Origin of the sequence: Rhodopseudomonas rhenobacensis, from assembly GCF_014203125.1 — a bacterium.
Taxonomy (GTDB): domain Bacteria; phylum Pseudomonadota; class Alphaproteobacteria; order Rhizobiales; family Xanthobacteraceae; genus Rhodopseudomonas_A; species Rhodopseudomonas_A rhenobacensis.
In genome coordinates this window covers 56,221-111,144 of record NZ_JACHIH010000002.1, presented here as the reverse complement: position 1 = coordinate 111,144, position 54,924 = coordinate 56,221, and the positions used below count along the sequence as shown (strand labels likewise).

The following is a 54,924-nucleotide window of genomic DNA, read 5'->3' as shown; positions in this document are numbered from 1 at the left end:
GGAAATTCGTCGGGACCGTCGCCACGCACGCGACGGCGCCTTTCGTCGGCCTCGGCACGGAGAACAGGTGCCCGGACGTTGAGCTCCGTGCCCAGCCGTCGCTGCAAGCACACCGCCACCAGCGTCAGGCCGACCTCGAGCCAAAGGCCAGCGGCCGCGACCAGCTGACGCGACCAGTGGGCTCGCCTCCGGAAACGCGACCGCCTTATGCGACTGAGGGAGAGCAACACGAACAGCCGCGGTGGTGAGGATCGCCCCGGACATCAAATTCGCATAAGGTATATTATGGAATATAAATGCAGACCAGGAATGCGAATTGCGCCAGATGGTTACGCCGCATCCTTGATATGGTCGAGTGTCGAGCCGCGATTTCGACAGTGCGAGGCTTCGTCTTTTATCGCCCGTGTCGCGACGGCAACCACCCGACCTCTCAGATCGCATCTGGCGCTCGCGCCGTCCGACCGCGCAGGTCGCAGCTCTGCCGGCGTCCGGCATCTGTAGCTCTGCCGAGCCGCAGCGGCACTGGGGGCCGGATCGCCGACGCGCCAAGCCACCAAGCCGACGGACCGCAGCCTCGACGCCGCGGCCGCGACGCGCGGCGCTCCGCGGCCGGCTTGGGCGCGCGCCGTCCGTGCGTCTGGCCCGAGCGCGATCCTCAGTCCGACACCATCTGCGGCCCGACACCACGCGACAACTGGACAGCGCCACCCGCTTTGGTCAACCTGCGGTTTGATCGATGCCGTGTGATGACGACCACAACGGTCGCCGCATATAAGGATCGGCCACAACGAGACCATGGGGAGAAACGATGAGCGTTTCGCGGCGGACAGTGTTGAAGGCATCGGCGGCCGTCACCATGCTGGGCGGGGTCGCTGCGCCGTGGGCGGCGCGGGCGCAGCAACCCGAATTCGTCTACAAATACGCCAACAATCTTCCAACCAGCCATCCCATGAACGTGCGCGCCCGCGAGATGTCGGCGGTGATCAACAGCGAGACCGACGGCCGGGTCGACATCCAGATTTTCCCGAATAACCAACTCGGCTCGGACACCGATATGCTGAGCCAGATCCGCGCCGGAGGCGTCGAATTCTTCACGCTGTCGGGCGTGATCCTGGCGCCGCTGGTGCCGGCCGCCTCGATCAACGGCATCGGCTTTGCCTTCCCGGACTACGACGCGGTGTGGAAGGCGATGGACGGCGAGCTCGGCGCCTACGTCCGCAGCGAAATCACCAAAGCCAACCTCGTGGCGATGGACAAGATCTGGGACAACGGTTTTCGCCAGACCACCTCCTCGGCCCGGCCGATCACCGGCCCCGACGACCTCAGGGGCTTCAAGATTCGCGTCCCGGTGTCGCCGCTGTGGACCTCGATGTTCAAGGCCTTCGATGCATCGCCGGCCGCGATCAATTTCAGCGAAGTGTACTCCGCGCTGCAGACCAAGGTGGTCGAAGGTCAGGAAAACCCGCTGGCGCTGATCGCCACCGCCAAGCTCTACGAGGTGCAGAAATATTGCGCGTTGACCAACCACATGTGGGACGGCTTCTGGTTCTTGGCCAACCGCCGGGCCTGGGACCGGCTGCCGGAGGAGCTGCGCGTCATCATCGCCCGCAACATCAACGCCGCCGCGATTCACGAACGGGCCGACATCGCCAGGCTGAACCAGACGCTGCACCACGACCTCGCCGCCAAGGGGTTGGTTTTCAACCAGCCGAGCCCTGACCCGTTTCGCGACAAGCTGCGCAAGGCCGGCTTCTACGCCGAATGGAAAGCCAAATTCGGCGAGCAGGCCTGGGCGCTGCTGGAGAAATCCGCCGGCAAGCTGGCGTAGCGCGCACCCGGGGTGGTCGCGGTGACGAAATCCGCACCGGTTAGCACTGGCGCCGAGGCGGGGTTCGATTATTGTGGCCCGGTTCCCGAGGCCAGCGACCGGATTCTCGAGGAGCCCGGGTGTGCGCCGCAAGCTGCCGCATCGAGCAAAGAAACGCTGCTAACGAATTGATACAGTGAGGTTTCGTCCATGACGCCTGAGCCCAATCCGTACCGCATTGGCCTGGATCAGAACCCGGCGAATTACGTTCCGCTGACGCCGTTGAGCTTCCTCGAGCGCAGCGCCAACGTCTATCCGCAGCTGACCAGTACGGTCTATGAGGGGCGGCGTTTCACCTGGGGCCAGACCCGCGAGCGCTGCCACCGCTTCGCGTCCTATCTCGCCAGCCGCGGCGTCGCACGCGGCGACACCGTGGCGGCGATGCTGCCGAACATCCCGGCGATGAACGAGCTGCATTTCGCAGTGCCGATGCTCGGCGCGGTGCTGAACGCGCTCAACATCCGGCTGGAGCCCTCGTCGATCGCATTCCAGCTCGACCATGGCGGCGCCAAGGTGATCCTGGTCGATCCAGAATTCTCCGCGGTGATTTCCGACGCGTTGGCGCTGATGGCCGGCCCGCGGCCGCTGGTGATCGACGTCGACGACGCAAGCTATGTCGGCGGTCAAAGGATCGGCGAGATCGAATACGAGGCCGCCCTCGCCGCCGGCGATCCGGATTTCGTAGCATTGCGGCCGGACGACGAATGGGACGCGATTTCGCTCGGCTACACCTCCGGCACCACCGGCAATCCGAAGGGCGTGGTGACGCATCACCGCGGCGCCTATCTCAACGCCGTCAGCAACATCCTGGCCGCCAATCTCGGGCCGCATCCGGTGTATCTGTGGACGCTGCCGATGTTTCATTGCAACGGCTGGTGCTTTCCCTGGACCATCGCGGCCGCCGCCGGCGTCAACGTCTGCCTGCGCAAGGTCGACCCCGCCAAGATCTTCGCGCTGATCGAACAGCACGGCGTCACCCATATGTCGGGCGCGCCGATCGTCTACAACACGCTGATCAACGCGCCGGGCGCGCCGAAGACGCCGCGCGAAAAGCCGGTGGTCGGACTGATCGCCGGCGCGGCACCGCCGGTCGCGGTGCTGGCCGGCGCCGAAACCATCGGCATCAAGCTGACCCACGTCTACGGCCTCACCGAGGTCTACGGCCCCGCCTCGGTCTGCGCCGAGCAGCCCGGCTGGGACGATCTGCCGGTCGCCGAGCGCGCGCAGCTGAAGCGCCGGCAAGGGGTGCCCTACCCGCTGCAGGAAGCCGTCACGGTGCGCGATCCCGACACCATGGAGGAAGTGCCGCGCGACGGCGAGACCATCGGCGAGGTGATGTTCCGCGGCAATATCGTGATGAAGGGCTATCTGAAGAACGAGAAGGCCACCAAGGAAGCCTTCGCCGGCGGCTGGTTTCACACCGGCGACCTCGGCGTGCTCGACGAATTCGGCTACGTCATCATCAAGGACCGCTCCAAGGACATCATCATCTCCGGCGGCGAGAACGTCTCCTCGGTCGAGGTCGAAGACATCCTCTACAAGCACCCGGCGATCCTGTTCGCCGCGGTGGTGGCCAAGCCCGATCCGAAATGGGGCGAAGTGCCCTGCGCCTTCGTCGAACTGAAGGAAGGCGCGCAGGCCACCGAGGCGGAGATCATCGCCTATTGCCGCGAGCAGATGCCGGGCTTCAAGACCCCGAAGGTGGTGACCTTCGCGACCATCCCCAAAACCTCGACCGGCAAGATCCAGAAGTTCCTGCTGCGCGACCGGGTCAAATCGGCGAAGGCGATTTCGGAGTAGCAACAACTGGTAGTTATACCTGACAGCAAATTAAGCGGTCGTTAACCACAAACCACCAGCGTAGCTTGACTCAATCTCACAATGCGATTCGCGCATTCGCTCAAGCGTGAGGAGTTTCCTGTCCGACAAGGAAAACCAATGCCCGCGTTTGGTGCCGATCGCTCGTCCGTCCGCTTGTCCCCTCGCAGCGGACGATCCCTCCGACGCTCGGTCCGGCGCGCGCGCCGGCTCGGCCTGCAGCTCGGCTGCCTCACCGTGCTGGCCGCGCCGTCCGTGGCTTGGGCGCAGACGCCCAATCTCGGCAGCGCCGCCAATTTCGCCGTGCTGGCCGGCTCGGCGGTGACTAACATCGGCCCGACCGTGCTGATCGGCAGTCTCGGGCTCAGCCCCGGCAGCTCGGTGAGCGGATTTCCGCCGGGCATGGTGACCGCGCCGGGCGGCATCTACATCGGCGACGCCATCGCGATCCAGGCCCAGATCGATCTGGCCTCCGGCTACAACGCGATCGCCAGCCGGCCGACCACCGGCGATCTCACCGGACAAGATCTCGGCGGCCTCACCCTCACCCCCGGGGTCTACAACTTCGCCGCGACGGCGCAATTGACCGGCGCGCTGACGCTCAATGCGTTGGGCAATCCGAATGCGATCTTCATCTTCAACGTCGGCAGTTCGCTGACCACCGGCAGCGCCTCCAGCGTCACGGTGATCGGCGGCGGTCTCGGCAGTAACGTGTATTGGCGGGTCGGAAGCTCGGCGACACTCGGCACTACGACCTCGTTCGTCGGCGACATTCTGGCGCTGAGCAGCATCACGCTCAACACCGGCGCCAATATCAGCTGCGGCAGCGCGTTGGCGCGCAACGGCGCGGTGACGCTCGATACCAACAATATCGCAGCGCGCGCGCTGTCGGCCTGCGCCCCTGCGCCGTTGCTGCCGGTGCCGCCGGTCGTCACGCCCCCCACCCCTACCCCGGGCACCCCACCGCCCGCGGCGGGCCCCATCGTGCCTCCGACGACCGGGGTGATCACCGTGATCAACGATGCCTTCGCCGATGCGATCGGCCCCGGCAATACGATTTCCGCCGCGTTCCCGCAGGGCTTCCTCGATCTGGCGGCGTTGTCTCCGGCCGCGCAGGCGATCGTGATGGGGCAGCTCACCGGACAATACAGCACCGGCATGGCGCAGACCGGCATGCTGGCGATGAACTCGTTCCTTTCGCTGGTACTCAATCCGTTCGCCAGCGGGATCAACTCGGACGGCCGCGGCTTCGGCCCGGCGGCGCCGGTGGTACGCACGCTGGGCTACGCACCCGACGGCCGGATGGCCACCAAGGCGCCGGCGGCGGTCGCGATCGATCGCGGTCTGGTCAGCGGCTTGGATCCGCGCTGGGGCGTCTGGGGCGCCGCCTATGGCGGCCAGAGCCAGATCCGCGGCAACGCCGGATGGGGCACCGACGATCGCTCCAGCCGCGGCTTCGGCTTCGCCGCCGGCCTGGATTATCGGATTGCGCCCGACACCATCGTCGGCTTCGCGCTCGGCGGCGGCGGCACCAACTATTCGCTGGCCAACGGGCTCGGCAGCGGACGCAGCGACATGTTCCAGTCGGCGATCTACAGCACCACCCGGTTCTACGACGCCTACGTGTCGGCTGCTGTGGCCTATGCCTGGCACGACGTCAGCACCGATCAGTTTTTGTCGGTGGCGACCGCCGACCACCTCACCGCGCATTACAACGCAAACAACCTCGGCGCGCGGATCGAGGGCGGCTATCGCTTCGCGGTGCCGGACTTCTGGATGGTGCCGGCGTTCGGCGTGACGCCCTACGCCGCGTTGCAGGCGCAGGCGTTCCGCACCCCGTCCTACGCGGAAAACATCAATTCGGACTTCGCCCGGCGCTACGACGCCCGCACCGAAACCGCGGTTCGGACCGAACTCGGCGCCTGGTTCGACCAGGCCAATCCGCTCGGCGAAAATCTGCTGATCCTGCGCGGCCGCGCCGCCTGGGCGCACGACCGGCTTTCCAATCCCACCATGAACGTCGAGTTCGTCGCGCTTCCTGGCTCGAACTTCACGGTGTTCGGCGCGGCTACGCCGGAAGATCTGCTGCTGGCGACGCTGGGCGCCGAATTGCGCTTCCGCAACGGCTTCTCGGTCGGCGCGCAGCTCGACGGCGAATTCGCCGACCACGCCACCCGCTACGGCGGCACCGGCCGCGTGCGTTACTCCTGGTAACAACGACCGCGGCGTTACGACGCCGCGGTCTTGTCCAACGTGAGTCGCATGCCGTCGATCGCCGGAACGACGTTGGGCGGCAGCTGGCCGCGCAGCACCTCGTAATCGACATCGGCGCTCATATTGGTGATCACCGCGCGCTTCGGCTTGAAGCGCGCGATCCAGCCAAGCGCGGCCTCGATGTTGAAGTGGCTGCCGTGGTGCTTGAAGCGCAGCCCATCGATGATCCACAGGTCGAGCCCTTCGAGCTGCGGCCAGCTTTGCTCCGGAATGTCGTGGACGTCGGGCGTGTAGGCGGCGTTGCCGATCCGATAGCCGAGCGCCGGAATGCTGCCGTGCTGCAGCAGGAACGCCGTCAACGTCAGCGCCCCGCCCGGGCCGTCGACGCTACGGCTTTCGCCGGCCTCGATATCGCGCGCCTCGAGAATTGCCGGATAGTCGCTGCCCGGCGCCTGCTCGAAGCAATAGGAGAACCGCAGCAGGATATGTGCCGCGGTGACCTTGTTGAGATAGACCGGGATGCGGTGGCGTTGCGCCATCACCACCGAGCGCAGATCGTCGATGCCGTGGGTCTGGTCGGCGTGCTCGTGGGTGAGGAACACCGCGTCGATGTGATCGACCTGCGCGTCGATCAGCTGCTCGCGCAGATCCGGCGAGGTGTCGATCACCACGCGGGTGATGCCCTGCCCCGATGAGAGTTCGGCGAGCAGCGAGCAACGGCGGCGGCGATTGTTCGGATTAGTAGGATCGCAGGCGCCCCAGCCCAGCGCCGGGCGCGGCACGCCGGCGGAGGAGCCACAGCCAAGGATTGTCAGCGTCAGCGTCATGCAGCACCCACAGGCCGCGGCACCTTGTTGAACAGCGCGAAGAAGTTCTCGGTGGTCTGCCGCGCGATCTCGTCCAATGATACGCCGCGCAGCTCGGCTAGTAGCTTGGCGGTCTCGACGACGTATGACGGTTCGTTGCGCTTGCCGCGGAATTTTCCCGGCGCGAGATACGGCGAGTCGGTTTCAACCAGGATACGATCGGCGGGTAGTTCAGCGGCGAGCTCGCGCAGCGCTTCGGTTTTCTTGAAAGTCAGAATGCCGGTGAAGCCGATCGATAGTCCGAGTTCGATTGCCGTCATCGCCAACTCCCGTCCGCCGGTGTAGCAATGCAGCACCGCCTTGAAAGGTCCGTTGGCCATCTCTTCGCGAAGAATCTTGGCGCAATCTTCGTCGGCGTCGCGGGTGTGAATCACCAGAGGCAAACCCGTGGCACGCGCCGCCGCAATATGGACACGAAATCCGCGGTGCTGCGCCTCGCGCGATCCGTGTTCGTAGAAGTAATCGAGCCCGGCTTCGCCGAACGCCACCAGCTTCGGATGGCTGGCGAAGCCGATCAGCTCCTCGGCCGGGATGCCGTCTTCCTCGTCGACGTGATGCGGATGGGTGCCGACCGAACAGAACACGTCGGGAAATCGTTCGGCGATCTTAAGTAACTCCGGCAATCGCCGCACCCGCGTCGAGATCGTCACCATCTTTGCCACGCCGGCGGCTTCCGCACGGCTGACGATGCCGTCGAGGTCGTCGGCGAAATCCGGAAAATCCAGATGGCAATGGCTGTCGATCAGCATCGGTTGCGGCGCGCTCACTGCGGCGTCGGCTCGACGTAGCGCGGAAAGATCGGCGAAGGCGCCGGCAGCGCCGTGCCCGGCCGGATCCGCTCGTGACTGCCGAGATGGGTGAAGTCGCGTTCATCCTCCGGAATGCCGAGGCTGTCGAGCAGTTTCGCTGCAGAGGCCGGCATCACCGGCTGCGCCAAAATCGCGACCTGGCGGATCACTTCGGCGGTGACGTAGAGCACGGTCTTCTGCCGCGGCGGATCGGTTTTGGCCAGCGCCCACGGCGCCTCGCCGGCGAAGTAACGGTTGGCTTCCGCCACCACCGCCCACACCGCGTTCAGCATGTGATGGATCTGCTGCGTCGCCATCGCAGTGCGCGCCTGTTCGACCATGGCGTCGGCCTGCGCCAGGATCGCCTTGTCGGTGTCGCTGAAATCGCCCGGCTCCGGCAGCACGCCGCCGAGCTGCTTGCCGATCATGGTCAAGGAGCGCTGCGCCAGGTTGCCGAGGTCGTTGGCGAGATCGGCATTGGTGCGGTTGACGATCGCCTCGTGATTGTAGCTGCCGTCCTGGCCGAACGAGACCTCGCGCATGAAGAAATAGCGCATCTGGTCGACGCCGTATTGCTTGGCCATCTCGAACGGATCGACCACGTTGCCGACCGACTTCGACATCTTCTCACCGCGGTTGAGCAGGAAGCCGTGGCTGAACACCCGCTGCGGCACTTCGATGCCGGCCGACATCAGGAACGCCGGCCAATACACCGCGTGGAACCGCACGATGTCCTTGCCGATGACGTGCAGGCTGGCCGGCCAGAACCGCTTGAAGCTGTCGCTATCGACGTCCGGATAGCCGGCGCCGGTGATGTAGTTGGTGAGCGCGTCGATCCAGACATACATCACGTGACGCGGCGCGCCCGGCACCTTGATGCCCCAGTCGAAGGTGGTGCGCGAGATCGACAGATCCTGCAGCCCCCCCTTGACGAAGCTCGCCACCTCGTTGAGCCGCTCGCGCGGCAGCACGAAATCCGGCACCTTGGCGTAGAGTTCGAGCAGTTTCTCCTGATAGGCCGACAGCCGGAAGAAGTAGGTCTCCTCCTCGGTCCATTCCACCGGCGAGCCGAGCGGCTCGCGGCGGACGCCGTCCTCGCCGACCGTGGTTTCGGCCTCGTCGAAATAGGCTTCCTGGCGCACCGAGTACCAGCCGGCATATTTGTCGAGATAGATGTCGCCGTTCCTCTCGATCGCGCTCCACAGCGCCTGGCAGGAGCGCTCGTGGCGCGGCTCGGTGGTGCGGATGTAGTCGTCGTAGGAAATGTTCAGCGCCGCCATCATGTCGCGGAACCGGGCCGAATTGCGGTCGGCGAGCTGCAGCGGCGTCAGCCCTTCGGCGATCGCGGTCTGCTGCATCTTCAGGCCGTGCTCGTCGGTGCCGGTCAGGAAGTGCACGTCATAGCCGTCGAGCCGCTGAAACCGCGCGATCGCGTCGCTGACCATCGCGGTGTAGGCGTGGCCGATATGCGGCACGCCGTTCGGATAGAAGATCGGCGTGGAGAGGAAATAGGCCGGACGGGCTGAAGCGGATGCGGACGCCATGGGGGTACTTGAAACCTTGACTCAAAACGGTTGCGGCGGGATCGAGCATGGCCGGACAGCAACGTCGCATCGATCAGCGGATCGCTTCCGCGAGCAGTCCGAACACCGAAAACACCAGCGGTTTGCGCTCAAGGTTGAAGGCTTCGGTGTCGCGCGCGGCGCGGTTGATCTTTTCCCATACCTCCGCCAGCCGCGCAAGGCGCGGCAGATTGGCGTTGGGATCGTCGACCCGCAGCCGCTCGGCCACCCAGCGGTCGACGCCGTCCATGAAGCTCGCCAGCGCCACGCGGTCGACGCCGCCGAGCGCGTCGCCGAGCGCATGCAGTTGGCGCAGATCGACATTGGGCAAGGTGTCGAGCAGCGCGGTGGTGCGCTGATGCAGGTTCAAGGCGTCGCCGCCGAGCAGCGTCAGGGTGCGGGCGACGCTGCCCTCCGATGCCGCGGCGGCCTCGGCCAAGAGTGGATCGGCGGCGTCGCTGTCGGTTGCGAGCGCCGCGGCGGCGATCACGTCGGCGGTCGTGAGCGGACGCAGCAGCAATTTGCGGCAGCGCGACTGGATGGTCGGCAACACCCGCGCCGGGGCGTGGCTGATCAGCAAGAACAGCGAGCGGCGCGGCGGCTCCTCGACCACCTTCAACAGCGCGTTGGCGGCGTTGGCGTTCAGTTCGTCGACGGTATCGACGACGCAGACCCGCCAGCCGTCGATCGCGGCGGTCGAGCCGAAAAAGCCGATGGTCTCGCGCGCCTCATCGACGCTGATCATGGTGCGCAGCACGCCCTTGTCGTTCAGCGTGCGCTCCAGCGTCAGCAACCCGCCATGGGCGCCGGCCGCGATATGCCGCGCCACCGCGTCGGACGCATCGACCTCGAGCGTCGCGGCGTCACGCACCGCGGACGACTCCGGATCGGGATGCGCCAGCACGAAACGCGCCATCCGATAGGCCAGCGTCGCCTTGCCGATACCCTGGGCGCCGCCGACCAGCCAGGCGTGCGGAATCCGCCCGCTGCGATAGGCATTGAGCAATGCCTGCTCGGCGTCGTGATGGCCGAACAGCGCGGTGGTCTCGCGCGGCCGGCGCGTCGCGATCTGCGGCTCGCCGCGACGGGGGCTCATGCGGGCTGCACCTGGTCGACCTTGGACGACAACAGCCGCTGCTGCACCGCCGCCCAGACCTTCCCGGCGACGGTCTTGACCTTGGCGTTGGCGTCGATCAGCACGCAGCGCTGCGGCTCGTCGGCGGCGATCTGCCGATAGGCCTCGCGCAGCCGGCGATGAAAGTCCAGGCTCTCGGCCTCGAAACGGTCGGGTGCCGTGGTGCCGCGGCGCAATCGGGCGCGCTTGACGCCGACCTCGACCGGCACGTCGAGAATGATGGTGAGGTCGGGTTTCAGATCGCCGATCGTCACCCGCTGCATGGCGTTGAGCAGCGCCGGCGGCACCTCGCCCATCTGGCCCTGATAGGCGCGGGTGGAATCCGAGAAGCGGTCGCACAGCACGAAGCTGCCCTGCGCCAGCGCCGGCTCGATCACGGAATGCACGTGGTCGTCGCGCGCGGCGGCGAACAGCAGCGTCTCGGCCTGCGGCCCGCCGATCAGCGAGCCGATGCCGGACAGGATCATATGCCGCATGATCTCGGCGCCGGGCGAGCCGCCGGGCTCGCGGGTCAGCACGGTGCGGATCCGGGCGGCGTTGAGACGCTCGGCCAACAGCTTGATCTGGGTCGACTTGCCGGCGCCCTCGCCGCCTTCGAAAGTGATGAACCGGCCGCGGGCCGCGGCGCCGTTCATTGTGTCTTCTGCCATCTCAAAGCTTCTCTGCGCCGGCGCGGATCAGGCCGATCACCAATTCGCTGGCGCCGTCGACCGCGCGCTGCATCGTGCTGCCGGTGCCGACCGGCTCCGCCGCCTGCAACGGCACCTCGACGGCGAGATTGGCGCCGCGCCACACCCTGACCACGCCGATCGGCTGGCCGGGCGCGATCGGAGCGCGCACCGGACCGTTGTAGACGATCCGCGCGATCAGCTTGTCGCTGCCGTTCTTCTGCACCATCACCCGCACCGGCTCGGTGCTGGTGAGCTTGACCGAACGGCTGTCGCCGCCGAACACCTTGGCGTAACCGACCGCGTCCTGCGGGTTGAACAGCGTGCGCGATTCGAAGTTGCGGAAACCCCATTCCAACAGCTTCTTGGCCTCGGACGCGCGGTCGTCGATGTCCTCGACGCCGTTGATCGCCACGATCAGCCGCATGCCGTTCTGCACCGCGGAGCCGACCAGGCCGTAGCCGCCCTCCTTGGTGTAGCCGGTCTTCAGGCCATCGGCGCCGTCCAGCATGGTCAGCAGCGGATTGCGGTTGGTCTGGCGGATCTTGTTCCAGGTGAATTCGCGCTCGCCGAAGATCTTGTAGAACTCCGGATAGGTCTGGATGATGTGACGGGCGAGCCGCGCCAATTCCCGCACGCTCATCTTGTTGCCGGGGTCCGGCAGCCCGTTGGAATTGGCGAAGGTCGATTTCGGCAAGCCCAATTCGCGGGCGCGCTTGGTCAACAGTTCGGCGAAGCCGCGTTCGCCGCCGCCGAGCGCTTCGGCAAACACCATGCAGGCGTCGTTGCCGCTCTGGATGATGGCGCCGCGCAGCAGGTCTTCCACCGCGATGCGGCTGTGGATTTCGGCGAACATGGTGGAATTGCCGGCCGGCGCGCCGCCCTTGCGCCAGGCGTTCTCGCTGACCTGATACTGGTCGGTGAGCTTGAGCTCGCCCTGCTGCAGCGCGTGGAAGACATATTCCACGGTCATCAGCTTCATCATGCTGGACGGCGGTCGCAGCTCGTCGGCGTTTTTCTCGTACAGCACGCTGCCGGTGGAGGCTTCGATCAGAATCGCGGTCGGGGCGTCGGCGTCGTAGCCGCCGTCATCCTTCTTGGCGCCCTGCACGCTGTTGTTGGCGGCGAAGGCCACGCCGCCGAGCCCCACCGCCAGCGCCACGGCGACCGCGGTCAGCCGGCGCCACAGCCGCGAAAGCCAAAGCCCCGAAAGCCTCGGCCGGACGCTGCCTGATGATGCGGTGGAGACGGCCATGGGGGATGTCCTGAATGCGCCGTTCTAACAGTTGCGAATGGCGCGAACAACACAGCGGGACGCAACGCGGCCTGCCGCCGCGCGGTTGCAGGCACCGGCCAATGACGGCCAGCGTCGGCGTTTCAGGCGATCCGATCTGATTCGCAAACAACCCGAGCTAAACCTGATGAGCGCTTGATCGCACTCAATAAAGTCCGCGAGCCGAGATCATGCTGCCGATCTCGTCGCGGCCCGACGGCGCGTAGGCCGCGGCCGGCGCCGCGACGGGCGGCAGCTCGCTGCTCTCGACCTGGTAGGACACCTGGCGGCGATTCTCCACCGGGCGGCCGGAGCGCGAGCTGCGCGACGCCGACATTTCCGAGGTGGCGCCGACCGAGGCCATGTCGACCGAGGTGTTGCCGAGCGTATAGGGCCGGCCTTCCGGCAACGGCACGTCGCCGCGCAAGGCGCGAGCAGGCGTCGGCATGTCCGGCACGAAGCTGCGCGCCGAGGCGACGCGGACGGTGGCGGGCGACGGCGCCGGCTCGCCGGTACGCAGCGTCGCCAACAACTGCCGGTCGTCGGAGCCTTCGAGCGGCGCGCGGGCGACGTATTCGACCCGCACCCGGGCGGTGCCGTGATTCTTGAATTCCAAGAGCTCGGCGGCGCGGTTGGAGACGTCCATCAAGCGGTTGCTGTGATACGGGCCGCGGTCGTTGACGCGGACGATCAGCGATTTGCCGTTCTTCAGATTGGTGACGCGGGCGTAGCACGGCATCGGCAGCGTCGGATGCGCGGCCGACAGCGACGCCATGTCGAACACTTCGCCATTGGCAGTCAGCCGGCCGTGGAAATCATCGCCATACCAGGAGGCCAGCCCCTCTTCGCGATAGCTGAGGTTTTCTTCCGGGACATAGGTCTTGCCGCCGACCACATAGGGCTTGCCGACCCGGTAGGTCCCGCCGCCCTTCGGCACCGGCTCGCCGGGTCCGACCACGCGCGGAGACGCGGAGACGCCGTATTTCGGATCGACCTTGCTGGCGAACTTGCCGGACGACGCGCAATTGGCGAGCAGCAGGCAGGCACCCACCGTGGCAACGGCGCGCGCTGCGCGGCCGATCGACTCTGACTCGCGATTCCCCATAGTCCCCAAATACCATTCCTGTGTCCGGTCGCCTATTGGGCGCCCCTCCGGCCACGAACATGATGCGACCCACATCACACCAAGCGGAGACCATACCGCAGCGCGATCACGGCGAAAATGGGGTGAAGCCCGAGGTGGTGTGCGAATGGTTAACAGCTGATGTGGCTGCGCCCGCCGCGAGCTCTCGAGAAAGACCGCGATCGTGAGTCGCGGGGGTGGCCACGCACCGCGCGCGCTGCGGCAGCCGGCTTGCCCTGGCGGCGAATTGCCGAAAGAGTGGCGCCGCCTCACCTGCAGAAGGCGATTCACCCAAGGATGGCCCGTGACAGTTTCTCCTGAGGATCACGTTCAAGCCCGCAGGGATCTGGCCTGGGCGATTGCCGTCGGCGGTTCCGCGACGGTGGCCTTCGCCGGGCTGTTGTTCTTCGCCTGGTATTTCGCCGCCACCCTGTTCCTGATCTTTGCCGGCATCCTGTTCGGGGTGTTTCTCAACGCCGTCACCGAATTGCTCGGCCGCCTGGTCGGCGGCGGGCACGGGCTGCGGCTGACGCTGGTCTGCGTGCTGCTCGCCGGGCTGTTCGCCGGCGTCGTCGTGCTGGGCGGCAGCACCATCGCCGATCAGGCGGCGTCGCTGAGCAACACCATCAAGTCGCAGATCGTCAACGTGAAGACCTTCCTCGACGACCACGGCGTCGACACCAGCTTCCTCGACCTCGGCTCGCCGGAGGCTCCCGGCGCCCCGCCGCAGCCGCGAAACCTGCCGAGCGCCGGCGCGATCGCGTCCGGCGGCGGCGCCATCGTCAGTCAGACCTTGAAGCTGATTCTCGGCACCATCGGCGCGGTCGGCAATTTCTTCATCGTGATCTTCTTGGGGCTGTGTTTCGGCGCGCAGCCGTCGATCTACCGCAACGGCCTGTTGCGCACCGTGCCGGCGCGCTATCGGCCGAAGGCGACCGAGATCGTCAACGCCACCGGCGAGATGCTGAAGCGCTGGTTGTTGGCGCAGATAATCACCATGGCGGCGGTGTTCGCCGTGACCTCGATCGGGCTGACCATCATCGGGATTCCCGGCGCCTTTATTCTCGGCATCCAGGCCGGGCTGCTGGCGTTCATTCCGACCATCGGCGCCCTGCTCGGCGGGCTGATCATCGTGCTGGCGTCGCTGGCGTCGGGCTGGGTCGCGGTGGCCAGCGCGTTTGTGCTGTTCCTCGCCGTGCACGCCATGGAAAGCTACCTGCTGACGCCGCTGATCCAGCAGCAGGCGATCGACATTCCGCCCGGCACGCTGTTCGCCACCCAGATCCTGCTCGGCATCGTGTTCGGGCTGTGGGGGCTGGCGCTGGCGCTGCCGCTGATGGCGATCGCCAAGGTGGTGATGGACCATTGGAGCGACGACAGCGCCGAACCGGCCGCCGCCGCCGCCGTTGGCTGATCAGTCGGCCGAGGACAGCACCGTCTCGGTGTGTTCGACCTCGGGCGGCGAGGCGAAGAACGCGCCGACCAGGCCGCGCCATTCGGAAAAGTTCTCCGAGCCGCGGAAATCCACGGTGTGGTTCTCCAGCGTCTGCCACTTCACCATCAGCCGGTAGCGCTGCGGGTTTTCGATTCCGCGATGCAGCTCGAAACCGTGAAAGCCCTTGGAGCGGCCGAACGCGACGCGCGCCTTGGCCACCGCGGCTTCGAAATCGGCTTCCGAACCGGGCTTGATGTCGAGCTGGGCGATTTCGGTGATCATCGGGACTCCAAAGCTGTGATTTGAGACAGCCTCTCTATCCCAAGCCCAGCGCGGGGTGAAGCCTCACGCCGCGCCGAGCAGCCCCGCCTCGCGCGGCATCGTCGTCTGGCCGATCGCCGCCACCGATTTGCGCCGTCCGACTTCCAGCGACAGCGGCTCTTCCATCGCCGCCTCGACGCGGTTACGGCCGCTGCGCTTGGCCTGATACAGCGCGGTGTCGGCCGCCGCCAGCAGCACGTCGAGCTCGGTGCGCGGCGGTCCGCCGGCGACGCCGATGCTGACCGTGGTGTCGACGGGAGCGTCGTCGACCACGATGCCACAGGTGGCGAAGGCCTCGCGCACCCGCTCGGCGGCGATCACCGCCTCGTCCATCGAGCACGGCAGCAAGGCGGCGAATTCCTCGCCGCCGATCCGGCCGCAGACGTCGGTGATGCGCAGCGTGTTGGTGACCAGCGTGGCGAACAGCTTCAACAATTCGTCGCCGGCCGGATGGCCGAAGCGGTCGTTGATCGACTTGAAATAGTCGATGTCGAAAATCATCACCGTCACCGGACGGCCGGCGACGGCTTCGCGCTCGATCATCCTGGCTGTGGCCTCGGCGAAGCCGCGGCGGTTGAACATGCCGGTCAAGGGATCGATCGAGGCCGCGGTCTTGTGCGCCCGCACCGTGCGGTCCGACACCAGCATGAAGATCACGAACACGGTGCCGACGGCGTAGAGCACCAGTTCGACCGCGAAGATGGTCACCCAGACGTTGCTGGTGATGGCATGGCCGCTCGGCGTCAGCAGGTCGGCGAGCAGGATCGGCAGCATCAACACCCCGCCATGCAGCAGCGGCACCAAAATCGCCGGCCAGCGCCGCTGCATGGTCTTGCGGCGCTCGGCGCCGAGCTGCGCCGCGGTCAGCACGGCGTAGACCGCCACGATGCCGGCGCCGATGGTCATGCGCAGCGCCACCGCGTCCGGCGCAACGCTGACGATGGTCACCGCCCAAGCCAGCGCGCCGACCACGAGACCCGGCCAGTTCGGTTTGCGGCCGTGGAACACCCGGGCCGCGTTCCACACCATGCCGCAGGCGATGAAACCGAGCAGGTGAATCGCCTGCGCCAGAATCTCCGGCAACGCCGGACTGGCCAGCGCCCACAACGCCACGTCGGTGGCGCCGAGCAGATAGGCGTAGCCCCACCAATCCAGCGCCGGGATGTTCTCCTTGCGTCCGAAGAACATCAGCATTCCGCCGAGCAACGCCGCGAGCAATGTTGCGACCAGGTAAAGCGTTGAAATATCGAGAGACATGGTGGCCACCGGAATTGCGAGTGGCTCGACGGTAAAAAGCCGGCGTTGAGATCAGGTTTGGACGCCGGTGCAAAATTTCCTGAAAAGTGGATGCAGTTCGGCGGCGTTTTGCAAACAAGCCCTGCCAACGTTTCGCAAGCCGTCCGGGCCATAAAAAAAGAGCGCCCGAAGGCGCCCTTTTGAACTGCAGCTTCGCGAGATGCGAAGCGGAACGCTTTGCGATCAGCGCTTCGAGAACTGGAACGAACGACGGGCCTTGGCGCGGCCGTACTTCTTGCGCTCGACGACGCGCGAGTCGCGGGTCAGGAAGCCACCCTTCTTCAGCACGCCGCGCAGATCCGGCTCGAAATAGGTCAGCGCCTTGGAGATGCCGTGGCGAACCGCGCCGGCCTGGCCGGACAGGCCGCCGCCGGCGACGGTGCAGATCACATCGTACTGACCGGCACGGGCCGCGGCGATCAGCGGCTGCTGGATCATCATGCGCAGCACCGGGCGGGCGAAATACACTTCGACCTCACGGGCGTTGACCATGATCTTGCCGGCGCCGGGCTTGATCCAGACGCGGGCGACCGCGTCCTTGCGCTTGCCGGTGGCGTAGGCGCGACCGAACTTGTCGACCTTCTTCTCGTATTTCGGCGCGTCGGGTGCGGTGACCTTCAGCGAACCCAATTCTTCGAGGGACTGCATGGTATCGGACATCTTATGCGGCCCTCATATTCTTGCGGTTCATCACGGCGACGTTGAGCGGTTCGGGTTGCTGGGCTTCGTGCGGATGATCGGGACCGCCATAGACGCGCAGATTGCCCATCTGCATGCGGCCGAGCGGGCCACGCGGGATCATGCGCTCGATCGCCTTCTCGACGACGCGCTCCGGGAAGCGACCTTCGAGGATCGACTTCGCGGTGCGTTCCTTGATGCCGCCGATGAAGCCGGTGTGGTGATAATACACCTTGTTCTCGCGCTTGCGCCCGGTCAGCACCACCTTGGCGGCATTGACGATGATGACATGGTCGCCGCAATCGACATGCGGGGTGTAGGTCGGGAGGTGCTTGCCGCGCAGCCGGTTGGCCACCAGCGTCGCGAGCCGGCCAACCACCAAGCCGGTGGCATCGATCACGATCCACTTCTTGGTGAGCTCGGCGGGCTTTGCCGAAAACGTCTTCATGTGAAAAATTCCGTGAAAAGGGGACATTCGGCGACAGCGCACCGGACTGGCCGCGGTTTTAGATAACCGCCCGGCCGCCGTCAATCCCCAGGAGCGCCATATTATTCTTTGAGATCAAGGTGTTATAAATACGGTGCTATATTACCTGTGAAATCAGCCAACAATCGGAATGGAATAGGTCGATGTCACGTGGGCGATCGGGTCGGGCGAGGTCCCCGACAGCAGCACCACCTCGCCGACCGCCAGCCGCTTGCCGAGCTTCAACAGCCGCGCCTGCGCCAGCACGTCCTGACCGGGCAGCCCCTTGCGGAGAAAATTGATGTTGAGATTGGTGGTGACGGCGAGCCCGACCGGCCCGATCGCCGACAGCAGCACGACGTACATCGCGAAGTCGGCCAAGGCCATCAGCGTCGGCCCCGACACGGTTCCGCCCGGCCGCAGCATCCGCTCGCTGTAGCGCTGCCGCAGCAGGCTGGTGGCGCCGTCGGCGCTTTCGATGCTGATATCGTCGTTGTTGAAGGCCTGCGGAAATTCGAGATGCAAGAAGCTCTCGAGTTCCGTTACGCTCATCTTCGCCTTAGCCATGTCGTCCCCGCCCTGCTCGCGCTCGCCCTGGTCTGTTACAATAACGTGACGCTCGTTCCCAGCCCCGGATTTTCGATGACCGCACAGCCCGCCTACGTCGCGCCGCCGCATCCGCCGATCCTGTTGCGAGAGACCATCGACGGCGGACTCGCCGTGCTGACGCTGAACCGGCCGGCGCAGCGCAACAGCCTGTCGAAAGACCTGATCGTCGAATTGCAGGCGGAGCTCGACTCGATCGCGCATGACGACGGCATTCGCGTCGTGGTGATCGCCGCCAACGGCCCGGCGTTCTGCGCCGGCCATGACCTCAAGGAAATCACCGGGCATCGCGCCGATCCCGATCAGGGCCAGGCCTGCTTCGCCCGGCTGATGACCGCCTGCAGCGCGATGATGCAGGCGATCGTGACGCTGCCGAAGCCGGTGATCGCCGCGGTGCAGGGCGTCGCTACCGCCGCCGGCTGCCAACTGGTGGCGAGCTGCGACCTCGCGGTGGCCTCCGAGAAGGCCGCCTTCGCCACGCCGGGCGTCGATATCGGACTGTTCTGCTCGACCCCGATGGTGGCGCTGTCGCGCAACGTGGCGCGCAAGCAAGCCATGGAAATGCTGTTGACCGGCGAGCTGGTGCCGGCAGAGGCGGCGCGCCAGATGGGCCTGATCAATCGCGTGGTCGGCGTCGGCGAAGAGCGCGACGCCGCGATTGAACTTGGCCGCAGCATCGCCCGCAAATCCGCCCACACCCTCAAGACCGGCAAGGCCGCGTTCTATCGCCAGGCCGAAATGAGTCTGGCCGACGCCTACCAGTTCGCCGCGCAGGTGATGACCGAAAACCTGATGTCGGAAGACGCCGACGAAGGCATCCGCGCCTTCATCGACAAGCGCGCCCCGGTCTGGAAAGATCGGTGAGAGATATCAGCAGACAGCAACACATCGGATCACGGCAGTCGATTTTGCCCGAGGCGTCGTGTCCCGGGCGCGGCGCAGCGCCCTTGGCGCTGCGCCGCAGAACCGGGACCGTTCCAAGCGCTGCGTTCCGTAACGGCCCCGGCTCGCAGCGCACCACGCCGCAAGCGCGGCGCGCTGCGCTGCGTCCGGGGCACGCTTGCTTTCTCGTCATTGCGAGCAGAGGGCGGCGCGGAGCGCCGACCGAACGCGAAGCAATCCAGGGGCCCCTCACGTGCAGCCCCTGGATTGCTTCGTCGCAAGAGCTCCTTGCAATGACGAACTTGAACGTTCGACTTGGTTGAGGGCATTCGAGCCTGAGTCTGGAGATTGCAGCTGCCATGAATCATGACGCTTACTCCGACGACTACATCCGCGAGATTCTCAGCAGCGTGAAATCGATCGCAATGGTCGGCGCTTCGCCGCAGAACGTGCGGCCGAGCTATTTTGCGTTCAAATATCTCGCCGGGCGCGACTACGACATGATCCCGGTGAACCCGGCGCATCTCGGCAAGAGCCTGCTCGGCATTCCGTTCGTGGCCTCGCTGGCCGACATCGGCCGGCCGATCGACATGGTCGACATCTTCCGCAGCCCCGAGCATGTGATGCCGCTGGTCGAGGATGCGCTGGCGCTGTCGCCACCGCCGAAGGTGATCTGGATGCAGCTCGGCGTGCGCAACGACGAGGCCGCGGCGAAGGCCGAAGCCGCCGGGCTCAAGGTGGTGATGAACCGCTGCCCGAAGATCGAATTCGGCCGGCTGTCGGCGGAAATCTCCTGGCTCGGCGTCAATTCGAAAGTGCTGAGCTCGAAGCGCGCTGCGGCGCCAGTCAAGGGCATGCAATTGTCGCTGGGACCCGCGCCGCGCAACAACGATCCGATGTGAGCGCCGCGCACGCGCTGCGGCGCGGCTTGACGCCCCTGCCCGATGCGCTCAGATACGCGCCACGCCTGTCTCACAAGCATCAGGGATCAATCATGACAGATCGCACTCCGGGGTTCGCCACGCTCGCCGTCCATGCCGGCGCCCATCCCGATCCCACCACCGGTGCCCGCGCCACGCCGATCTATCAAACCACCTCGTTCGTGTTCAACGACGCCGACCACGCCGCCTCGTTGTTCGGGCTGCAGGCGTTCGGCAACATCTACACAAGGATCACCAACCCGACCACGGCGGTGCTGGAAGAGCGCGTCGCAGCGCTGGAGGGCGGCACCGCGGCGCTGGCGACCGCATCCGGCCACGCCGCCCAACTCGTGGTGATGCAGCAATTGATGCGCCCCGGCGACGAATTCATCGCCGCGCGAAAACTCTATGGCGGCTCGATCAACCAGTTCAAACACGCCTTTCAGAGCTTCGGCTGGAACGTGGTGTGGGCCGATCCGGACGACGTCGGAAGCTTTGAGCGCGCGGTGACGCCGAAGACCAAGGCGATCTTCATCGAATCGATCGCCAACCCGTCGGGCAGCGTCACCGACATCGAGGCGATCGCCGCGGTGGCGCGCAACGCCGGGGTGCCGCTGATCGTCGACAACACGCTGGCGACGCCGTATCTGATCCGGCCGATCGAGCACGGCGCCGACATCGTGGTGCACTCGCTGACCAAATTTCTCGGCGGCCACGGCAATTCGCTGGGCGGCATCGTCGTCGACGCCGGCACCTTCGACTGGTCGCGCGACGGCAAATATCCGATGCTGAGCGAGCCCAGGCCGGAATATCACGGCATCAAGCTGCAGGAGACCTTCGGCAATTTCGCCTTCGCGATCGCCTGCCGGGTGCTCGGCCTGCGCGACCTCGGCCCGGCGCTGTCGCCGTTCAATGCCTTCATGATCCTGACCGGCATCGAGACGCTGCCGCTGCGCATGCAGAAGCATTGCGAAAACGCCAAGGCGATCGCCGAATTCCTCTCGACGCATCCGGCGGTGGCGGCGGTGAACTACGCCGGGCTGCCCGGCGACCCCTACCATAAGTTCGCCCGCAAATACGCGCCGAAGGGCGCCGGCGCGGTGTACACCTTCAGCCTGAAGGGCGGCTACGACGCCGGCGTCAGCCTGGTCTCCAATCTGAAGCTGTTCTCGCATCTGGCCAATGTCGGCGACACCCGCTCGCTGGTGATCCATCCGGCCTCCACCACCCACAGCCAGCTCGACGACGCGCAGAAGACCGCGGCGGGCGCCGGGCCCGACGTGGTGCGGCTGTCGATCGGCATCGAGGACAAGGAAGACCTGATCGCCGATCTGGCGCAGGCGCTCGGCAGCTAACCGCCGTCGTCCGCCGTGGCGATGATGGAGGTCATCAAAGGGCTGGTGTTCGTGGCGCTGGGCAGCGTGCTCGGCGGCATGGCGCGGTTCTGGCTGTCCGGCGTGGTGGCGCGGCGGATCGGCGAAACCTTTCCGTGGGGCACGCTGACGGTGAACGTCTCCGGCGCCTTTGCGATCGGGGTGTTCGGCGCGCTGGCGGCGACCGGGCACGGCGTGTTCGCCACTCCGGGGCCGTGGCTGTTCGCGGTCACCGGGTTTCTCGGCTGCTACACCACGGTGTCGTCGTTCGCCCTGCAGACCCTGGCGCTGGCGCGCGACGGCGAAAGCTTGCGTGCGATCAGCAATGTGATGTTCTCGCTGGTGTTCTGCCTGATGGCGGTGGCGCTCGGCTTTGCCGCCACGCGGGTGCTGGCATGATGTCGCTGGATGAGCTGCGCGATCGCGCGACGCTGTACGCGCTGATCGCGGCCGGCAGCGTGATCGGCGGCTGCGCGCGCTATCTGGTCAATGTCGCGCAGCTCGCCTGGCTCGGGCCGGAGTTTCCCTGGGCCACTCTGTTCGTCAACGTTACTGGCTCGTTCGTGATCGGCTTCTACGCGGCGATCGCCGGGCCCGACGGAAGGCTGTTCGCCTCCAGCCGGCAGCGGCAATTCGTGATGACCGGAATCTGCGGCGGCTACACCACCTTTTCCGGCTTCAGCCTGGAGACGTTTCAACTGCTGCGCAGCGGCCACGCGCTGGCGGCGCTGATCAATCTCGGAGTTTCGCCGGTGTCCTGGTTAGTTGCGGTGTGGCTCGGCCACTTCGCCGCCACAAGGCTCAATCGCCTGAAAGGAACGTGACCATGCAGATTCCCAAACAAGCGGTGCTGCTGCGGATTTTCATCGGCGAGGACGACCGCTACCAATACCAACCGCTGCACGAGGCCATCGTGCTGAAAGCGCGCGAGATGCATCTGGCCGGCGCCACCGTGCTGCGCGGCGCGGTCGGGTTCGGCGCGTCGAGCCGGCTGCATACCTCGAAGATCCTGCGGCTGTCGGAAGACCTGCCGCTTATCATCGAGATCGTCGACAGCGAGGAGATCGTCAACGGCTTCCTGCCGGTGCTCAACGACATGATGAGCAACGCCAGCGGGCTGGTGACGATGGAGAAGATGCAGGTGCTGCAATACGGCCGGGCCGCCGCCGATCCCGCCTGAGCCCGACGTTCAGCTCTGCGCCGGCTGGCCGAGGCCGAGCCCGGCGGCACGCCGCGCCGGTTCGGCGACGGCAAATTGTGCCAGCTGCAGCACCGCAAGCGTCAGCACCAGGATCGCCATCGCCTGATGCGCCAGCCCAAGCCCGATCGGCACAGCGTGCAGCAGCGTGACGACGCCGAGCGCGGCCTGCCCGGTGATCGCCACGGCCAGCGCCAGCGCGCCGCCGGCCGCTGCCCGCGCCCGCCAGGCGTCGATCGCGTGCACGATCGCCAGCGCCCACAGCGCATAGGCCAACATGCGGTGATCGAATTGCACGGTGAGCTGGTTGTCGAACAGGTTCTTCCACCACGGCTGCTCGAACCACAACCGCTCAGCCGACGGAATCAGCGCGCCGTCGATCTCGGGCCAAGTGTTGTAGATCCGCCCGGCGCGCAGCCCCGCGACCAGCGCGCCGGCATAGAGTTGCACGAAGGTGAGCCCGAGTAGCACCATCGCGGTGAATCTCAAGCGCAACGGCGCCGCGAGCTTCGGCCGCGGCGTCAGCTGGCGCAGTGTCCAGACGATCGCGGCGAAGATCAAGAGCGCCAGCACCAGATGGGTGGCGAGCCGCACCTGCGACACCTCGAGGCGCTGCGATAGTCCCGACGCCACCATCCACCAGCCGACCGCGCCCTGCAGCGCGCCGAGCCCGAAGATGATCCACAGCCGGCGTTTCAGTTCGGAGCCGAGCTGGCCGCGCGCGATGAACCAGAGGAACGGCAGCAGAAACGCGATGCCGATCACCCGCCCCAGCAGCCGGTGACTCCATTCCCACCAGAAGATGGTCTTGAACTCGGCCAGACTCATCCCGGCGTTGAGCTCGCGATATTGCGGGATGGTCTTGTAGGCGTCGAACGCCTGCGTCCATTGCTCGACACTGAGCGGCGGCAGCGTGCCGGTGATCGGCTTCCACTCCACGATCGACAGCCCGGATTCGGTGAGCCGCGTGGCGCCGCCGACCAGCACCATCACGGCGATCAGACCGGCGATGATGGTCAGCCAGATCCGGACGGCGTGCATCGGGCGGTCGGCGGGGGCGGCTGGCATGGATGCAGCACCTTGAATGAATTGCGCCAAACTCTATAGTCCCGCGGCTTTTGCGCGCAAGCCGCGCGGTATTTTGTTCCGGACCCGCATCGCCATGAAAATCCGCACCCGAAAATTCCTCGGCACTATCTTCCTGCTGGTTCTGGCGATTGTGTGGTCGCTGATGGGGATGGCGCTGGCGCAACTGCCGGTGTTCGAAAACTCCGGGCTGCTGCAGGCCGTGTTCTATGTGGTGGTCGGGATGGGCTGGGTGCTGCCGGCGATGCCGATCGTCAGCTGGATGTCGCGGCCCGATCTGGCCTGACTCCCGCGCCGGCGCCGGTTCCCGCCCCCCTGCCCGGCGGCGCCCGGCGATGCCGCCGCTGCACGATCATCCTCATGGTTTGTTGACATTTGTTTGCAAGAGTTCGCGCCGCAAAACTGACAATGCGGTCATGGGTACGGCGATGGCGATGATGACGGCGGCGATCGATGGTTCGGATGCGCCGGCCAAGCCGGCCGGCGCGCTCAGCCGGATCGCCGATGTCGAGGTGCTGCAGGATCTGACCGCGGCCGAGCCGGTCTGGCGCACGCTGCAGCAGCCGGAGCAGCTGTCGACCCCGTATCAGCGTTTCGACCTGCTCGCGGCCTGGCAGCGCAATGTCGGAGCGGCCGCGCAGATCTCGCCGTTCATCGTGGTCGCCCGCGACGCCGACGGACACCCGCTGCTGCTGCTGCCGCTCGGGCTCGAACGCGCCCATGGCTTGCGCATCGCGCGGTTTCTCGGCGGCAAGCACACCACCTTCAACATGGCGCTGTGGCAGCAGGATTTTGCGCAGCGTGCCACCGCCGCCGATCTCGCCGCGCTGCTCGACGGATTGCGCGGCCACGCCGACAAGGCCGACGTGCTGGCGTTGCGGCAGCAGCCGCAGAGCTGGAACGGCGTCGTCAACCCGCTGACGCTGTGGAAGCATCAGCCTTCGGTCAACGACTGCCCGCTGCTGATCATCGCGCCCGGCGCCTCGCCGGTCAGCCTGATCAGCAACTCCTTTCGCCGCAGGCTGAAGAGCAAAGAGAAGAAGCTGCAGCCACTTGCCGGCTATCGCTATGGCATTGCGCGAAGCGACGCCGAGATCGACGCGGTGCTGGATTGGTTCTTTGCGGTGAAGCCGCTGCGGATGGCGGCGCAGAAACTGCCCGACGTGTTCGCCGAGCCGGGCGTCGCCGGCTTCATCCGCGAAGCCTGTTTGGCCAAGCTCGCCGACGGCGGCCGCGCCATCGATATCCATGTTCTGCAATGCGACGACGAGGTGATCGCGATCTTCGCCGGCGTCGCCGACGGCCAGCGCTTCTCGATGATGTTCAACACCTACACGCTGTCGGACAGCGCGCGTTACAGCCCCGGGCTGATCCTGATGCGCAACATCATCGATCACTACGCGGCTCTCGGCTACAGCGCGATCGATCTCGGCATCGGTTCTGACGACTACAAGCGGCTGTTCTGCAAATCCGACGAACAGGTGTTCGACAGTTTCGTCGCGCTCAGCGCCCGCGGCCGGCTCGGCGCCGCGGCGCTGGCGGCGGCCACGCGCGGCAAGCGCCTGGTCAAGCACAACCCCGCCTTGATGCGCCTGGCGCAATGGACCCGCGGCGCGCTGCGGCGATAGCAACTCTACGAGACTGGCGACCTGAATCGTGCCCCGGACGCAGCGCGCCGCGCCGCACTTGTGCGCGGTGCGCTGCAGATCCGGGGCCGTTACGGAACGCGGCGCCTGGAACGGTCCCGGCTCGCTGCGCAGCGCAAAGGCGCTGCTTAGCGTCCGGGACACGAAACAACGAAGTCCGCGTCGGCGATTGCCGACCTACGCCGCCACCGTCCCCGACGGCTCGGCCTGATTGTCCTGCGGCGAGGCGCGCTCCAGCAAGATCACCTTGGCGAAGCCGACGCTCTCCAGCTGCTGGCACATTTCCAGCCGCGCCTCGGCGCTCATCGACGGCTCCGGCACCAGCACGGCGCGGGCCTGCGCGGTGAGCAATTCGGCCGGCAGGTCGGTGGCGGTGCCGGCGTCGAGCAGCACGTGGTCATAGACCCGCAACAGCGCATCGAGCGCCAGATTGAGACGCGGCGACAACAATAGCGCGCGATCGAAGCCGGGCTTGCCGGCGCTGACCAGATGCAGCCGCGACAGCCGGTCCTTGCTGATGATCTCGCCGAACGACGCCTCGCCCTGCATCAGTTCGGCGAGACCCGGCGTGGTCGGGTCGTCCGACACCGCGTCGATGGTCGGCGACGACGCCGACAGATCCACCAGCACCACCTTGGCGCTGCGCGCCAGCAGTCGCGCCAGGGTCAGCGCGGTGAGCGTCACGCTCTCGTTCTGCCCGGTGCCGAGCACGGTGATCTTGCGCGCCGCCTCGCCCGCCGCGCGCAACTCCTCGGCGACTTTTTCCAGTTCGCCGACCGCGCTCGACAACTCCGGATGAGTATCGGGCAACGATGGCGCCAGTGGCGGTGCTGCTGCCGCCGCCGGTGCGACAGCCGCCATCGGCGCGATCGGTTCGATGCGGACCGGCTGCGAGGTCACCGGCTCGAACGATGCGAGCGCCGGCCGCGGCGCGCTGAGCCGCAGCAACTCGCCGGTGACGATGCTGCCGGAGGTGAGCAGCAGCGTCGCCAGCGTGGCGATCAGCACGATCGGCAGCTTCTTCGGATAGGCCGGGGTATTGGAGACGATGGCGCGGGAGATGATGCGGCCGTCGGCGGGTGCCGCGTCGATGCTCTCGCGCGTGGTGGCCTCGCGGAACTTGGCCAAATATGATTCCAACAGGTCGCGCTGTGCTTTGGCCTCGCGTTCCAGCGCGCGCAGTTGCACGTCCTGGCCGTTCGACGACGACGCCTGCTTCTTCAGCTGTTCGAGGCTGGCGCTGAGGCCTTCGACCCGGCCGCCGGCGATCCGCGCGTCGTTGTCGAGCGAGCGCGAGATCTTGCCCGCCTCCTCGCGCAGCTGGCGGTCGAGATCGCCGAGCTGCGCCCTTAATTCCTTGATCCGCGGATGGCCGTCGAGCAGCGTCGAGGACTGCTCGGCGAGCTGCGCGCGCAGCGTGACGCGCTGCTCCGACAGCCGGCGGGTCAGCTCGGAGTTCAGCACTTCGGAGGCTTCGATCGGCTTGCCGCTCTGCAGCATCTCGCGAATCAGCCGGGCCTTGGATTCGGCGTCCGACTTCAAGGCGCGGGCGTTGTTGAGCTGGGTGTTGAATTCGCCCATCTGCTGATTCGACAGCGACGTGTTGTTGGTGCCGATGAACAGGCTGGACTTGGAGCGGAAGTCCTCGACCTTGGATTCCGCCTCGGCGACCTTCTTGCGCAGATTGTCGATCTCGCCCGACAGCCACTGCCCGGCCGACCGCGCCTGCTCCTGGCGCGCGCCCTGCTGCAGCACCAGATAGCCGTCGGCGATCGAGTTGGCGACCCGCGCGGCGAGTTCCGGATCGCGCGATTGAAACTCGACCACCACCACGCGTGACTTGTCGACGGCGTAGGCGGTCAGCCGGTCGAAATAAGAGTCGAGCACGCGCTCTTCCGGCGTCATCGAGAACGGATCGCGGCCGATGCCGATCAATGCCAGCAGCGACTTCAGCGGCGACAGACCCTGCAGCACCGGATCGAATTCCGGCCGTTCGGCGAGCTTGTTCTTCTTGATGATCTCGAGCGCCAGATCGCGCGACAGCAACAGCTGCACCTGGCTGGTGACGGCTTCGGGATCGAGCGCGGTGCGCTCTTCGTTGCGCTCGCCGTTCGGCCGCAGGAACACGTTTTCCCGGCCGTCGACCAGGATGCGGGCCTCGGATTTGTAACGCGGCGTGATCATGTTGACGATCGCCAGCGAAATCACCAGCGCCAGCAGGGTCGGGCCGATGATCAGATGCTTCCTGCGCCCGAGCGCCTGCATGATGGCGCGGACATCGATGTCGCCGAGCGGCGCTGTGGGGAGCGGGTCTGGTGCGGGCGCTGCGGCTGGCGCCGGCGCTGCGGCGATCGCAACCGGCCGGGCGGCAGACGACGACACCTCGGGGGCAATCTTGGCAGTCTCTTTGCCGCTCTTGCGCCAGAACACGAACCGCATTGCTCACTCCCGCTTAACGCGACCACTCGTCCAACTACCCGCGATTACACTCCATTAAGGTTGCTACCGGGTTAATTGCGCCACGGCAGCGGGGAATTTGCGATCCAGCCGCAACGAACATGTTTTGTTAACCATGGAAGTAGTTAATCGGCGCGAAATCGTTCTTGAAAGATCCCCATGCAACGCGCGCGCGCCGTGCTCCTCTCCCTCGCCTGTGCTCTGACACTGTCCGGCTGTATGCACAGTTCCGGCCCGGTGGCGGTGACGCAGCCGCGGGGCGACCTCGACGCGCTGGCCTACGGGCCGGTCCCCGCCGCTGCCGGACGCGGGCTGTTCACCTCGCCGGCGCCGCGGCGGGCTTACGCCGCGATGCCGGCCGGCTATGCGGCGGCACCGCCGGCTTACGCGCCGGATTATCGGCTCGACGCCGGCGATCGCCTGCGCGTCGTGGTCTACGGCCAGGAAGGGCTCACCAACACTTATGCGATCGATGCCGGCGGCTCCATCACCATGCCGCTGATCGGCGCAGTGCCGGCGCGCGGCCGCACGCCCGCGGGGCTCGCCGCCGAAATCACCGGCCGGCTGCGCAACGGCTTCATCCGCGAGCCTTCGGTGGCGGTGGAAATCGAATCCTATCGGCCGTTCTTCATTCTCGGCGAAGTCGCCGCCCCCGGCGCTTACCCTTACGTGCCGAACATGAGCGTCGAGAGCGCGGTGGCAGTGGCCGGCGGGTTCTCGCCGCGCGCCCGCCGCGACCAGGTGATTCTCACCCATGGCGACGCCCGCGGCATGGTCCGCGCCGCGGTGCCGCTCGGCACCCCGCTCGGCCCCGGCGACACCGTGCTGGTCGGCGAACGCTGGTTCTAGCGCGATGGCCCGGTCCGATCAGCCGCTGCGCATCGTTCACGCCGTCCGCGCCCCGGTCGGCGGCATCATCCGCCACATCCTCGATCTCGCCAACGGCCAGGCCGACCGCGGTCACGCCATCGCGCTGGTCGCCGACAGCCTGACCGGCGGCACGCGCGCCGCAGCCGCATTGGCCGAGATCGCCCCGCGGATGACGCTCGGGGTGCATCGGCTGCCGATCCCGCGCCAGCCGAGCCCGAGCGACGCGCTGCTCTGGCTGCGTTTCGCGCAACTGATCCGCCGGTTGAAGCCGGACGTCTTGCACGGCCATGGCGCCAAGGCGGGGGTGTTCCTGCGCTCGGTGCCGGCCAAGCCGGCCGCCATCCGGGTCTACACCCCGCATGGCGGCTCGCTACACTATCCGCCGAACACCCCGCAAGGCGCGGTGTACAGCCGGCTGGAACGCGCGCTGATGAACCGCACCGACCTGTTCCTGTTCGAAAGCGCGTTTGCCCGCGACACCTATCAGCGCGTCATCGGCACGCCGAACGGACTGGTGCGCTGCGTCTTCAACGGCGTCGCCGCGGGCGAATTCGATCCGATCGGGGTCGATCCCGACGCCACCGACCTCTGCTATGTCGGCGAGTTCCGCAAGATCAAGGGCGCCGACCTGCTGGTCGAGGCGGTGGCGCGGCTGCGCAGCGGCGGTCGCCCGGTGACGCTGACGCTCGGCGGCGATGGCGAGGAAAGCGCGGCGCTGCATGCGCAGATCGCGGCGCTTCATCTCGACGAGGTGATCCGGCGGCCGGGCCACGTCAAGGCGCGTGATGGCTTCGCCAAGGGCCGGCTGCTGGTGGTGCCGTCGCGCGGCGATTCGATGCCCTATGTGGTGATCGAAGCCGCCGCGGCCGGGGTGCCGATGCTGGCCGCCGATGTCGGCGGCATTCCGGAAATTTTCGGCCCGCATCGCGAGGCGCTGTTCGCCCCGAGCGATCCGGCCGCGATGGCGGCGGCGATCGCCACAGCACTGGACGATCCTGCGGCTGCGGCGGCGCGCGCCGCCGTGCTGCGCCAGCGGATCTTCCAGATGTTCTCGCAGAACGCGATGGTCGACGGCGTGCTCGCCGGTTATCGCGAGGCCTTCGCGGCGCGCGATAAGTCGCAGGTCGGATAAACTAATTGTTCTAACTTTTCAGTTAAGCGAACGACCGGGGGCTTTCTCCGTTCGCGCGGCTTGCCGCGCGGCGGAACAACAACGGATGTTGGGCCGTGGAACCAATCGACGCACGCTCCATGATCAGCGCGGCCGCCACGGCGGCGGCGAGCAGCACGGGCGCGCCTGTGATCGAGCGACGCCGGCGGCTGTCCCCGGCGGCGCTTGCCGTCACCAACCAGAAAGTCCGCCCCGCCTACTCGCCGGTGGTGATCACCGGATTGGTGCGGATCGCCGATCTGGTGCTCGTCAACCTGATCGGCATCGCGCTGTATTTCGGCTATGTGGTGCGCGGCGACACTCCGACCTGGGAATATCTCGCCGCGATTTTCGCGATGTCGGTCGCCACCGTGGTGGCGTTCCAGGCGGTCGATATCTACCAGGTGCAGGCGTTTCGCGGCCAGCTCAAGCAATTCACCCGGATGATTTCGGCCTGGACCTGCGTGTTCCTGCTGTTCACCGGGGCGTCGTTCCTGGCCAAGCTCGGCGGCGAGGTGTCGCGGGTGTGGCTGTCGGGGTTCTTCGTCGCCGGCCTCGTCGCACTGATCGGCGAACGGGTGTTGCTGCGCGGCCTGGTTAGGCAATGGGCGCGCGACGGCCGGCTCGACCGCCGCACCGTGGTGGTCGGCGCCGACCAAAGCGGCGAGCGGCTGATCGCGGCGCTGAAGGCGCAGGACGATTCCGATCTGGCGATTCTCGGCGTGTTCGACGACCGCAACGACGCCCGCGCGCTGGACAGCTGCGCCGGCAGTCCGAAGCTCGGCAAGGTCGACGACATCGTCGAATTCGCCCGCCGCACCCGGGTCGACCTGGTGCTGTTCGCGCTGCCGATTTCGGCCGAGACCCGCATCCTGGAAATGCTGAAGAAGCTGTGGGTGCTGCCGGTGGATATCCGCTTGTCGGCGCACACCAACAAGCTGCGGTTCCGTCCCCGCTCCTATTCCTATCTCGGCGAGGTGCCGACGCTCGACGTGTTCGAGGCGCCGATCACCGACTGGGACCTGGTGATGAAGCAATTGTTCGATCGCGTGGTCGGCGCGCTGATCCTGCTGGTGGCCTCGCCGCTAATGGCGCTGGTGGCGCTCGCCATCAAGCTCGACAGCGACGGGCCGGTGCTGTTCCGGCAGAAGCGGTTCGGCTTCAACAACGAGCGCATCGACGTGTTCAAGTTCCGCTCGCTGTATCACCACCAGGCCGATCCGACCGCCGCCAAGGTGGTGACCAAGAACGATCCCCGCGTCACCCGGGTCGGCCGCTTCATCCGCCGCACCAGCCTCGACGAGCTGCCGCAGCTGTTCAACGTGGTGTTGAAGGGCAACCTGTCGCTGGTCGGGCCGCGGCCGCACGCCGTGCAGGGCAAGCTGAAGAGCCAGCTGTTCGACCAGGCGGTCGACGGCTACTTCGCCCGCCACCGGGTCAAGCCCGGCATCACCGGCTGGGCGCAGATCAACGGCTGGCGCGGTGAAATCGACAGCGACGAGAAGATCCAGAAGCGGGTGGAATACGATCTGTATTACATCGAGAACTGGTCGGTGCTGTTCGACCTCTACATCCTGCTGAAGACGCCGCTGGCGCTGATCAAGGGCGAGAACGCGTATTGAGGCGGTGCCGCGCCCCGGCCCCCGCCACTTGCTCCTGCGTCGCAAAAACGCTGCAAATCCAACGCCCGAGCGCGCCGGCAAGGCGCTTTCCCGACTGTCAGAATCGTCCTATGCTGATGTCAACCATCGTGGACAGTTGAGGGGATCGTCATGCTGCTAACCGTCGTGGACGTGCTGTCGTCCATCTTTCTCGCCGTCATCGTGGTGCTGCTGTTCAGCCTCGTGGTGACGAATTTTGCGCCCACGATCAAATCGACGCAGCAGGGCTTCCTCACCGTGCTGGCCTATCTGGCGGCGGAACTGGTCGCGCTGTTCGTCGCGCTGTGGATCGTCTCCGGGATCGCGCAATACGATCTGCTCCCCACCCTGCTCGCCGCCGGCATCGCCGCGCTGATCTTCGTGCCGGGCCTGGCGGCCAAATTGCCGAGCCCCGCCGCCGTCACCGGGCTGTTCAAACGGAACTAACTTCTCGCGGCACTGTGTCGCAGTGAGCGCAGCCTGACATTGCTCCGATAGATACGTCGGCTTGTTAGTTCAGAGTCTCAAGAGCCGCCCGCAACGGGCGGCTTTTTCATGCGTGCGTGCGCGGCCTGCCGATCGCTCAAATTTCTGCGACCTGTACCATACTGCACATCCGCCAAGATGGGTCGGCGTTATCCTTCGCTCGTTACTATCAGCACCCGATCGCGGATGGAGAACGGTCATGAACGATAGCGTGTTGTTGTTCCCGAATATCCTGCAGCCGACAGCGACCTTGAAAACCATTGCCCCGCTCGGCGTCAAATTTTGGGAGAGCCAGGAAGCCGTCCTCAACGGCCTGAGACAATATTCCGAAGGCTGGTTCGCGCGTCGCCAGCAAGGAACCCACGCGGCGCTGGAGGCGGCGCGGAAAATCGGCGAAGCCGCCACCCCGGTGGACGCGTTCCGCGAGTATCAGGACTGGCTGAACGGCGCGATGAGCCGGCTGATCGAAGACGGCAACGCCTATCAGCAGCAGGTGCTGAACGCCGGCACCAAGGCCACCGCCAGCTTCTCCGCGGAGGTGGAGTCGGTCGCGAAATCGGCCTCCCGGACCTACGAGGAGCAGCAGAACGTCGGCTGACGGTGGTCGGTCTCCGCTGAGCGCCGCGGTGAGCGGCAAGCCGAGCGAACTTGGCCGCGCCTGACGCCGGCCGAGCGATGAGCCGTCGCGCGAGCGCACGGGAGTTACGGTCGCTCGCCGGCGCGATGGGGTGCGGCCCTTCCCCAGCACACAAGCCCGTCAGGCCCAGCTGCGGGCCAGCAGCCCGTGGCGTCTCGGCGGCCCGATCCGTGCGCCCGGCATGCGGTCATGTCGACGGCCGGTCGCGCTCGCCGCTGTCCGAAGCTTGCGTCGGCGGAAACATCCGGTCCAACAGCAGCCCGAGCATGGTGATCGCCGGCGCGAGTTTCACAGTGGCAATGGGCAGCAGAAAGCGCAGCACCAGGAAGATCAGAACGATCGCGACCAGAATCTCGACCACAAGATTGTCGGACAGCGCGATCGCGAGTTCGAGCGCGCCCCAGGTCAGCACCGCCAGCAACGTGAACTCCACCGCGGCGTTCATCGCGGCAAAGGCGATGCCGCGGCGCGGGTTGTCGGGGTTGCTTTGCCGCGCCTCGGCGATCCGGCCGGCCGGCCAGCTCACCACCGCGCCGGCCACCACGCTTAAGGTCGGCGGTCGGTCCGACACCCAAGCCGGCTTCTGCCCCGGCTCCGCGGTGATTCCGAGCGCCGCGCGGGTCAGGCCGATGAACAGGTAGCTCAACAGAAGACTGAATGCGAAGATCATCGATTGCTCCGCGGGCCGCAACGACCGCGCTCAGCGATGCCAGCTTGCGCACGCCTGCACCGTGACCGGCGTCAAATTTGCCGCGCCGCGGCGGCGGTTTCCGCGCCATGGCGGGTCGCCGGAGGTTTTGAATTGCCGAATGTCGTTTCGCCGGATAACGACGCAAGCTATTGCGATAGCTTGATGGAATTGGTCGGAGCGAAAGGATTTGAACCTTCGACCCCTAGTCTCCCAGACTAGTGCGCTAACCGGGCTGCGCTACGCTCCGATGCCAACCGGCCCCGTTCCTGTAGCTTCGTTCCGGCCCGGGCGCAAGAACCGAGGCAGCGAATTGCACGCCAACGCGGTCATCGCTGCCGCGCGAGCCGTCCGGCGATCACAGCGGGGGTGATGACGAGTTGTCCTCGAAGGCGTTGTCGAGCATCTGCTTGCAGGTGACCAGATCCTGCAGCGCGGTCTCCAAGCGGGCGAGATCGAGTTCTCGTCGCGCGCTGGCGGCCGGCTGCGCCGCGGGGCGGACGTCCTCGGCATGCCGCGGCAACGCCGGCCCGAGCGGCGGGCCAAGCTCGGGCTCGCGACGCGCCAGCTCCCGCTCGCGGGCGGCTGGACCGTGCAGCGGTCCAAGCGTCGGCTCGCGGCGGACAGCCGCCGCTGGCGGTCCCAGCGGCGATCCAAGAGCAGGGCCGAGGGTGGGGCCAAGCGCGGGTCCAAGGGAGGATGCACGGGCCGGTCCCAGCGCAGGCTCGCGCCGCACCAGCACCGCAGCGGTGACGTGCTCCTCGGCCGCCTCCTCGCGCTCGACATCGGCCTCGGGGGCCGCAGCGTCATCGAATTCGGCCGCGTGGTCGACATCGCGCGGATCCGGCGCCGTCAGCCGGGCGCCGCCATTGGCCAGCCCCTGCACCGCCTTGATGCCCTGCTCTTTCAGGATGCGCTGCACGCCGCGGATGGTGTAGCCCTCGCCGTACAGCAGCCGGCGGATGCCGCGCAGCAGGTCGACGTCGTCGGGGCGATAATAGCGGCGGCCGCCGCTGCGCTTCATCGGCTTGATCTGGGCGAATCGGGTTTCCCAGAACCGCAGCACGTGCTGCGGAATGTCGAGGTCGTCGGCGACCTCGCTGATGGTTCGGAATGCATCGGGCGCTTTGTCCAAATGCATGCTCCCGATCAGTCGGACTTGGTGGGGGTCGCGGCGCCGTTGGCGTTGATCCGCTGTTTCAGGATCGCCGATGGTTTGAACACCATCACCCGCCGCGGCGAGATCGGCACCTCGGTGCCGGTCTTCGGGTTACGGCCGATTCGCTGGCCTTTCTTGCGCACCATGAACGAGCCGAACGACGACAGCTTCACCGTCTCGCCTTTCTCCAGGCAGTCGGTGATCTCTTTCAATACGAGTTCGACGAACGCAGACGATTCCGTGCGCGACAGCCCCACCTTTTGGTAGACGGCTTCGCACAGATCGACGCGTGTCACGGTCTTTCCGGTTCCGGTCATCGCCTGCCCCAACTCACGGCGAACAAATTCATCAATCGAAATTAAGAGGTTAGCGACGCTGGGTCAACAGCGCTCATCAATGCAAACGCATGGAGATACAAAGTGCTGTCGCCAGAACTTGACGTAAACGCTTACCAACGCACCAAGGCCGAGCCCCAGGTGAAGCCGCCGCCCATGGCTTCCAGCAACACCAGATTGCCCTTCTTGATGCGGCCGTCCTTCACCGCGGTGTCGAGCGCCAGCGGAATCGACGCCGCCGAGGTGTTGCCGTGGCGGTCGACCGTCAGCACCACCTTCTCCGGCGCCAGGTGCAGCTTGTGCGCCGAGGCGTCGATGATCCGCTTGTTGGCCTGATGCGGCACGAACCAGTCGATGTCCTTCGGCGTGGTGCCGCTGGCCTCGAAGGCGTCGATGATCACCCCGGTGATCATGCCGACCGCGTGCTTGAAAACTTCGCGGCCTTCCATGCGCAGATGCCCGACGGTGCCGGTCGAGGACGGCCCGCCGTCGACATAGAGCTTCGACTTGTGGCGGCCGTCGGAGCGCAGATGCGTGGTCAGCACGCCGCGATCGACGCTGGTGCCCCAGCCCTGCTGCGCTTCCAACACGACGGCGCCGGCGCCGTCGCCGAACAGCACGCAGGTGCCGCGATCATTCCAGTCGAGAATCCGCGAAAAGGTTTCCGCGCCGATCACCAGCGCCCGTTTGAAGGACCCCCCGCGCAAAAAATTGTCGGCGGTGGCGACCGCGAACACGAAGCCGGAGCACACCGCCTGCAGGTCGAACGCCGCGCCATGGTGGATGCCGAGCGCGGCCTGCACCGCGACCGCGGTGGCCGGAAAGGTGTTGTCCGGGGTCGAGGTGGCGAGCACGATCAGGTCGATCGACTGCGCATCGATGCCGGCGTCGTCGAGCGCGGCCTGCGCCGCCTTGATCGCCAGATGCGAGGTGAACTCGCCCTCGGCGGCGATGTGGCGCTGCTTGATGCCGGTGCGCTGGACGATCCACTCGTCGGAGGTGTCGACCTTGGCCGCCAGTTCGGCGTTGGTCAGAATCCGCTCCGGCAAATACGAACCGCAGCCGAGCACTACCGAGCGTGTGACAGTCACGAGACAGCCTCCCGAGCGGTCGGCGTTCCACCAAGGGCGCCGCCACCGCGATTGAGCGTTTGGTTGATCTTGTTCAGGAGATCGTAGCGGACCATGTCATAGCCAACATCGACCGCATAGGCAAAGCCGTCGGCGCTGGTTCCGCCGTGACTTTTCACCACCACCCCGTTCAATCCCAGGAACACGCCGCCGTTGGACTTGTTCGGGTCCATCTTGTCGCGCAGCGAGCGGAACGCGTCGCGGGCGAACAGATAGCCGATCTTGGAGCGCCAGGTCCGCGACATCGCCGCCTTGAGATATTCGTTGATCTGCCGCGCGGTGCCCTCCGCGGCCTTCAGCGCGATGTTGCCGCTGAAGCCTTCGGAGACGATGACGTCGGCGGCGCCCTTGCCGATGCCGTCGCCCTCGACGAAGCCGATGAATTCGAACTGCGGCGAGTTCATTTCGCGCAACAGTTCGGCCGCGGTTCGGATTTCCTCGCCGCCCTTGATTTCCTCGACGCCGATATTCAGCAGCCCGACGGTCGGCCGCTCGAGGTCGAACAGCACGCTGGCCATCGCGCTGCCCATCACCGCCAGCGCCTTCAAGTGTTCGGCGTCGCCACCGATGGTGGCGCCGAGATCCAGCACCACCGAATCGCCGCGCACCGTCGGCCAGATCGCGGCGATCGCCGGGCGGTCGATGCCGGGCAGCGTGCGCAGACAGAATCGCGCCATCGCCATCAGGGCGCCGGTGTTGCCGGCGGAGACCGCGACGTCGGCCTCGCCCTTCTTCACCGCCTCGATCGCCAGCCACATCGACGACACCTTGCGGCCGCGGCGCAGCGCCTGGCTCGGCTTGTCGTGCATGCTGACGGCGACGTCGGTGTGGATCACCCGCGATACGGCCTTCAGCGCCGGATGCGCGGCAAGCTGCTTGTTGATCAGCGCGCTGTCGCCAAACAGCAAAAATTCGGTGTCGGGGTGCCGGGTAAGCGAAATAGCCGCGCCGGGAACGACGACCGAAGCGCCGAAATCGCCGCCCATGGCGTCAAGCGCGATTCGAACCTTTTGGGACATGAACGTTCCGGAAACCTAACAAGTCGCGGCCTAATAGCGCTTGGTCGCAGACGAATGAGTATCGCCCGTTAGGGGCGATGGTTGGAGCGCAGCGCCGCACTCCCATAGGGCGGCGACAATAACGTTTCTCCCGACCGATACAACATCCGGGGTCGCCCGTTTTAAGTCGAACATGACGCTCTCAACGGCGGTATTCTACCGCTCAAAGCATGCCAATTGTGTGATTTCGGCGCCGCGGCGGGCAACGAGCGTCGCCGGTCGCCCGCAGCGCGACTCAGCGCGGCTCGCCGTCGCGGGTCTTTTTCGGCTTTTTCGCCGCCGGGGCGGTCTGCAGCGCCTTCAGCGCGGCGAACGGATGTTCTTCGGGATCGTCCGGGGTGATCAGCGGCTCGAACGTCGCGTCGGGCTTACGGGGATATGGGTCGAGGCCGAGAAACAGCGCGTCGGTCGCGACCCGGCCGATGTCGATCAGGCCGCGCTCGATCGGCTCCGGCGGGTCCGGGACGTCGGCGCCAGGCTCGGCATCGTCCTCCACCAGATCGGCCATTTCGGGAATCTGCGACGGCGGCGCGAAGATCAGGTCGATCGCCTCGTCGACCTCGTTCTCGATCGGGTCCAGCGTCACCACGCAGGTCTGGCCGACCCGGGCCCGGACCCGGCCCACCACCCGCACCCTGCCCTCGACGATCGGCGTCAGGTCGAACGACGCCGACGCCGACAGAATCTCGCGCAGCCCGCCGAGCTCCGCCATCGCGGCGCGTTCGCTGGCGTTGGCCTCGATGTCGCGGTGCAGCCCGATCTCGGGAATCTGCGCCACCACCACCGGAAGGCTCCACGGGTTCGCCAAGTCGGTCATCGGATCATCCTGAATTCTAGGGGCCGTCAGGCCGCGGCGATCGCCGGCGGGAATCGCCAGTGGCCAGAGCGCAGCGCCGAAGCGTCGACCCGCGCCAGGGTCGCTGCGGCGTTGCCGACATAGGCCTCCAGCTGCCGCGCCTTGTCCAGCCCGAAGCCGTTCAGCACGTTGCGGCACAGCGCCTTGGCCATCGCCTCGTGGGGGTTGGTCTCGTCGGCCATCGCCCTGTCGTAGGCCGCGGCGCGGCCGTAGAACGCCTCGCCGAACTTCTGCATCCGCTTCGGCACGATGAGGTCGCCGACCCCCATCTCGCGCAGATTGGCGTCCATATCGCTGCAGAAATAATCGAACAGCGCCTGGCCGAAGGCGGTGTTGTCGGACTGCAGGCGGGCCTGCCGCAGCACCAGCCACAGATGCAGCACGATCATCTCGAATCGCCCGTTAACCGAGTCCTGCACGCCCAAAGTCTTGTAAAACGCCGGTTCTCGCGCTTGCGCCACGATCATGCCATAGATGGCTTCAATGGTGCCGCGCGACGGCGACTTGGGATTGGTGAATTGATCAAACGGCCACATGATGATGGGTTCCTGCTGCGAGCCCGCGACGGTCGCACCTCTTGCCAAGGGAATTGCTGCCGGGTACGGCAACACCGTGCTCGATGCAAGGGGATGGGGCCCGCTGCCGAATGACACTTTCGATTGAACACCGCGCGCGCGGCGCATTTCCGCGAGCTTTTGCGGCGTTGCGCCGCAGCTTGCGCCCGATGGTCGCGGTGGCGCTGCTTGGCGCGGCGTTGCCCGGCTGTACCTCCGAACAATTCCAGAAGGGCTATATCCTGCCCAGCGGGGCGCTGGAGCAGATTCCGATCGGCGCCAGCCAGGACCAGGTGCTGATCGTGATGGGGACGCCCTCCACGGTGGCCACGCTGAGCGGCGAAGTGTTCTACTACATCTCGCAGCGCGCCGAGCGCCCGGTGGCGTTCATGCCGCAGAAGGTGGTCGACCAGCGGGTGATCGCGATCTATTTCGATCAGAACCGCCAGGTCCGGCGGATCGCCAATTACGGCCTGCAGGACGGCCGGATCTTCGACTTCATCAGCCGCACCACGCCGACCTCGGGCCAGGAGCTGAGCTACCTGACGCCGCTGTTCAAGCTGATCAGCTTCCACTAGCCACCGAACGGGCGCTGGCGCCGAGCCGGTTCTCGATCGCCAGCCGGACCAGATCGGCCGAGGAGCGGACCCCGAGCTTCTGCCGCATCAGCGAGGCGGTGTTGGCGATCGTCTTGTAGGACGCCCGCACCAGCCAGGCGATCTCCGACAGGCTCTTGCCGGCGGCGAGCAGCCGCAGAATCTCGATCTCCCGCGCCGACAATTTATCGAGCAAGCTGTCCGAGCCGCCGAAGGCGATGCTGCGCGCCATCGCCGGGGCCAGGAACACGCCGCCTTTGGCGACCTCGCGGATCGCCCGATCGAGGTCGCAGGGATCGCCGGATTTCGACACATAGCCCTTGGCGCCGGCCTCGATGGCGCGGGCGGCGAACGCCGGATCGTCGTTCATGCTGAACATGATGATCCGCGCGCCGGGGTCGCGCGCCAGAAGCCGCCGGGCCAATTCGTAGCCCGACACCCCCGGCAGATTGATATCGACCACGCAGACATCGGGCCGCTCGGCGATGTACCGCTGCTCGCCGCTGTCGGCGTCGCCGGCTTCCAATACGACGATATCCGGCTCGCCGAAGAACAGCGCCCGGCAGCCGGATGCGACGATCGGATGGTCATCGACGATCAGCACACGCATCGGCCTCATCCCTCGTCCCGGCCGCTTTGCGGCTCGGTCCTGCGCACGGCCCATCGCCTTCGGAGCCGAACGAGCTAGTGTAGCTTGGAAGTTAGAGAGCAGCCGATTTGCCTGTCAACGGTTGTCGATGGTGCAGAGCGGTAAGCGCGGAGCGGAATGATGTGGCGAACGCTGTCGTTGCGGGGCCGGTTGAACGCGCTGCTGGCGCTGCTGCTGGTGTTGGGGCTCGCGCTCAACATCGCCCGGCTGCTGCTCGAAGCCGCGCCCCGGATCCAGGCCGAAGACAACAGCGTGGTGCGGCTGGGCCGCGAATTCGTCCAGACTCTGATCGCCGGGCTGGGCGATTCTCCCGATCCCGCGGCGCGGCTGGCCTACATCATCGACGACCTCAGCCGGCTGCGCCACATCAGCATCAGCCGCGAGGCCGAGGGTGGCAGCGCGGCGCAACGACATCAGCCGCGATTGCCCGATCCTGAGACCACGGAACTACCGGCCTGGTTCGTTCGCTTAGTCCACCCGCAACAGACCACGCTGCGGGTGCCGGTCGAGGTCAACGGGCAGTCGCTGGGCGCGCTGGTGATCACTTCGCATCCGATCGACGAGATGACGGAAATCTGGGACGGCATCGTCACCCAATTGGAAATCGGCGCCGCGATCGCCGTGCTGCTATTGCTGCTGACGATGGCGGTGGTCAATCGCGCGCTGGCGCCGATCGGATGGCTGGCCGCCGCGATGACCAGGATCGAGGCCGGCGACTACCAGACCCGGGTCGAGCCGGACGGTCCGCCGGAACTGGCGGCGATCTGTGCCAAGCTCAATCATCTTGCCGCGACGCTCGGCGAGGCGATCGAGGACAAGCGCCGGCTGGCGGCGCGCGTGGTGTCGCTGCAGGACGTCGAGCGCAAGGAACTGGCGCGCGAACTGCACGACGAGTTCGGCCCGTTCCTGTTCGCGCTGCGCGCCCATGCCACCGCGACGCTGCGGATCGCCGAGGCGCCCGCCCCCGATCTTGCGGCGCTGCAGCGCCACGGCGCGGCGATGCTGGAGCAGGTCAACGCATTGCAGCAATCCAACCGCCGGGTGCTGGAGCGGCTGCGGCCGGCCGGGCTGTCCGAGCTGGGCTTGCGCGAAGCCTTGCAGGCGTTGGCGCGGCTGTGGCGCGAGGCGCATCCCGGCGTCGGCGTCGCGCTGTCGATCGCGCCGCTGGACGCCAGTGAGATCGTCGAACTCACGGTGTATCGCGTGGTGCAGGAGGCGCTGACCAACGCGTTTCGCCACGCCACCGCGAGCCAGGTGGCGGTGAGTGTCGAACCCACGCCGGCCTCCGCAACGACGCCGCGCAATGTCGTGGTCCGGGTGCAGGACGACGGCAAGGGCCTGCCGGCCGATCACAAGCTCGGCCACGGCCTGATCGGAATGCGCGAGCGGGTGCTGGCGCTCGGCGGTCGCATGACCATGGAGTCGGCCGATCGCGGGTTGACGGTGGAAGCCGTCATCCCGCTCGGCGCCGTGGGCTGAGCGTCTGCCGCAACGAGCGCCCCACGGATTCGGACGTCTCAATCCGTCATTGCAAGGAGCTCTTGCGACGAAGCAATCCAGGGGCTGCACGAGAGGCCCCTGGATTGCTTCGCTACTCGGCCGGTGCTGCGCGCCGTCCTCGGCTCGCAATGACAAATAACTACAGCTTCACCCGGATGCCGCCATAGATCGTGAACGGCGCGCCGGGCACTTCGGTGCGCTGATCGCTCAGCGTGATCGGCAGCCCGGCCTTGGCGGTGCCCGACGGCTCGAAATAGGTGCCGTACAGCGCGTATTTGTTGTCGAACAGGTTGTTGATGACGCCAAACACCGTGATGTTGCTGGTCAGCTGATACGAGGTGTGCAGATTGACCACCGCATAGCCCGGCAGCTTGTCGTTCTGGTTGGCGTCGTCGCCGACGAAATGCTGCTGCCCGACCGCGACCACGTCGGCGCCGATCTTCCATTGCGGCGTCACCAGATAGTCGAAGCCGGCCTTGAACTGATGCTGCGGGATGCCGGGAATCCGGTTGCCCGACACCACGTGGATATTGCCCTCGTCGTCGGAGGCGGGATTGTTCGGCGAGGCGATGTCGCCCTCGAACCGATAGGTGGCGTCGATATAGCTGTAGCCGGCGTACACCAGCCATTCGCTGGATTTGTACTCCGCGGACAATTCCGCGCCCTGCCGCCGGGTCTGCGGCACGTTCTGATAATAGCCGCGGCCCTGGATCGTGCTCGCCAGCGTGATGATGTCGTTGTCGCTGTCGGTGCGGAACAGCCCCGCCTTCCAGTCCAGCACGCCGCCGCCGAGCGCAGAGTTGCCGCGGAAGCCGAACTCATAGGTGTGGCCGACCACCTGATCGAGCGGCGGGTCCGACACCAGGAAACTCTCCAGCAGGCAGGGCTTCGACGGATTGGAACAGCCTAGCTCCAAAGGCGTCGGCGCGCGGTTGGATTCCGAATAGCCGCCATAGACCGACAGCGCCGGCACGATCTTGTAGGTCAGGCCGACCAGCGGGTTGAGCCGGCTGAAGGTGGAATCGCTGTTGAGGTCGGGGCTGGTGCCGAGCACGTCGCGCACCGAGATCTTCGCCAGATTGTAGCGCGCGCCGCCGGTGACGGCGAGCTTCTCGGTGATGTCGAAGGTGTCGGTGGTGAACAGGCCATAATAGGTGTTCTTGGTGTCGATGCCGACCGGCGTGTAGCCGAGATTGCCGAGCGTGTGGATGATCTGGCCGTTGCCCGGGATCGCCGGATTGAGGCCGACACTGAGGTCGGGATAGATGTAGCCCAGCGTGCTGTTGGCGCCGAACGCGGTGCTGCCGCGGTCGATGCTGCCGCCGACCACGAAGCGATTGCCGTGATCGAACAGGCGCTGCTCATTGGTGGCTTGCAGCGATCCGCCGAACGTATCGGAGTCGGTGCTGGTGCGGTCGATGCTGCCGTAGGGCACCGGCGAGCAGGTGTTGCCCGGGCCGGGCGGGCACGGGATCGGCTGGTTGTTGGCGTTGAGGATCACGAACTGATTGCGGAACGCCAGCGCCGCGGGGCCGGTGAACGGGCTGGGTCGCGGAAAGCCGTCGTCCTCGAGACAAAGCTGGCCGGGAAACGACGACGAATTGCTGCAGCGCTCGATGTCGGCATCGTTGCCGTCGACGTGGCTCTGCCGGAAGAACCGGCCATACACATTGCCCTGCAGCGTCCAGGCCTCGGTCAGTGCGTATTTGCCGTTCAGCCCGATCATCGCCATGTCGTTGTTGGTGGTCTGCGGCGTGGTGTACACCGAGCTCCAGTTGCGATTGAGCATCTGGATCGGCGTCGCCGCCGCCACGCCGAACGAGTTCGACGCCACCGAGCCGAACAGATGCAGCTCGGCGCGATCGTCGCGCCAGCCGACGTCGCCGTAGAACCGGCCGATCTTGGCCGGCGACGCCTGCCGCCAGCCGTTGTCGGTCATCGCCTGGGCGGCGATATAGGTGCTCCAGTTGCCGCTCTCGACGCCGTATTGCATGGCGCCCTGCAGCCGGCCGAACGAGCCGCCCTGGCCTTCGACTTCGAGGCCCTGATAGGTGAAGCCGTTCTTGGTCTGCAGGCTGATCGCGCCGCCGAGCGCGTTGAGACCGAACACCGGGTTGTTGGTGAAGACGTCGGCGCGGCTGATGGCGTTGGTCGGGATCAGGTCCCAGTTCACCGTGTCGCCGAACGATTCGTTGAGCCGCACGCCGTTCATATAGACCGCGAGGCCCTGCGGGGTGCCCTGCAGCGGTGACGCCGCAAAGCCGCGATAGCGGATCTCCTGCTGCACGCTGTTGCCGTTGGGGTCCGACAGCGTCACGCCCGGGATCCGCTGGAACAGCGTGTCGGTGACGTTCTGCGAGTAGCTGCGCTCGAAATCGGCGGCGGTGACCGAGGAGACCATCGACGGAATCTTGTCGCGGTCGATGCCGGAGCCCGGCAGCGGGGTGTTGGAAATCACCTGGATTTCCGGAAGCCGTTCCTGCGCCCAACCGGCCTGCGGCAGCATCGCCGCGGCCGTCGCCGTGGCCATCACCACCGCGGTCAATCCGGCCCGCCGTGCCGTCCCCCGCCACATCACCCGCCCCTGCGATGTCCGCCCACTCATGCCCCACGTCCCCTTGGTTGAGGATTATTGTCAGGGCAGAGTGCAAAACAGCTCACGGTTGCGCAACAGAAACGGCTCCCGAACCTCGGGAAATATTCCAGAAATATCGGGACATTTTCCCGATCGGTTCGCGCGTGGTCATGCTCCGAGTTTGGCGGTCCGAGCTAACCCTTGGCCTTGTTGGCCTGCTTCAGCTTGGCGTCGGTCGCCTCGATCGAACTCGCCAGCTCCAGGATTGCCTTCGACAGCAGCTCGACGGCCTCCTTCTGGTCCTGCGCCTTGGCGGCGCGCAGGGCGAAATTCTTGGCGGATGACAGCGACATCGGTTGACCCCTTTTGATCGTCGGAAAAGTGGCGTCGGAAACCTGTAGCCCGGATGGAGCGCAGCGCAATCCGGGACGACGGCTCGGCAAACCCCGCCCCGGATTTCGCTACGCTTCATCCGGGCTACAACGAAAAAGCCCCGCGGCTTGCACCGCGGGGCTTTGTCTCACTCGAAGTTCGTAGGCTCAGTGCGCCAGGACCGCCAGCAGCAGCAAGGCCACGATGTTGGTGATCTTGATCATCGGGTTGACCGCGGGACCCGCGGTGTCCTTGTAGGGATCGCCGACGGTGTCGCCGGTCACCGCGGCCTTATGGGCGTCGGAGCCCTTGCCGCCGAAATGGCCGTCCTCGATGTACTTCTTGGCGTTGTCCCAGGCGCCGCCGCCCGAGGTCATCGAGATCGCGACGAACAGGCCGGTGACGATCACGCCGAGCAGCATGGCGCCGACCGCGGAGAACGCCGCCGACTTGCCGGCCGCTCCGCCGCCCGCGATGAAGTAGATCGCGAAATACACCACCACCGGAGACAGCACCGGCAGCAGCGACGGGATGATCATCTCCTTGATCGCCGCCTTGGTCAGAAGGTCGACCGCGCGGCCGTAATCCGGCTTGTCGGTGCCCTTCATGATGCCCGGCTTCTCGCGGAACTGACGACGCACTTCCTCGACGATCGCGCCGGCGGCGCGGCCGACCGCGGTCATGCCCATCGCGCCGAACAGGTACGGCAGCAGGCCGCCGAACAGCAGGCCGACCACGACGTAGGGGTTGGTCAGCGCGAAGTCCGGCAGCACGTCCTTGAAGTAGGGGAACTGCGCCGAATTGGCGGTGAAGTATTTCAAGTCTTCGTTATAGGCCGCGAACAGCACCAGCGCGCCGAGACCGGCGGAGCCGATCGCGTAGCCCTTGGTGACCGCCTTGGTGGTGTTGCCGACGGCGTCGAGCGCGTCGGTGGCCTTGCGGACTTCCTTGGGCAGACCAGCCATTTCGGCAATGCCGCCGGCATTGTCGGTGACCGGGCCGAAGGCGTCGAGCGCCACGATCATGCCGGCCAGGGCCAGCATCGTGGTGGTGGCAATGGCGATGCCGAACAGCCCGGCGAGGCTGTAGGTCACCAGGATGCCGGCGATGATCACCATCGCCGGAGCGGCGGTGGATTCCATCGAGATGGCGAGGCCCTGGATCACGTTGGTGCCGTGGCCGGTGACCGACGCCTGGGCGATCGACTTCACCGGGCGGAAGTCGGTGCCGGTGTAGTATTCGGTGATCCAGATGATCAGGCCGGTGACGGCGAGACCGACCACGCCGCATTCGAACAGCGCCAGGCCGGTGTAGGGCACGCCGGTGAGCTTGCCGAAGCCGACCAGCGTGTAGATCACGCCGGCGACCGCGAACAGCGACAGCACGCCGGTGGCGATCAGGCCCTTGTACAAAGCGCCCATGATCGACTGCGAGGCACCGAGCTTGACGAAGAAGGTGCCGGCGATCGAGGTCAGGATGCAGGCGCCGCCGATGGCGAGCGGCAAGGTCATCATGTTGACCAGCAGGTCGGGCGCGTTGGCGAAGAAGATCGCAGCCAGCACCATGGTGGCGACCGCGGTCACCGCATAGGTCTCGAACAAGTCGGCGGCCATGCCGGCGCAGTCGCCGACGTTGTCACCGACGTTGTCGGCGATGGTGGCCGGGTTGCGCGGATCGTCTTCCGGGATGCCGGCTTCGACCTTGCCGACCAGATCGCCGCCGACGTCCGCACCCTTGGTGAAGATGCCGCCGCCGAGCCGGGCGAAGATCGAGATCAGCGAGGCGCCGAAGCCGAGCGCGACCAGCGCGTCGACCACGGTGCGGCTGTTGGCGGTCAGCCCGAGATAGTGCGTCAGGAACGCGAAGTAGATGGTGACGCCCAAGAGCGCCAGACCCGCCACCAGCATGCCGGTGATCGCGCCGGCCTTGAAGGCCAGCTCGAGGCCGCCGGCCAGCGAGATGGTCGCGGCCTGCGCGGTACGGACGTTGGCGCGCACCGACACGTTCATGCCGATGAAGCCCGCGGCCCCCGACAGGATGGCGCCGATAAGGAAGCCCACGGCGACCAGCACGCCGAGGAAGTAGTAAAGCAGCGCGAAGATCACGATGCCGACCAGGCCGATGGTCATATATTGCCGCTTCAGATAGGCCTGCGCGCCTTCACGCACCGCCGCGGCGATTTCCTGCATCCGCGGGTTGCCGGCGTCGGCGCTCAGCACCGACGACGTCGCCCAGATGGCGTAGACAATGGAAAGCGCCCCGCAGAGCACAATCACCCATAATGCTGTCATTGATTTTGCCTCAGGTCCTTGGACTTGCCCCGCGTCCAATTCCGCGGGAGCGGAGGACGCACAAAAATAAGGCTCGCTCTGCACAATGGGCGGCCTCAAATCGGCGGGACCATGCCAAAATCGCAACCGCGGTGCAACGCTGCGAAGGTCATAAATGTCTCTTTTGGAACGAATTTCGAGACCGTCGACCGCCGGGCGGCCGGACCCCAGCCGCGCCGGCCGCTAGAAATGGCTGTAAGACAAGGCTTTCAGCGCAAGCACACGGCCATCCGCGTCGCTGAATTGCGGAACGCCAACGCCCTCGGTGATCCGGCCGATCACGCTGACGCGGACCCCGCCGCGGCGGGCTTCGGCCTGGAAGGCCGCGAGCCGCGCCTCCGGGACGGTACATAGAATCTCGTAATCGTCGCCGCCGGCGATCAGCTGCACGATTCGCCCTGCCCCCGCCGCCAGCACCGTGCGGGCGGCGTCCGACAGCGGAATCGCCGAAGCGTCGATCGCGGCCGACACGCCCGAGACGCCGCAGAGCTTGGTGAGATCTCCGGCCAGACCATCGGAGACGTCCATCGCCGCCGAGGCATGGTCGCGGACCGCCTCAGCGAGCGCGCTGCGCGGCTGCGGCTCGCGGTAGCGACCGACCAGCGCGGCGCGGGCGTCGCTCGTCGCCGCCCCGGCCGCCGGCCCGCCCTTGAGGATCTCGAGCCCGAGCGCGGCGTCGCCGATCGTGCCGCTTACCACGACGTGGTCGCCCACCTTGGCCCCGGCGCGGCGCACCATCCGGCCCGCCGGCACCCGGCCGAACGCGGTGACCGAGATCATCAACGGTCCCGGCGTCGACACCGTGTCGCCGCCGAGCAGCGGACAGCCGAACGCCGCGGCGTCCTCGCCGATCGCTTGCGCAAACGGCGCTAACCAGGACTCCTCGGCGCGGCGTAGCGCCAGCGTCAGCAGGAAGCCTGCGGGCGTAGCGCCTTTGGCCGCCAGGTCCGACAGGTTCACCCGCAACGCCTTGCGGGCGATGGATTCCGGCGGATCATCGGGCAGGAAATGCACGCCTTCGACGATGGCGTCGGTGGTCAGCACCAGATCGTCCGCCGACGCTTTCAGGATCGCGCAGTCGTCGGTCAGATCGAACGCGCCGGCGTCGTGCGCCAGCGGCTTGAAGTAGCGCGCGATCAGATCGTCTTCACCGGAAGCCATGCATTGCCATCCATCGCACCGAAGACCACAGCAATCGCCCTGCTTCGCTACACGCTCACCGTCATCCTGAGGAGCCCGGCGAAGCGCGGAGCGCGAAGCCGGGCGTCTCGAAGGATGCGCCGCGGGACCCGTGGCCGCATCCTTCGAGGCTCGCCGAAGACGGCTCGCACTTCAGGATGACGACTCACTGCGCTTTGCAGGTCCCGACTATCGAGAGGACGGCTCCCGACGCTACCCCCGCGAAAACTCATCGGCCCGGAATTGCCGCGCGATCTGGTCCAGCACCGCGTTGACCATGCCGGTCTCCTCGCCTTCGACGAAGGCGTTGGCGACATCGACATATTCCGAGACGACGACGCGCGCCGGCACGTCCTTGCGGTGTTCCAGCTCATAGGCCCCTGCCCGCATCACCGCGCGCAGAATCGCGTCGATCCGCGCCAGCGGCCAGCCCTTGGCCAAGGCGACGTCGATCAACGGATCGAGCTTGGCCTGGTCGCGGACCACGCCCGCCACCACGTCCTGGAAGAACGCCTGCTCGGCCGGCAGATATTGATCGCCCTCGACCTCGTTGCCGAGCCAATGGCTTTCGAACTCCGCGAAGATATCGTTGAGGCCGGCGCCGCCGACGTCCATCTGGTACAGCGCCTGCACCGCGGCGAGCCGCGCCGCGCCGCGCCGGTTGGCTTTCTTCTCGCCCTTCGGCGTGGACTTGTTGTCGAAGGTCTTTTTGATCTCGGCCATGATGCCGTTCAGCTCCGCGCCAGACGGCGTTTGATCCGCAGCATCGCCAGCGCCGCGCGCGCGGCGTCACCGCCCTTGTTGAGTTCGGAGGCCCGGGCGCGCGCCCAGGCCTGTTCGTCGGTGTTCACCGTGATGATGCCGTTGCCGAGCGGGAATTTCCGCGTCACCGCAAGGTCCATCAGCGCCCGCGACGATTCCATCGAGACGATCTCGAAATGGATGGTGTCGCCGCGCACCACGCAGCCGAGCGCGATCGCCGCGTCATAGGGCTTGCCGTTTGCTTCCGCGGCATCCAGCGCGATGGCGATCGCGGCGGGAATCTCCAGCGCCCCCGGCACCGTGAGGATGTCGTGGGCGACGCCTGCCGCCTGAAGTTCGGCCAGCGCGCCTTCCAGCAGCGCATCCTGGATGTCGTCGTAGAACCGCGCCTCGACGATCAGCGCACGCGCGCCGGAAACGTCGGTCTGGTCCTGCAACTGAGCGCGTCGCGCGTCCGCCATCTGATCAATTCATTCCGTTCGGTTCGAAGGGTCTTTAACGCGTTTCCACCGGCAATGACCTCATCCTGAGGGCGGCCGAAGGCCGCGTCTCGAAGGATGGCGCCGATCTCCTCATGGTTCGAGACGCGCGCCAAAGATGGCGCACTCCTCACCATGAGGGCTTCGGGGTTTTAGGCGCGCCGCCGGCCAAAGCCAACAGCAAAGCGAGCGCTATTTCATTTCCGCGAGGCGCGCGGCGTAACGCGCCATCAGGTCGATTTCGAGGTTGATGTCGCTGCCGGGCTGCCAGCGTGACAGCGTGGTGACATCGAGCGTGTGCGGGATGATCAACACCGAGAAGGTGGTGTCGACCGCGGTGTTGACGGTCAGCGACACGCCGTCCAGCGTCACCGAGCCCTTGGCGGCGATGAACCGCGCCAGCTCCCGCGATGTGGTCAATTCGAACCGCGCCATATCGGTGAGGTCTTCGCGCGTCGTGACGGTGGCGATGCCGTCGACATGGCCGGTGACGATGTGGCCGCCGAGTTCGTCGCCGATCTTCAACGCGCGCTCCAGATTGAGCCGGGTGCCGACCCGCCAGTGCTTGGCGGAGGTCACCGCCAGCGTCTCGGCGCCGGCGTCGACCTCGTACCAGGTCTTGCCGTTCTCGACGCCGCTGCCGACCACGGTGAGGCAGATGCCGTTGGCGGCGATCGAGGCGCCGTCGGCGATGCCCGCGCGATCGTAGCCGCAAGCAATCCGCAGCCGGTGCAGGCTGCCCTGCGCGGTGGGGGTCAGGGCCGTGATCTCGCCCTGGTCGGTGATGATGCCGGTGAACATTAGCTGCGCTCATAGATGGTGAGAGAATCGGGGCCGAGCGTGTCGCTGGCGCGGATCTTGAAACCGGGGGCGTCGGTGATGACGCTGAGCGGCAGGCCGTCGAGCGCGGCGACGCCGCCCTCGCCGACGCTTTGCGCGCCGCGCAGCAGCCAGACCTCGTCGACCAGACCGGCGGCGATAAAGGACGCCGCGACGCGGGCGCCGCCTTCGACCAAGAGCCGAGTGATGCCCTTGTCGGACAGCGTCCGCAACACCGCGGCGAGATCCAGCCCCGGCGTCTCCGCACAATCCGCGACGTGAATGATCTGCGCGCCCGCAGCGCCGAGCTTGGCGGCGGCCGCGGCTTCGGCGATCTCGGAGGACAGCAGCCACAGCGGCGTGCTCCGGGCGGAATGTACCAAGCGGCTGTCGCCGGGCAGCCGCAGCGCGGGGTCCAGCACCACGCGAATGGGCGAGCGCTTCGCCATCCCCGGCAGCCGGCAGGTCAACAGCGGATCGTCGGCCAGCGCGGTCCTGATTCCGATCAGCACGGCGTCGCATTGCGCGCGCAGCAGATGCACCCGCGACCGCGCTTCCTCGCCGGTGATCGCGGTCGGCTGGCCCGGGGTCGCGGCGATCTTGTCGTCGGACGACACCGCCAGTTTCAGAATCACATGCGGCCGGCCGTCACAGACGCGGCGGAAATGCCCGGCGTGGTCGTGCGCGGCCTCCGCGCCGCACAGCCCGACATCGACCCGGATGCCGGCGGCACGCAGCCGGGCATGGCCCTGCCCGGCCACCTCCGGATTGGGGTCTTCGATTGCGGAGACGACGCGCGCAACGCCGGCGGCGATCACCGCGTCGGCGCAGGGCGGCGTCTTGCCGTGATGCGAACACGGCTCCAGCGTCACGTAGAGAGTAGCGCCCCGCGCGGCGCGCCCGGCGCGGTGCAGCGCCTCGACCTCGGCATGGGGGCGTCCGCCGGGTTGCGTCCAGCCGCGGCCGACGATCACGCCGTCCTTGACGATCACCGCGCCGACCGCCGGATTGGGCGCGGTGCGGCCCAGCCCGCGGCGGCCGAGCGTCAGCGCGAGCTGCATGAACCGCAGGTCGGCGGCCTTCGCCTGATGGATCTTGTCGGCGTATTGATCTTCCAGGATGCGGAAGATCATTTCAGCCGCAACGCGGCCAGCCGCGCCATCTCGTCGCCGGACAATTCGCCGAGCACCGCCTCGAAGTCCTTGGCCTCGCGAAAATTGCGATACACCGAGGCGAAGCGCACATAGGCGACGTCGTCGAGCTTGCGCAGATGCTCCATCACGATCTCGCCGATCGCCTCCGAGGAAATCTCCGCCTCGCCGGCGCTCTCCAGTTCGCGGACGATCGCCGAGACCATCTTCTCGACCTTTTCCGGCTCCACCGGGCGCTTGCGCAGACTGATCTGCACCGAGCGCACCAGCTTGTCGCGGTCGAACGGCACCCGGCGGCCGTTGCGCTTGATCACCGTCAGCTCGCGCAGCTGCACCCGCTCGAAGGTGGTGAAGCGGAAGTTGCACGCCATGCAGACCCGCCGCCTGCGAATGACGGCGGAGTCTTCAGTCGGACGGGAGTCCTTGACCTGGGTGTCGAGAGAGCTGCAGCTCGGACAGCGCATGCGGAGTCCTTCAAGAGTCAGAGACCCTTACTGGTAGATCGGGAAGCGATCGGTGAGCTCTTTGACGCGGGCCTTGACGGCGGCTTCGACCAACGGCGCGGTGCCCTCTTCGGACTGCGCGATGGCGTTCAGCACCTCGGCGATCATGCCGCCGACCTGCTGGAATTCGGCGACGCCGAAGCCGCGGGTGGTGGCCGCCGGGGTGCCGAGGCGAATGCCGGAGGTGACGAAGGGCTTCTCCGGATCGTAGGGAATGCCGTTCTTGTTGCAGGTGATGCCGGCGCGAACCAGCGCCTTCTCCGAGACGTTCCCCTTCAGCGCCTTCGGCCGCAGATCGACCAGCATCAGATGGTTGTCGGTGCCGCCGGAGACGATGTCGAAGCCGTGACCGCGCAGGGTTTCTGCAAGCGCCTTGGCATTTTCGACGACGTTCTTCGCGTAAACCTTGAAGTCAGGCTGGAGCGCTTCCTTGAACGCCACGGCCTTCGCGGCGATGACGTGCATCAAGGGGCCGCCCTGCAGCCCGGGGAAGATCGCCGAATTGAACTTCTTGGCCAGCGCCTCGTCATTGGTGAGGATCAGGCCGCCGCGCGGGCCGCGCAGCGATTTGTGCGTGGTGGTGGTGACGACATGGGCGTGCGGCACCGGCGAGGCGTGAACGCCACCGGCGACGAGCCCTGCGAAATGCGCCATGTCGACCATGAAATAGGCCCCGACGTGGTCTGCGATCTCGCGGAACCGCTTGAAGTCCCAGGCCCGCGAATAGGCCGAGCCGCCGGCGATGATCAGCTTCGGCTTGTTGGCCTCGGCGATCTTGGCGACCTCGTCCATGTCGATGATGCCGTCCTCGCGGCGCACGCCGTAGTGCACCGGCTTGAACCATTTGCCGGACATGTTGACGGCGGAGCCATGGGTGAGATGGCCGCCGGCGGCCAGATCAAGACCCATGAAGGTGTCGCCCGGCTGCAACAGCGCGAGGAAGACCGCCTGGTTCATCTGGCTGCCGGAGTTCGGCTGCACATTGGCAAAGCCGGCGCCGAACAGCTTCTTGGCGCGCTCGATCGCCAGGTTCTCGGCGACGTCGACGAATTCGCAGCCGCCGTAATAGCGGTGCCCGGGATAGCCCTCGGCGTATTTGTTGGTCATCACCGAGCCCTGGGCTTCCATCACCGCACGGCTGACGATGTTTTCCGAGGCGATCAATTCGACCTCGTGGCGCTGCCGGCCGAGTTCGCCGGCGATCGCGGCGGCGATCTCCGGATCGGCCTCGGCCATCGAGGCGGAAAAGAACGAGTCGGGGGCGGACCGGGTGGCGGTGGACTTGGTGGCGGTGGACTTGGCGGATGAGCTCATGGCGAAATGTCTCCACTGCCGCAATCCCTTAGCCAATGAGGCGGGACCAATGCGGGCGGCTGTCTAGGGCGGTCGGAAGCTGGCTGGGCCATATCATATCCGGCCGAAATGGCCAAGGTTTTGCGCCCGGGCTGCGTCATTTAAGCAAGATATGGTGGATACGCCAGTGGCGTGGGCGCTTCGGGAGCTGCTGTTGGCCGCTGAAGATGCGTGTGCTCTATTCGGCGGAAAGTCGCGTCGGGGGAATGCGATGTCCTATCATGTGTTCGTCTCGCATGGCTGGCACGACCGCTGGATCGCGCGCCAGATGGCAAGACTGATCGTCGAGAGGACCGAAGCGCAGGTCTTCATCGACATCTTCGACATCAAAAGCGGCGATCGGATCGAACAGCGTGTCCATGCCGGCCTGATCGGCTGCACGGAATTGGTGTCGCTGCTGACGCCCTGGTCGGTCGATCGAAACTGGGTGTGGAGCGAGATGGCCGGCGCGTGGGCGCTGCGAAAGCGCTACGTGGGAGTGATTTACGGCCTGTCGCTCGAACAGATCGAACGGGATCACGGCGGGTTGGCGATGCTCTCTCCCACCAATGTTATTGGCCTGAACGAGTTCGATACCTATATTAGCGAACTAGCCGAACGCGTGAAGGAGGCCGTGGATGTCTGAAGGCGACAAGCGGGTTTTCATCTCCTATGCGCGGGAAGATCGCATTTTCGCGCATCAGCTCGGTGAGCTGTTGAAGCAGCGCGGGATCTCGGTCGCAGGGGACCTCGACACCGCGTTCGGAAGCGACCTGAGCGCCGGGTTGCGCCGGCAGATCGAGGACGCCACCGCTTTGGTGTTACTGATCCCGTCGCAAACCACAGCAAACCGCAACAGCATCTGGTTCGAGGCCGGCGCCGCCAAGGCGCTCGGCAAACCGGTGCTTGCAGTTTTGCCACCGGGACGTGACGCTGGCTCCACCGAGCTGCCGACTGACCTTGCTGGCCTGCTGGTGCTGGACGCCGATCGTCGCTCGCTGGACAGCGTGGCCGATACTTTGGTCCATGCGGTCCCTGCAGAACAACGGCAGATCATTGCGGCGGATTGATCGGTGCTGTCGTAGTTGAGCGCGGTTGGCTGCTAGGCGGCAAATCCTTCCGCTCACGCCGACACCTTGCTACTCAAAGTCGCCGCGTCGACCCGCCCCAAATCTCACATCGCGATCTGGCTATGTCCGCATTCCTTGCAGGCGTATTTCACCCGGGTCTCGCCGCGCGGCGCGGAGATCTTGTTGGCGGCGCCGCACTTTCCACAGGTCGCCATGATCCGGGTGTCGCCCTGCTTGACCACGACGGCCTTGCGTTCCATCGCTTCGCGCATCAGCCGTTCGGCCTCCGCGCGCATTGCCGCCTTGTCCATGACTCACAACCCCTCACCGAATGCGGACGTCTTATCGCGCAAAGAGGTCGACGCCAAGATTTGGATTGGCTTCAGAGCTGCAAAATGGGTGGAATTCCCATGCAGCAGCAGGCGCTCATCGATCACGCGCATCTCGCCGTGTCAGCATGGCAGCTCACGGCTGCCTCGCCGCCGCGACAGCGCGAGGAAGGGTCGCCGCTCTGCGACCCCCCTGCCCTTACATGCCGGTGTAGCCGGCCTTCACCGAGACATTGCTGCCGTCCTGTTCGCGCAGATAGACCAGGCCGCAGACCGTCAGCCGGTCGACGTCGGTCTCGCCGCCCTCGACCAGGGTGCGGATGTAGTTTTCGACCCGCTGCTGCGCCGCCGCCGCGGCTTCGCGGTTGGTCAGCAGGCCGTAAGTTTGAAGAATGCGGTCGATCGCGGATTTCATGACGCTCCTGGGGTGGTCGCGCGCTGCGCGGCTTCGAATTTGGCGATCGCCCGGTTGGCGAGGCTGAGCTGGCGGGTATCGCCGCGCTCGAACAGCTTGACGATGGTCTCGAGCAGTTCGTCGTGGGTGGCTGCGTCATCAGGGATCACCCCGGTGCGACGCAGATAGACGGCGGCGATGTCGTAGGCTTTGCCGATCACGTCCACATTCATGATGTGCAGGCCGCGCTCAACCAGCATGGCTCGAACTCCAATGACTTCGCGAAAACAAGTTGCTGTGCGGCGGAAAGTTCCCGTCACCGGGAACTTTTTCCCGCGCAGGGTCGGGCCGGGCACCAAAAGCAAAACGGCCTCCCCGCGAAGAAGGCCGCTCGACGCCGACGCTGCTCGGCAACGCAACGCAAGTCAGGATGGCGCGTGGCCGCCTTGGTGGCAGGCCGGGTGGCTGGAGAACCCACCGGCGTTCCTTGGCGCCATCCTGGAAAGGCTTAAAGGCTCAAAGCCGATACAGGATCTGGTCGGTCCAGAACCGCTCCAGCCGATGCAGCGACTTGTTCAGCGTGGCGAACTCGTCGTTGGAGATGCCGCCGACCTGCTCCACCGTCTTGACGTGCTTCTGATAC

At 66.3% G+C, this 54,924-nt stretch carries 57 protein-coding genes and 1 tRNA gene (1 of these 58 only partly in view); 21 read left to right on the top strand and 37 right to left on the bottom strand.

Going from position 1 to position 54,924, the window contains the following annotated elements:
- Positions 1–808 precede the first annotated feature (808 nt).
- The 3 genes from HNR60_RS02425 to HNR60_RS02415 all read left to right on the top strand — a co-directional run bounded on the left by HNR60_RS02425 (position 809) and on the right by HNR60_RS02415 (position 5,899).
- Entirely contained in the window at positions 809–1,828 is a 1,020-nt protein-coding gene (locus HNR60_RS02425; RefSeq protein WP_184253906.1) for a TRAP transporter substrate-binding protein, read from the top strand.
- A gap of 189 nt (positions 1,829–2,017) precedes the next feature.
- The gene (locus tag HNR60_RS02420; RefSeq protein ID WP_184253904.1) at positions 2,018–3,667 is read left to right on the top strand and encodes an acyl-CoA synthetase; all 1,650 of its coding nucleotides are present in this window, start codon (positions 2,018–2,020) and stop codon (positions 3,665–3,667) included.
- Between the two features lie 138 nt (positions 3,668–3,805).
- Positions 3,806–5,899: an ice-binding family protein gene (locus tag HNR60_RS02415; protein WP_184253903.1), complete on the top strand. Its 2,094-nt coding sequence runs from the start codon at positions 3,806–3,808 to the stop codon at positions 5,897–5,899.
- Between the two features lie 14 nt (positions 5,900–5,913).
- On the opposite strand, the gene HNR60_RS02410 is transcribed toward HNR60_RS02415, so the two are convergent.
- From HNR60_RS02410 to HNR60_RS02380, 7 genes are all read right to left on the bottom strand, one after another.
- Complete coding sequence (locus HNR60_RS02410; RefSeq protein ID WP_184253901.1) at positions 5,914–6,726, bottom strand: MBL fold metallo-hydrolase; 813 nt, start codon at positions 6,724–6,726, stop codon at positions 5,914–5,916.
- Positions 6,723–7,514 carry a TatD family hydrolase gene (locus tag HNR60_RS02405; protein WP_184254357.1) on the bottom strand — a complete coding sequence of 264 codons (792 nt, stop codon included), beginning with the start codon at positions 7,512–7,514 and terminating at the stop codon, positions 6,723–6,725. Before HNR60_RS02405 ends, HNR60_RS02410 begins: the two co-directional genes overlap by 4 nt.
- A gap of 14 nt (positions 7,515–7,528) precedes the next feature.
- On the bottom strand, positions 7,529–9,097 hold the full coding sequence (gene metG / locus HNR60_RS02400) for a methionine--tRNA ligase (RefSeq protein WP_184253899.1): 1,569 nt from the start codon (positions 9,095–9,097) through the stop codon (positions 7,529–7,531).
- 73 nt (positions 9,098–9,170) lie between these two features.
- Complete coding sequence (locus tag HNR60_RS02395) at positions 9,171–10,211, bottom strand: DNA polymerase III subunit delta' (protein ID WP_184253897.1); 1,041 nt, start codon at positions 10,209–10,211, stop codon at positions 9,171–9,173.
- Complete coding sequence (tmk, locus tag HNR60_RS02390) at positions 10,208–10,900, bottom strand: dTMP kinase (protein ID WP_184253895.1); 693 nt, start codon at positions 10,898–10,900, stop codon at positions 10,208–10,210. The genes HNR60_RS02395 and tmk overlap by 4 nt, the downstream gene beginning before the upstream one ends.
- A gap of 1 nt (position 10,901) precedes the next feature.
- Entirely contained in the window at positions 10,902–12,173 is a 1,272-nt protein-coding gene (locus HNR60_RS02385) for a D-alanyl-D-alanine carboxypeptidase family protein (RefSeq protein ID WP_184253893.1), read from the bottom strand.
- 184 nt (positions 12,174–12,357) lie between these two features.
- Positions 12,358–13,296: a septal ring lytic transglycosylase RlpA family protein gene (locus tag HNR60_RS02380; protein WP_184254355.1), complete on the bottom strand. Its 939-nt coding sequence runs from the start codon at positions 13,294–13,296 to the stop codon at positions 12,358–12,360.
- A 322-nt stretch (positions 13,297–13,618) separates the two neighbouring features.
- Here HNR60_RS02380 and HNR60_RS02375 point away from each other — a divergent pair, with 322 nt between their 5' ends.
- Positions 13,619–14,728 carry an AI-2E family transporter gene (locus tag HNR60_RS02375; RefSeq protein WP_184253891.1) on the top strand — a complete coding sequence of 370 codons (1,110 nt, stop codon included), beginning with the start codon at positions 13,619–13,621 and terminating at the stop codon, positions 14,726–14,728.
- On the opposite strand, the gene HNR60_RS02370 is transcribed toward HNR60_RS02375, so the two are convergent.
- From HNR60_RS02370 to HNR60_RS02350, 5 genes are all read right to left on the bottom strand, one after another.
- Positions 14,729–15,031, bottom strand: a complete 303-nt coding sequence (locus HNR60_RS02370; RefSeq protein WP_184253889.1) for an antibiotic biosynthesis monooxygenase family protein — start codon at positions 15,029–15,031, stop codon at positions 14,729–14,731.
- 63 nt (positions 15,032–15,094) lie between these two features.
- A complete protein-coding gene (locus tag HNR60_RS02365) occupies positions 15,095–16,327 on the bottom strand; it encodes a GGDEF domain-containing protein (RefSeq protein WP_184254353.1) in 1,233 nt (410 codons plus the stop codon).
- Between the two features lie 222 nt (positions 16,328–16,549).
- A complete protein-coding gene (gene rpsI / locus HNR60_RS02360) occupies positions 16,550–17,026 on the bottom strand; it encodes a 30S ribosomal protein S9 (RefSeq protein ID WP_184253887.1) in 477 nt (158 codons plus the stop codon).
- Position 17,027: 1 nt separating this feature from the next.
- Positions 17,028–17,492 carry a 50S ribosomal protein L13 gene (rplM, locus tag HNR60_RS02355; protein WP_184253885.1) on the bottom strand — a complete coding sequence of 155 codons (465 nt, stop codon included), beginning with the start codon at positions 17,490–17,492 and terminating at the stop codon, positions 17,028–17,030.
- Between the two features lie 153 nt (positions 17,493–17,645).
- Complete coding sequence (locus HNR60_RS02350) at positions 17,646–18,077, bottom strand: PaaI family thioesterase (RefSeq protein WP_184253883.1); 432 nt, start codon at positions 18,075–18,077, stop codon at positions 17,646–17,648.
- A gap of 75 nt (positions 18,078–18,152) precedes the next feature.
- Here HNR60_RS02350 and HNR60_RS02345 point away from each other — a divergent pair, with 75 nt between their 5' ends.
- The 6 genes from HNR60_RS02345 to HNR60_RS02320 all read left to right on the top strand — a co-directional run bounded on the left by HNR60_RS02345 (position 18,153) and on the right by HNR60_RS02320 (position 22,471).
- Entirely contained in the window at positions 18,153–18,980 is an 828-nt protein-coding gene (locus tag HNR60_RS02345; RefSeq protein WP_184253881.1) for an enoyl-CoA hydratase, read from the top strand.
- Positions 18,981–19,357: 377 nt separating this feature from the next.
- The gene (locus HNR60_RS02340; protein ID WP_184253879.1) at positions 19,358–19,900 is read left to right on the top strand and encodes a CoA-binding protein; all 543 of its coding nucleotides are present in this window, start codon (positions 19,358–19,360) and stop codon (positions 19,898–19,900) included.
- Between the two features lie 92 nt (positions 19,901–19,992).
- Positions 19,993–21,273, top strand: coding sequence for an O-acetylhomoserine aminocarboxypropyltransferase (locus tag HNR60_RS02335; RefSeq protein ID WP_184253877.1), 1,281 nt, complete (start codon positions 19,993–19,995; stop codon positions 21,271–21,273).
- A 21-nt stretch (positions 21,274–21,294) separates the two neighbouring features.
- A complete protein-coding gene (gene crcB, locus HNR60_RS02330; RefSeq protein WP_184253875.1) occupies positions 21,295–21,690 on the top strand; it encodes a fluoride efflux transporter CrcB in 396 nt (131 codons plus the stop codon).
- Positions 21,687–22,115, top strand: coding sequence for a fluoride efflux transporter CrcB (gene crcB / locus HNR60_RS02325; protein ID WP_430694860.1), 429 nt, complete (start codon positions 21,687–21,689; stop codon positions 22,113–22,115). Before crcB (HNR60_RS02330) ends, crcB (HNR60_RS02325) begins: the two co-directional genes overlap by 4 nt.
- Positions 22,116–22,117: 2 nt before the next feature.
- Positions 22,118–22,471, top strand: a complete 354-nt coding sequence (locus HNR60_RS02320) for a DUF190 domain-containing protein (RefSeq protein WP_184253873.1) — start codon at positions 22,118–22,120, stop codon at positions 22,469–22,471.
- Between the two features lie 9 nt (positions 22,472–22,480).
- Here the strand turns inward: HNR60_RS02320 and HNR60_RS02315 are convergent, their stop codons facing one another.
- A complete protein-coding gene (locus HNR60_RS02315) occupies positions 22,481–23,557 on the bottom strand; it encodes a COX15/CtaA family protein (RefSeq protein WP_184253871.1) in 1,077 nt (358 codons plus the stop codon).
- Between the two features lie 94 nt (positions 23,558–23,651).
- Between HNR60_RS02315 and HNR60_RS02310 the strand changes: the two genes are divergently transcribed.
- Together HNR60_RS02310 and HNR60_RS02305 are read left to right on the top strand one after the other, a co-directional pair.
- Positions 23,652–23,861, top strand: coding sequence for a DUF2842 domain-containing protein (locus tag HNR60_RS02310; protein ID WP_184254349.1), 210 nt, complete (start codon positions 23,652–23,654; stop codon positions 23,859–23,861).
- 142 nt (positions 23,862–24,003) lie between these two features.
- Complete coding sequence (locus tag HNR60_RS02305) at positions 24,004–25,203, top strand: GNAT family N-acetyltransferase (RefSeq protein ID WP_184253869.1); 1,200 nt, start codon at positions 24,004–24,006, stop codon at positions 25,201–25,203.
- A gap of 195 nt (positions 25,204–25,398) precedes the next feature.
- Here HNR60_RS02305 and HNR60_RS02300 read toward each other — a convergent pair whose 3' ends face one another.
- Entirely contained in the window at positions 25,399–27,660 is a 2,262-nt protein-coding gene (locus HNR60_RS02300) for a GumC family protein (RefSeq protein WP_184253867.1), read from the bottom strand.
- A gap of 177 nt (positions 27,661–27,837) precedes the next feature.
- Here HNR60_RS02300 and HNR60_RS02295 point away from each other — a divergent pair, with 177 nt between their 5' ends.
- The 5 genes from HNR60_RS02295 to HNR60_RS02275 all read left to right on the top strand — a co-directional run bounded on the left by HNR60_RS02295 (position 27,838) and on the right by HNR60_RS02275 (position 32,422).
- Positions 27,838–28,527 carry a polysaccharide biosynthesis/export family protein gene (locus HNR60_RS02295; protein ID WP_184253865.1) on the top strand — a complete coding sequence of 230 codons (690 nt, stop codon included), beginning with the start codon at positions 27,838–27,840 and terminating at the stop codon, positions 28,525–28,527.
- Between the two features lie 4 nt (positions 28,528–28,531).
- Positions 28,532–29,680, top strand: coding sequence for a glycosyltransferase (locus tag HNR60_RS02290; protein ID WP_184253863.1), 1,149 nt, complete (start codon positions 28,532–28,534; stop codon positions 29,678–29,680).
- Positions 29,681–29,775: 95 nt separating this feature from the next.
- Positions 29,776–31,320 (top strand): undecaprenyl-phosphate glucose phosphotransferase, encoded by a 1,545-nt coding sequence (locus tag HNR60_RS02285; protein ID WP_184253861.1) that lies wholly within the window; start codon positions 29,776–29,778, stop codon positions 31,318–31,320.
- Positions 31,321–31,470: 150 nt separating this feature from the next.
- Positions 31,471–31,785, top strand: a complete 315-nt coding sequence (locus tag HNR60_RS02280) for a hypothetical protein (protein WP_184253853.1) — start codon at positions 31,471–31,473, stop codon at positions 31,783–31,785.
- Between the two features lie 238 nt (positions 31,786–32,023).
- On the top strand, positions 32,024–32,422 hold the full coding sequence (locus HNR60_RS02275; RefSeq protein WP_184253851.1) for a hypothetical protein: 399 nt from the start codon (positions 32,024–32,026) through the stop codon (positions 32,420–32,422).
- A gap of 226 nt (positions 32,423–32,648) precedes the next feature.
- Here HNR60_RS02275 and HNR60_RS02270 read toward each other — a convergent pair whose 3' ends face one another.
- From HNR60_RS02270 to HNR60_RS02235, 8 genes are all read right to left on the bottom strand, one after another.
- Positions 32,649–33,131, bottom strand: coding sequence for a hypothetical protein (locus HNR60_RS02270; protein WP_184253849.1), 483 nt, complete (start codon positions 33,129–33,131; stop codon positions 32,649–32,651).
- A 190-nt stretch (positions 33,132–33,321) separates the two neighbouring features.
- Positions 33,322–33,399: transfer RNA gene (locus HNR60_RS02265), tRNA-Pro, on the bottom strand.
- Between the two features lie 108 nt (positions 33,400–33,507).
- Positions 33,508–34,284, bottom strand: coding sequence for a MerR family transcriptional regulator (locus HNR60_RS02260; RefSeq protein ID WP_184254347.1), 777 nt, complete (start codon positions 34,282–34,284; stop codon positions 33,508–33,510).
- 14 nt (positions 34,285–34,298) lie between these two features.
- Entirely contained in the window at positions 34,299–34,625 is a 327-nt protein-coding gene (locus tag HNR60_RS02255) for an integration host factor subunit alpha (protein ID WP_184253847.1), read from the bottom strand.
- Positions 34,626–34,756: 131 nt separating this feature from the next.
- On the bottom strand, positions 34,757–35,734 hold the full coding sequence (locus HNR60_RS02250) for a beta-ketoacyl-ACP synthase 3 (protein ID WP_184253845.1): 978 nt from the start codon (positions 35,732–35,734) through the stop codon (positions 34,757–34,759).
- A complete protein-coding gene (gene plsX, locus HNR60_RS02245; RefSeq protein ID WP_184253843.1) occupies positions 35,731–36,792 on the bottom strand; it encodes a phosphate acyltransferase PlsX in 1,062 nt (353 codons plus the stop codon). The genes HNR60_RS02250 and plsX overlap by 4 nt, the downstream gene beginning before the upstream one ends.
- Positions 36,793–37,066: 274 nt before the next feature.
- Positions 37,067–37,648, bottom strand: a complete 582-nt coding sequence (locus HNR60_RS02240; RefSeq protein ID WP_184253841.1) for a DUF177 domain-containing protein — start codon at positions 37,646–37,648, stop codon at positions 37,067–37,069.
- 26 nt (positions 37,649–37,674) lie between these two features.
- A complete protein-coding gene (locus tag HNR60_RS02235; protein ID WP_184254345.1) occupies positions 37,675–38,226 on the bottom strand; it encodes a ubiquinol-cytochrome C chaperone family protein in 552 nt (183 codons plus the stop codon).
- Positions 38,227–38,333: 107 nt separating this feature from the next.
- Here HNR60_RS02235 and HNR60_RS02230 point away from each other — a divergent pair, with 107 nt between their 5' ends.
- A complete protein-coding gene (locus HNR60_RS02230; RefSeq protein WP_184253839.1) occupies positions 38,334–38,819 on the top strand; it encodes an outer membrane protein assembly factor BamE in 486 nt (161 codons plus the stop codon).
- Here HNR60_RS02230 and HNR60_RS02225 read toward each other — a convergent pair.
- Positions 38,806–39,447: a response regulator transcription factor gene (locus HNR60_RS02225; protein ID WP_184253837.1), complete on the bottom strand. Its 642-nt coding sequence runs from the start codon at positions 39,445–39,447 to the stop codon at positions 38,806–38,808. The two genes, HNR60_RS02230 and HNR60_RS02225, sit on opposite strands and share 14 nt — an antisense overlap.
- 159 nt (positions 39,448–39,606) lie before the next feature.
- Here HNR60_RS02225 and HNR60_RS02220 point away from each other — a divergent pair, with 159 nt between their 5' ends.
- Entirely contained in the window at positions 39,607–40,965 is a 1,359-nt protein-coding gene (locus tag HNR60_RS02220) for an ATP-binding protein (RefSeq protein ID WP_184254343.1), read from the top strand.
- 160 nt (positions 40,966–41,125) lie between these two features.
- On the opposite strand, the gene HNR60_RS02215 is transcribed toward HNR60_RS02220, so the two are convergent.
- The 10 genes from HNR60_RS02215 to glyA form a co-directional block, all read right to left on the bottom strand.
- Entirely contained in the window at positions 41,126–43,591 is a 2,466-nt protein-coding gene (locus tag HNR60_RS02215; RefSeq protein ID WP_246432782.1) for a TonB-dependent receptor, read from the bottom strand.
- Between the two features lie 164 nt (positions 43,592–43,755).
- On the bottom strand, positions 43,756–43,914 hold the full coding sequence (locus tag HNR60_RS02210) for a hypothetical protein (RefSeq protein WP_184253835.1): 159 nt from the start codon (positions 43,912–43,914) through the stop codon (positions 43,756–43,758).
- A gap of 186 nt (positions 43,915–44,100) precedes the next feature.
- The gene (locus HNR60_RS02205; RefSeq protein ID WP_184253833.1) at positions 44,101–46,224 is read right to left on the bottom strand and encodes a sodium-translocating pyrophosphatase; all 2,124 of its coding nucleotides are present in this window, start codon (positions 46,222–46,224) and stop codon (positions 44,101–44,103) included.
- Positions 46,225–46,446: 222 nt separating this feature from the next.
- Positions 46,447–47,424, bottom strand: a complete 978-nt coding sequence (gene thiL / locus HNR60_RS02200; protein ID WP_184253831.1) for a thiamine-phosphate kinase — start codon at positions 47,422–47,424, stop codon at positions 46,447–46,449.
- A gap of 231 nt (positions 47,425–47,655) precedes the next feature.
- A complete protein-coding gene (gene nusB / locus HNR60_RS02195; protein WP_184253829.1) occupies positions 47,656–48,165 on the bottom strand; it encodes a transcription antitermination factor NusB in 510 nt (169 codons plus the stop codon).
- A gap of 8 nt (positions 48,166–48,173) precedes the next feature.
- Entirely contained in the window at positions 48,174–48,665 is a 492-nt protein-coding gene (gene ribH, locus HNR60_RS02190) for a 6,7-dimethyl-8-ribityllumazine synthase (RefSeq protein ID WP_184253827.1), read from the bottom strand.
- 210 nt (positions 48,666–48,875) lie between these two features.
- Positions 48,876–49,484, bottom strand: a complete 609-nt coding sequence (locus tag HNR60_RS02185) for a riboflavin synthase (RefSeq protein WP_184253825.1) — start codon at positions 49,482–49,484, stop codon at positions 48,876–48,878.
- Complete coding sequence (gene ribD / locus HNR60_RS02180; RefSeq protein ID WP_184253822.1) at positions 49,484–50,635, bottom strand: bifunctional diaminohydroxyphosphoribosylaminopyrimidine deaminase/5-amino-6-(5-phosphoribosylamino)uracil reductase RibD; 1,152 nt, start codon at positions 50,633–50,635, stop codon at positions 49,484–49,486. Before ribD ends, HNR60_RS02185 begins: the two co-directional genes overlap by 1 nt.
- Entirely contained in the window at positions 50,632–51,117 is a 486-nt protein-coding gene (gene nrdR / locus HNR60_RS02175) for a transcriptional regulator NrdR (RefSeq protein ID WP_011473106.1), read from the bottom strand. The genes ribD and nrdR overlap by 4 nt, the downstream gene beginning before the upstream one ends.
- Before the next feature lie 27 nt (positions 51,118–51,144).
- Complete coding sequence (gene glyA / locus HNR60_RS02170) at positions 51,145–52,470, bottom strand: serine hydroxymethyltransferase (RefSeq protein WP_283810609.1); 1,326 nt, start codon at positions 52,468–52,470, stop codon at positions 51,145–51,147.
- A gap of 193 nt (positions 52,471–52,663) precedes the next feature.
- Here glyA and HNR60_RS02165 point away from each other — a divergent pair, with 193 nt between their 5' ends.
- Together HNR60_RS02165 and HNR60_RS02160 are read left to right on the top strand one after the other, a co-directional pair.
- Positions 52,664–53,134 carry a toll/interleukin-1 receptor domain-containing protein gene (locus HNR60_RS02165; protein ID WP_246432781.1) on the top strand — a complete coding sequence of 157 codons (471 nt, stop codon included), beginning with the start codon at positions 52,664–52,666 and terminating at the stop codon, positions 53,132–53,134.
- Positions 53,127–53,558 (top strand): toll/interleukin-1 receptor domain-containing protein, encoded by a 432-nt coding sequence (locus tag HNR60_RS02160; RefSeq protein WP_184253818.1) that lies wholly within the window; start codon positions 53,127–53,129, stop codon positions 53,556–53,558. The genes HNR60_RS02165 and HNR60_RS02160 overlap by 8 nt, the downstream gene beginning before the upstream one ends.
- Before the next feature lie 104 nt (positions 53,559–53,662).
- Here the strand turns inward: HNR60_RS02160 and HNR60_RS02155 are convergent, their stop codons facing one another.
- The 4 genes from HNR60_RS02155 to ldtR all read right to left on the bottom strand — a co-directional run.
- Positions 53,663–53,869, bottom strand: coding sequence for a hypothetical protein (locus tag HNR60_RS02155; protein ID WP_184253816.1), 207 nt, complete (start codon positions 53,867–53,869; stop codon positions 53,663–53,665).
- 217 nt (positions 53,870–54,086) lie between these two features.
- Positions 54,087–54,302 (bottom strand): hypothetical protein, encoded by a 216-nt coding sequence (locus HNR60_RS02150; protein ID WP_184253814.1) that lies wholly within the window; start codon positions 54,300–54,302, stop codon positions 54,087–54,089.
- The gene (locus HNR60_RS02145) at positions 54,299–54,541 is read right to left on the bottom strand and encodes a hypothetical protein (RefSeq protein ID WP_184253812.1); all 243 of its coding nucleotides are present in this window, start codon (positions 54,539–54,541) and stop codon (positions 54,299–54,301) included. Before HNR60_RS02145 ends, HNR60_RS02150 begins: the two co-directional genes overlap by 4 nt.
- A 256-nt stretch (positions 54,542–54,797) precedes the next feature.
- Positions 54,798–54,924, bottom strand: the final stretch of a protein-coding gene (gene ldtR, locus HNR60_RS02140; protein WP_184253810.1) for a transcriptional regulator LdtR. Its footprint extends 389 nt past the window's final position; only the last 127 of its 516 coding nucleotides appear in the window; its start codon lies off the right edge, out of view; it ends in the stop codon at positions 54,798–54,800.

Excerpts from the sequence above, each read along its gene's own strand:
- HNR60_RS02425 (WP_184253906.1), top strand. The coding sequence starts at position 809 with ATGAGCGTTTCGCGGCGGACAGTGTTGAAGGCATCGGCGGCCGTCACC.
- HNR60_RS02420 (WP_184253904.1), top strand. The coding sequence starts at position 2,018 with ATGACGCCTGAGCCCAATCCGTACCGCATTGGCCTGGATCAGAACCCG.
- HNR60_RS02415 (WP_184253903.1), top strand. The coding sequence starts at position 3,806 with ATGCCCGCGTTTGGTGCCGATCGCTCGTCCGTCCGCTTGTCCCCTCGC.
- HNR60_RS02410 (WP_184253901.1), bottom strand. The coding sequence starts at position 6,726 with ATGACGCTGACGCTGACAATCCTTGGCTGTGGCTCCTCCGCCGGCGTG.
- HNR60_RS02405 (WP_184254357.1), bottom strand. The coding sequence starts at position 7,514 with ATGCTGATCGACAGCCATTGCCATCTGGATTTTCCGGATTTCGCCGAC.
- metG (WP_184253899.1), bottom strand. The coding sequence starts at position 9,097 with ATGGCGTCCGCATCCGCTTCAGCCCGTCCGGCCTATTTCCTCTCCACG.
- HNR60_RS02395 (WP_184253897.1), bottom strand. The coding sequence starts at position 10,211 with ATGAGCCCCCGTCGCGGCGAGCCGCAGATCGCGACGCGCCGGCCGCGC.
- tmk (WP_184253895.1), bottom strand. The coding sequence starts at position 10,900 with ATGGCAGAAGACACAATGAACGGCGCCGCGGCCCGCGGCCGGTTCATC.
- HNR60_RS02385 (WP_184253893.1), bottom strand. The coding sequence starts at position 12,173 with ATGGCCGTCTCCACCGCATCATCAGGCAGCGTCCGGCCGAGGCTTTCG.
- HNR60_RS02380 (WP_184254355.1), bottom strand. The coding sequence starts at position 13,296 with ATGGGGAATCGCGAGTCAGAGTCGATCGGCCGCGCAGCGCGCGCCGTT.
- HNR60_RS02370 (WP_184253889.1), bottom strand. The coding sequence starts at position 15,031 with ATGATCACCGAAATCGCCCAGCTCGACATCAAGCCCGGTTCGGAAGCC.
- HNR60_RS02365 (WP_184254353.1), bottom strand. The coding sequence starts at position 16,327 with ATGTCTCTCGATATTTCAACGCTTTACCTGGTCGCAACATTGCTCGCG.
- rpsI (WP_184253887.1), bottom strand. The coding sequence starts at position 17,026 with ATGTCCGATACCATGCAGTCCCTCGAAGAATTGGGTTCGCTGAAGGTC.
- rplM (WP_184253885.1), bottom strand. The coding sequence starts at position 17,492 with ATGAAGACGTTTTCGGCAAAGCCCGCCGAGCTCACCAAGAAGTGGATC.
- HNR60_RS02350 (WP_184253883.1), bottom strand. The coding sequence starts at position 18,077 with ATGGCTAAGGCGAAGATGAGCGTAACGGAACTCGAGAGCTTCTTGCAT.
- HNR60_RS02345 (WP_184253881.1), top strand. The coding sequence starts at position 18,153 with ATGACCGCACAGCCCGCCTACGTCGCGCCGCCGCATCCGCCGATCCTG.
- HNR60_RS02340 (WP_184253879.1), top strand. The coding sequence starts at position 19,358 with ATGAATCATGACGCTTACTCCGACGACTACATCCGCGAGATTCTCAGC.
- HNR60_RS02335 (WP_184253877.1), top strand. The coding sequence starts at position 19,993 with ATGACAGATCGCACTCCGGGGTTCGCCACGCTCGCCGTCCATGCCGGC.
- crcB (WP_184253875.1), top strand. The coding sequence starts at position 21,295 with ATGATGGAGGTCATCAAAGGGCTGGTGTTCGTGGCGCTGGGCAGCGTG.
- crcB (WP_430694860.1), top strand. The coding sequence starts at position 21,687 with ATGATGTCGCTGGATGAGCTGCGCGATCGCGCGACGCTGTACGCGCTG.
- HNR60_RS02320 (WP_184253873.1), top strand. The coding sequence starts at position 22,118 with ATGCAGATTCCCAAACAAGCGGTGCTGCTGCGGATTTTCATCGGCGAG.
- HNR60_RS02315 (WP_184253871.1), bottom strand. The coding sequence starts at position 23,557 with ATGCCAGCCGCCCCCGCCGACCGCCCGATGCACGCCGTCCGGATCTGG.
- HNR60_RS02310 (WP_184254349.1), top strand. The coding sequence starts at position 23,652 with ATGAAAATCCGCACCCGAAAATTCCTCGGCACTATCTTCCTGCTGGTT.
- HNR60_RS02305 (WP_184253869.1), top strand. The coding sequence starts at position 24,004 with ATGGCGATGATGACGGCGGCGATCGATGGTTCGGATGCGCCGGCCAAG.
- HNR60_RS02300 (WP_184253867.1), bottom strand. The coding sequence starts at position 27,660 with ATGCGGTTCGTGTTCTGGCGCAAGAGCGGCAAAGAGACTGCCAAGATT.
- HNR60_RS02295 (WP_184253865.1), top strand. The coding sequence starts at position 27,838 with ATGCAACGCGCGCGCGCCGTGCTCCTCTCCCTCGCCTGTGCTCTGACA.
- HNR60_RS02290 (WP_184253863.1), top strand. The coding sequence starts at position 28,532 with ATGGCCCGGTCCGATCAGCCGCTGCGCATCGTTCACGCCGTCCGCGCC.
- HNR60_RS02280 (WP_184253853.1), top strand. The coding sequence starts at position 31,471 with ATGCTGCTAACCGTCGTGGACGTGCTGTCGTCCATCTTTCTCGCCGTC.
- HNR60_RS02275 (WP_184253851.1), top strand. The coding sequence starts at position 32,024 with ATGAACGATAGCGTGTTGTTGTTCCCGAATATCCTGCAGCCGACAGCG.
- HNR60_RS02270 (WP_184253849.1), bottom strand. The coding sequence starts at position 33,131 with ATGATCTTCGCATTCAGTCTTCTGTTGAGCTACCTGTTCATCGGCCTG.
- HNR60_RS02255 (WP_184253847.1), bottom strand. The coding sequence starts at position 34,625 with ATGACCGGAACCGGAAAGACCGTGACACGCGTCGATCTGTGCGAAGCC.
- plsX (WP_184253843.1), bottom strand. The coding sequence starts at position 36,792 with ATGTCCCAAAAGGTTCGAATCGCGCTTGACGCCATGGGCGGCGATTTC.
- HNR60_RS02240 (WP_184253841.1), bottom strand. The coding sequence starts at position 37,648 with ATGACCGACTTGGCGAACCCGTGGAGCCTTCCGGTGGTGGTGGCGCAG.
- HNR60_RS02230 (WP_184253839.1), top strand. The coding sequence starts at position 38,334 with ATGACACTTTCGATTGAACACCGCGCGCGCGGCGCATTTCCGCGAGCT.
- HNR60_RS02225 (WP_184253837.1), bottom strand. The coding sequence starts at position 39,447 with ATGCGTGTGCTGATCGTCGATGACCATCCGATCGTCGCATCCGGCTGC.
- HNR60_RS02220 (WP_184254343.1), top strand. The coding sequence starts at position 39,607 with ATGTGGCGAACGCTGTCGTTGCGGGGCCGGTTGAACGCGCTGCTGGCG.
- HNR60_RS02215 (WP_246432782.1), bottom strand. The coding sequence starts at position 43,591 with ATGAGTGGGCGGACATCGCAGGGGCGGGTGATGTGGCGGGGGACGGCA.
- HNR60_RS02210 (WP_184253835.1), bottom strand. The coding sequence starts at position 43,914 with ATGTCGCTGTCATCCGCCAAGAATTTCGCCCTGCGCGCCGCCAAGGCG.
- HNR60_RS02205 (WP_184253833.1), bottom strand. The coding sequence starts at position 46,224 with ATGACAGCATTATGGGTGATTGTGCTCTGCGGGGCGCTTTCCATTGTC.
- thiL (WP_184253831.1), bottom strand. The coding sequence starts at position 47,424 with ATGGCTTCCGGTGAAGACGATCTGATCGCGCGCTACTTCAAGCCGCTG.
- nusB (WP_184253829.1), bottom strand. The coding sequence starts at position 48,165 with ATGGCCGAGATCAAAAAGACCTTCGACAACAAGTCCACGCCGAAGGGC.
- ribH (WP_184253827.1), bottom strand. The coding sequence starts at position 48,665 with ATGGCGGACGCGCGACGCGCTCAGTTGCAGGACCAGACCGACGTTTCC.
- HNR60_RS02185 (WP_184253825.1), bottom strand. The coding sequence starts at position 49,484 with ATGTTCACCGGCATCATCACCGACCAGGGCGAGATCACGGCCCTGACC.
- ribD (WP_184253822.1), bottom strand. The coding sequence starts at position 50,635 with ATGATCTTCCGCATCCTGGAAGATCAATACGCCGACAAGATCCATCAG.
- nrdR (WP_011473106.1), bottom strand. The coding sequence starts at position 51,117 with ATGCGCTGTCCGAGCTGCAGCTCTCTCGACACCCAGGTCAAGGACTCC.
- glyA (WP_283810609.1), bottom strand. The coding sequence starts at position 52,470 with ATGAGCTCATCCGCCAAGTCCACCGCCACCAAGTCCACCGCCACCCGG.
- HNR60_RS02160 (WP_184253818.1), top strand. The coding sequence starts at position 53,127 with ATGTCTGAAGGCGACAAGCGGGTTTTCATCTCCTATGCGCGGGAAGAT.
- HNR60_RS02155 (WP_184253816.1), bottom strand. The coding sequence starts at position 53,869 with ATGGACAAGGCGGCAATGCGCGCGGAGGCCGAACGGCTGATGCGCGAA.
- HNR60_RS02150 (WP_184253814.1), bottom strand. The coding sequence starts at position 54,302 with ATGAAATCCGCGATCGACCGCATTCTTCAAACTTACGGCCTGCTGACC.
- HNR60_RS02145 (WP_184253812.1), bottom strand. The coding sequence starts at position 54,541 with ATGCTGGTTGAGCGCGGCCTGCACATCATGAATGTGGACGTGATCGGC.